58 protein-coding genes, 1 tRNA gene, 2 rRNA genes, 1 riboswitch and 1 other annotated feature (1 of these 63 running past the window's edge) are annotated in these 57,671 nt (G+C 33.7%); of the genes, 48 read left to right on the forward strand and 13 right to left on the reverse strand.

The features are described from left to right. From bsdE14_RS10345 to bsdE14_RS10370, 6 genes are all read left to right on the forward strand, one after another. Window positions 1–814 (forward strand): 23S ribosomal RNA (locus bsdE14_RS10345) (it extends 2,093 nt beyond the left edge of the window). Between the two features lie 115 nt (window positions 815–929). Further along, window positions 930–1,046 (forward strand): 5S ribosomal RNA (gene rrf / locus bsdE14_RS10350). A 39-nt stretch (window positions 1,047–1,085) separates the two neighbouring features. Further along, a tRNA-Lys gene (locus bsdE14_RS10355) sits at window positions 1,086–1,161 on the forward strand. Window positions 1,162–1,262: 101 nt separating this feature from the next. Further along, on the forward strand, window positions 1,263–1,991 hold the full coding sequence (locus bsdE14_RS10360; protein WP_264849847.1) for a metallophosphoesterase family protein: 729 nt from the start codon (window positions 1,263–1,265) through the stop codon (window positions 1,989–1,991). 39 nt (window positions 1,992–2,030) lie between these two features. Further along, the gene (locus bsdE14_RS10365) at window positions 2,031–2,513 is read left to right on the forward strand and encodes a hypothetical protein (protein ID WP_264849848.1); all 483 of its coding nucleotides are present in this window, start codon (window positions 2,031–2,033) and stop codon (window positions 2,511–2,513) included. Between the two features lie 14 nt (window positions 2,514–2,527). Continuing rightward, the gene (locus bsdE14_RS10370) at window positions 2,528–3,136 is read left to right on the forward strand and encodes a sugar O-acetyltransferase (RefSeq protein ID WP_264849849.1); all 609 of its coding nucleotides are present in this window, start codon (window positions 2,528–2,530) and stop codon (window positions 3,134–3,136) included. A gap of 15 nt (window positions 3,137–3,151) precedes the next feature. Here bsdE14_RS10370 and bsdE14_RS10375 read toward each other — a convergent pair whose 3' ends face one another. The 4 genes from bsdE14_RS10375 to bsdE14_RS10390 all read right to left on the reverse strand — a co-directional run bounded on the left by bsdE14_RS10375 (window position 3,152) and on the right by bsdE14_RS10390 (window position 6,576). Beyond that, a complete protein-coding gene (locus bsdE14_RS10375; RefSeq protein WP_309298118.1) occupies window positions 3,152–4,003 on the reverse strand; it encodes a sensor histidine kinase in 852 nt (283 codons plus the stop codon). Window positions 4,004–4,092: 89 nt separating this feature from the next. After that, a complete protein-coding gene (locus bsdE14_RS10380; RefSeq protein ID WP_264849851.1) occupies window positions 4,093–4,887 on the reverse strand; it encodes an ABC transporter permease in 795 nt (264 codons plus the stop codon). Beyond that, window positions 4,880–5,803 (reverse strand): ABC transporter ATP-binding protein, encoded by a 924-nt coding sequence (locus bsdE14_RS10385; RefSeq protein WP_264849852.1) that lies wholly within the window; start codon window positions 5,801–5,803, stop codon window positions 4,880–4,882. Before bsdE14_RS10385 ends, bsdE14_RS10380 begins: the two co-directional genes overlap by 8 nt. A gap of 92 nt (window positions 5,804–5,895) precedes the next feature. Next, window positions 5,896–6,576, reverse strand: a complete 681-nt coding sequence (locus tag bsdE14_RS10390; protein ID WP_264849853.1) for a response regulator transcription factor — start codon at window positions 6,574–6,576, stop codon at window positions 5,896–5,898. Between the two features lie 201 nt (window positions 6,577–6,777). On the opposite strand from bsdE14_RS10390, the gene bsdE14_RS10395 reads away from it, so the two are divergent. The 6 genes from bsdE14_RS10395 (at window position 6,778) to bsdE14_RS10420 (ending at window position 11,884) form a co-directional block, all read left to right on the forward strand. After that, complete coding sequence (locus bsdE14_RS10395) at window positions 6,778–7,701, forward strand: transposase (protein WP_264849854.1); 924 nt, start codon at window positions 6,778–6,780, stop codon at window positions 7,699–7,701. A gap of 274 nt (window positions 7,702–7,975) precedes the next feature. Continuing rightward, a complete protein-coding gene (locus bsdE14_RS10400; protein ID WP_264849855.1) occupies window positions 7,976–8,944 on the forward strand; it encodes an N-acetylmuramoyl-L-alanine amidase family protein in 969 nt (322 codons plus the stop codon). 184 nt (window positions 8,945–9,128) lie between these two features. Further along, window positions 9,129–9,506 carry a GntR family transcriptional regulator gene (locus tag bsdE14_RS10405; protein ID WP_264849856.1) on the forward strand — a complete coding sequence of 126 codons (378 nt, stop codon included), beginning with the start codon at window positions 9,129–9,131 and terminating at the stop codon, window positions 9,504–9,506. Window positions 9,507–9,689: 183 nt separating this feature from the next. Continuing rightward, window positions 9,690–10,544 (forward strand): ABC transporter ATP-binding protein, encoded by an 855-nt coding sequence (locus bsdE14_RS10410; protein ID WP_264849857.1) that lies wholly within the window; start codon window positions 9,690–9,692, stop codon window positions 10,542–10,544. A 12-nt stretch (window positions 10,545–10,556) separates the two neighbouring features. Next, the gene (locus tag bsdE14_RS10415) at window positions 10,557–11,210 is read left to right on the forward strand and encodes an ABC-2 transporter permease (RefSeq protein WP_264849858.1); all 654 of its coding nucleotides are present in this window, start codon (window positions 10,557–10,559) and stop codon (window positions 11,208–11,210) included. Window positions 11,211–11,221: 11 nt separating this feature from the next. Next, window positions 11,222–11,884 carry an ABC-2 transporter permease gene (locus tag bsdE14_RS10420; RefSeq protein ID WP_264849859.1) on the forward strand — a complete coding sequence of 221 codons (663 nt, stop codon included), beginning with the start codon at window positions 11,222–11,224 and terminating at the stop codon, window positions 11,882–11,884. A 134-nt stretch (window positions 11,885–12,018) separates the two neighbouring features. Here bsdE14_RS10420 and bsdE14_RS10425 read toward each other — a convergent pair whose 3' ends face one another. Next, entirely contained in the window at window positions 12,019–12,525 is a 507-nt protein-coding gene (locus bsdE14_RS10425) for a tryptophan transporter (protein WP_264849860.1), read from the reverse strand. A 116-nt stretch (window positions 12,526–12,641) separates the two neighbouring features. Next, window positions 12,642–12,888 (reverse strand) — a binding site (T-box leader). Between the two features lie 127 nt (window positions 12,889–13,015). After that, complete coding sequence (locus tag bsdE14_RS10430) at window positions 13,016–14,803, reverse strand: carbon starvation CstA family protein (RefSeq protein WP_264849861.1); 1,788 nt, start codon at window positions 14,801–14,803, stop codon at window positions 13,016–13,018. Between the two features lie 301 nt (window positions 14,804–15,104). Here bsdE14_RS10430 and bsdE14_RS10435 point away from each other — a divergent pair, with 301 nt between their 5' ends. The 10 genes from bsdE14_RS10435 to purD all read left to right on the forward strand — a co-directional run bounded on the left by bsdE14_RS10435 (window position 15,105) and on the right by purD (window position 29,182). Further along, window positions 15,105–16,739: a LytS/YhcK type 5TM receptor domain-containing protein gene (locus tag bsdE14_RS10435; protein WP_264849862.1), complete on the forward strand. Its 1,635-nt coding sequence runs from the start codon at window positions 15,105–15,107 to the stop codon at window positions 16,737–16,739. Continuing rightward, window positions 16,740–17,507: a LytR/AlgR family response regulator transcription factor gene (locus bsdE14_RS10440; protein ID WP_264849863.1), complete on the forward strand. Its 768-nt coding sequence runs from the start codon at window positions 16,740–16,742 to the stop codon at window positions 17,505–17,507. Window positions 17,508–17,739: 232 nt separating this feature from the next. After that, window positions 17,740–17,841, forward strand: a riboswitch (purine riboswitch). A 259-nt stretch (window positions 17,842–18,100) separates the two neighbouring features. Continuing rightward, window positions 18,101–21,856 (forward strand): phosphoribosylformylglycinamidine synthase, encoded by a 3,756-nt coding sequence (locus bsdE14_RS10445; RefSeq protein WP_264849864.1) that lies wholly within the window; start codon window positions 18,101–18,103, stop codon window positions 21,854–21,856. 144 nt (window positions 21,857–22,000) lie between these two features. Continuing rightward, a complete protein-coding gene (gene purE / locus bsdE14_RS10450; RefSeq protein WP_264849865.1) occupies window positions 22,001–22,480 on the forward strand; it encodes a 5-(carboxyamino)imidazole ribonucleotide mutase in 480 nt (159 codons plus the stop codon). Then, window positions 22,480–23,196 carry a phosphoribosylaminoimidazolesuccinocarboxamide synthase gene (gene purC, locus bsdE14_RS10455; RefSeq protein ID WP_264849866.1) on the forward strand — a complete coding sequence of 239 codons (717 nt, stop codon included), beginning with the start codon at window positions 22,480–22,482 and terminating at the stop codon, window positions 23,194–23,196. Before purE ends, purC begins: the two co-directional genes overlap by 1 nt. A gap of 26 nt (window positions 23,197–23,222) precedes the next feature. Continuing rightward, window positions 23,223–24,659 (forward strand): amidophosphoribosyltransferase, encoded by a 1,437-nt coding sequence (gene purF, locus bsdE14_RS10460; RefSeq protein WP_435382606.1) that lies wholly within the window; start codon window positions 23,223–23,225, stop codon window positions 24,657–24,659. Window positions 24,660–24,677: 18 nt separating this feature from the next. Next, entirely contained in the window at window positions 24,678–25,673 is a 996-nt protein-coding gene (gene purM, locus bsdE14_RS10465) for a phosphoribosylformylglycinamidine cyclo-ligase (RefSeq protein WP_264849868.1), read from the forward strand. After that, window positions 25,661–26,269: a phosphoribosylglycinamide formyltransferase gene (gene purN, locus bsdE14_RS10470; RefSeq protein ID WP_264849869.1), complete on the forward strand. Its 609-nt coding sequence runs from the start codon at window positions 25,661–25,663 to the stop codon at window positions 26,267–26,269. Before purM ends, purN begins: the two co-directional genes overlap by 13 nt. A gap of 71 nt (window positions 26,270–26,340) precedes the next feature. Further along, on the forward strand, window positions 26,341–27,843 hold the full coding sequence (gene purH / locus bsdE14_RS10475) for a bifunctional phosphoribosylaminoimidazolecarboxamide formyltransferase/IMP cyclohydrolase (RefSeq protein ID WP_264849870.1): 1,503 nt from the start codon (window positions 26,341–26,343) through the stop codon (window positions 27,841–27,843). An 88-nt stretch (window positions 27,844–27,931) separates the two neighbouring features. Then, window positions 27,932–29,182, forward strand: a complete 1,251-nt coding sequence (purD, locus tag bsdE14_RS10480; RefSeq protein WP_264849871.1) for a phosphoribosylamine--glycine ligase — start codon at window positions 27,932–27,934, stop codon at window positions 29,180–29,182. Window positions 29,183–29,244: 62 nt separating this feature from the next. On the opposite strand, the gene bsdE14_RS10485 is transcribed toward purD, so the two are convergent. The 5 genes from bsdE14_RS10485 to bsdE14_RS10505 all read right to left on the reverse strand — a co-directional run bounded on the left by bsdE14_RS10485 (window position 29,245) and on the right by bsdE14_RS10505 (window position 34,828). Next, entirely contained in the window at window positions 29,245–29,652 is a 408-nt protein-coding gene (locus bsdE14_RS10485; RefSeq protein ID WP_264849872.1) for a hypothetical protein, read from the reverse strand. Between the two features lie 100 nt (window positions 29,653–29,752). After that, a complete protein-coding gene (locus bsdE14_RS10490; protein WP_264849873.1) occupies window positions 29,753–30,304 on the reverse strand; it encodes a GNAT family N-acetyltransferase in 552 nt (183 codons plus the stop codon). Window positions 30,305–30,331: 27 nt separating this feature from the next. Then, complete coding sequence (locus bsdE14_RS10495; RefSeq protein WP_264849874.1) at window positions 30,332–31,534, reverse strand: MFS transporter; 1,203 nt, start codon at window positions 31,532–31,534, stop codon at window positions 30,332–30,334. Window positions 31,535–31,706: 172 nt separating this feature from the next. Then, window positions 31,707–32,651 (reverse strand): ABC transporter permease, encoded by a 945-nt coding sequence (locus bsdE14_RS10500; RefSeq protein WP_264849875.1) that lies wholly within the window; start codon window positions 32,649–32,651, stop codon window positions 31,707–31,709. 500 nt (window positions 32,652–33,151) lie between these two features. After that, window positions 33,152–34,828: a SulP family inorganic anion transporter gene (locus tag bsdE14_RS10505; protein ID WP_264849876.1), complete on the reverse strand. Its 1,677-nt coding sequence runs from the start codon at window positions 34,826–34,828 to the stop codon at window positions 33,152–33,154. Window positions 34,829–35,066: 238 nt separating this feature from the next. On the opposite strand from bsdE14_RS10505, the gene bsdE14_RS10510 reads away from it, so the two are divergent. Together bsdE14_RS10510 and bsdE14_RS10515 are read left to right on the forward strand one after the other, a co-directional pair. Continuing rightward, window positions 35,067–36,086, forward strand: a complete 1,020-nt coding sequence (locus bsdE14_RS10510; RefSeq protein WP_264849877.1) for a MarR family transcriptional regulator — start codon at window positions 35,067–35,069, stop codon at window positions 36,084–36,086. A gap of 78 nt (window positions 36,087–36,164) precedes the next feature. Further along, complete coding sequence (locus bsdE14_RS10515; protein WP_264849879.1) at window positions 36,165–36,806, forward strand: histidine phosphatase family protein; 642 nt, start codon at window positions 36,165–36,167, stop codon at window positions 36,804–36,806. A 177-nt stretch (window positions 36,807–36,983) separates the two neighbouring features. Here bsdE14_RS10515 and bsdE14_RS10520 read toward each other — a convergent pair whose 3' ends face one another. Then, entirely contained in the window at window positions 36,984–37,085 is a 102-nt protein-coding gene (locus bsdE14_RS10520) for a putative holin-like toxin (RefSeq protein ID WP_264849880.1), read from the reverse strand. A 642-nt stretch (window positions 37,086–37,727) separates the two neighbouring features. Between bsdE14_RS10520 and bsdE14_RS10525 the strand changes: the two genes are divergently transcribed. The 16 genes from bsdE14_RS10525 (at window position 37,728) to bsdE14_RS10600 (ending at window position 48,778) form a co-directional block, all read left to right on the forward strand. After that, complete coding sequence (locus bsdE14_RS10525; protein ID WP_264849882.1) at window positions 37,728–38,192, forward strand: DUF4288 domain-containing protein; 465 nt, start codon at window positions 37,728–37,730, stop codon at window positions 38,190–38,192. Between the two features lie 304 nt (window positions 38,193–38,496). After that, entirely contained in the window at window positions 38,497–38,736 is a 240-nt protein-coding gene (locus tag bsdE14_RS10530; RefSeq protein WP_264849883.1) for a hypothetical protein, read from the forward strand. Window positions 38,737–38,820: 84 nt separating this feature from the next. After that, on the forward strand, window positions 38,821–39,132 hold the full coding sequence (locus bsdE14_RS10535; RefSeq protein ID WP_264849884.1) for a hypothetical protein: 312 nt from the start codon (window positions 38,821–38,823) through the stop codon (window positions 39,130–39,132). A gap of 290 nt (window positions 39,133–39,422) precedes the next feature. Then, window positions 39,423–39,824: a hypothetical protein gene (locus bsdE14_RS10540; protein ID WP_264849886.1), complete on the forward strand. Its 402-nt coding sequence runs from the start codon at window positions 39,423–39,425 to the stop codon at window positions 39,822–39,824. A gap of 219 nt (window positions 39,825–40,043) precedes the next feature. Beyond that, window positions 40,044–40,427: a hypothetical protein gene (locus bsdE14_RS10545; protein WP_264849887.1), complete on the forward strand. Its 384-nt coding sequence runs from the start codon at window positions 40,044–40,046 to the stop codon at window positions 40,425–40,427. Between the two features lie 11 nt (window positions 40,428–40,438). Next, entirely contained in the window at window positions 40,439–40,912 is a 474-nt protein-coding gene (locus tag bsdE14_RS10550; protein ID WP_264852257.1) for a CbrC family protein, read from the forward strand. 257 nt (window positions 40,913–41,169) lie between these two features. Continuing rightward, entirely contained in the window at window positions 41,170–41,727 is a 558-nt protein-coding gene (locus bsdE14_RS10555) for an NUDIX hydrolase (RefSeq protein ID WP_264849888.1), read from the forward strand. Window positions 41,728–41,968: 241 nt separating this feature from the next. Further along, the gene (locus bsdE14_RS10560; protein WP_264849889.1) at window positions 41,969–42,769 is read left to right on the forward strand and encodes a sugar phosphate isomerase/epimerase family protein; all 801 of its coding nucleotides are present in this window, start codon (window positions 41,969–41,971) and stop codon (window positions 42,767–42,769) included. 2 nt (window positions 42,770–42,771) lie between these two features. Beyond that, complete coding sequence (locus bsdE14_RS10565; protein WP_264849890.1) at window positions 42,772–43,455, forward strand: HAD family hydrolase; 684 nt, start codon at window positions 42,772–42,774, stop codon at window positions 43,453–43,455. Window positions 43,456–43,737: 282 nt separating this feature from the next. Beyond that, window positions 43,738–44,616, forward strand: a complete 879-nt coding sequence (locus bsdE14_RS10570; RefSeq protein WP_264849891.1) for a GNAT family N-acetyltransferase — start codon at window positions 43,738–43,740, stop codon at window positions 44,614–44,616. A 193-nt stretch (window positions 44,617–44,809) separates the two neighbouring features. Next, window positions 44,810–45,601, forward strand: coding sequence for a CPBP family intramembrane glutamic endopeptidase (locus bsdE14_RS10575; protein ID WP_264849892.1), 792 nt, complete (start codon window positions 44,810–44,812; stop codon window positions 45,599–45,601). Between the two features lie 44 nt (window positions 45,602–45,645). After that, a complete protein-coding gene (locus bsdE14_RS10580; RefSeq protein ID WP_264849894.1) occupies window positions 45,646–46,167 on the forward strand; it encodes an AAA family ATPase in 522 nt (173 codons plus the stop codon). Between the two features lie 124 nt (window positions 46,168–46,291). Further along, window positions 46,292–46,774, forward strand: coding sequence for a hypothetical protein (locus bsdE14_RS10585; protein ID WP_264849896.1), 483 nt, complete (start codon window positions 46,292–46,294; stop codon window positions 46,772–46,774). A 221-nt stretch (window positions 46,775–46,995) separates the two neighbouring features. Then, complete coding sequence (locus tag bsdE14_RS10590; protein WP_264849897.1) at window positions 46,996–47,589, forward strand: dienelactone hydrolase family protein; 594 nt, start codon at window positions 46,996–46,998, stop codon at window positions 47,587–47,589. Window positions 47,590–47,742: 153 nt separating this feature from the next. Beyond that, the gene (locus bsdE14_RS10595; protein ID WP_264849898.1) at window positions 47,743–48,207 is read left to right on the forward strand and encodes a GyrI-like domain-containing protein; all 465 of its coding nucleotides are present in this window, start codon (window positions 47,743–47,745) and stop codon (window positions 48,205–48,207) included. A gap of 67 nt (window positions 48,208–48,274) precedes the next feature. Beyond that, the gene (locus tag bsdE14_RS10600) at window positions 48,275–48,778 is read left to right on the forward strand and encodes a hypothetical protein (RefSeq protein ID WP_264849899.1); all 504 of its coding nucleotides are present in this window, start codon (window positions 48,275–48,277) and stop codon (window positions 48,776–48,778) included. 96 nt (window positions 48,779–48,874) lie between these two features. On the opposite strand, the gene bsdE14_RS10605 is transcribed toward bsdE14_RS10600, so the two are convergent. Beyond that, on the reverse strand, window positions 48,875–49,087 hold the full coding sequence (locus tag bsdE14_RS10605) for a hypothetical protein (RefSeq protein WP_264849900.1): 213 nt from the start codon (window positions 49,085–49,087) through the stop codon (window positions 48,875–48,877). A 175-nt stretch (window positions 49,088–49,262) separates the two neighbouring features. Here bsdE14_RS10605 and bsdE14_RS10610 point away from each other — a divergent pair, with 175 nt between their 5' ends. The 8 genes from bsdE14_RS10610 (at window position 49,263) to bsdE14_RS10645 (ending at window position 57,393) form a co-directional block, all read left to right on the forward strand. Beyond that, the gene (locus bsdE14_RS10610) at window positions 49,263–51,104 is read left to right on the forward strand and encodes a MutS family DNA mismatch repair protein (RefSeq protein ID WP_264849901.1); all 1,842 of its coding nucleotides are present in this window, start codon (window positions 49,263–49,265) and stop codon (window positions 51,102–51,104) included. A 48-nt stretch (window positions 51,105–51,152) separates the two neighbouring features. Continuing rightward, on the forward strand, window positions 51,153–52,193 hold the full coding sequence (locus bsdE14_RS10615) for a M42 family metallopeptidase (protein WP_264849902.1): 1,041 nt from the start codon (window positions 51,153–51,155) through the stop codon (window positions 52,191–52,193). After that, a complete protein-coding gene (locus bsdE14_RS10620) occupies window positions 52,184–53,185 on the forward strand; it encodes a M42 family metallopeptidase (RefSeq protein WP_264849903.1) in 1,002 nt (333 codons plus the stop codon). The genes bsdE14_RS10615 and bsdE14_RS10620 overlap by 10 nt, the downstream gene beginning before the upstream one ends. A 120-nt stretch (window positions 53,186–53,305) precedes the next feature. After that, window positions 53,306–54,256 (forward strand): zinc-binding metallopeptidase family protein, encoded by a 951-nt coding sequence (locus bsdE14_RS10625; protein WP_264849904.1) that lies wholly within the window; start codon window positions 53,306–53,308, stop codon window positions 54,254–54,256. Between the two features lie 81 nt (window positions 54,257–54,337). Beyond that, complete coding sequence (locus bsdE14_RS10630; RefSeq protein ID WP_264849905.1) at window positions 54,338–54,793, forward strand: VanZ family protein; 456 nt, start codon at window positions 54,338–54,340, stop codon at window positions 54,791–54,793. Between the two features lie 112 nt (window positions 54,794–54,905). Further along, window positions 54,906–55,355: an NUDIX domain-containing protein gene (locus bsdE14_RS10635; RefSeq protein WP_264849906.1), complete on the forward strand. Its 450-nt coding sequence runs from the start codon at window positions 54,906–54,908 to the stop codon at window positions 55,353–55,355. Between the two features lie 369 nt (window positions 55,356–55,724). After that, entirely contained in the window at window positions 55,725–56,288 is a 564-nt protein-coding gene (locus tag bsdE14_RS10640) for an RNA polymerase sigma factor (protein ID WP_264849907.1), read from the forward strand. Beyond that, window positions 56,278–57,393 carry a phosphodiester glycosidase family protein gene (locus bsdE14_RS10645; protein ID WP_264849909.1) on the forward strand — a complete coding sequence of 372 codons (1,116 nt, stop codon included), beginning with the start codon at window positions 56,278–56,280 and terminating at the stop codon, window positions 57,391–57,393. The genes bsdE14_RS10640 and bsdE14_RS10645 overlap by 11 nt, the downstream gene beginning before the upstream one ends. Window positions 57,394–57,671: the final 278 nt, after the last annotated feature.

Here is a 57,671-nt window from a genome sequence, read left to right on the forward strand (position 1 = left end):
AGCATTGAATTTCGGTATTGTCTGTACAGGATAGGTGGGAGACTGAGAAGTAGGGGCGTCAGCTCCTATGGAGTCACCCTTGGGATACCACCCTGACAGTACTGAAGTTCTAACCACAGTCCATGAAACTGGTCGTGGGACATTGTTAGGTGGGCAGTTTGACTGGGGCGGTCGCCTCCTAAAATGTAACGGAGGCGTCCAAAGGTTCCCTCAGAGCAGTTGGAAATTGCTCGTAGAGTGCAAAGGCAGAAGGGAGCCTGACTGCGACACCCACAAGTGGAGCAGGGACGAAAGTCGGGCTTAGTGATCCGGTGGTACCTCGTGGGAGGGCCATCGCTCAACGGATAAAAGCTACCTCGGGGATAACAGGCTGATCTCCCCCAAGAGTCCACATCGACGGGGAGGTTTGGCACCTCGATGTCGGCTCGTCGCATCCTGGGGCTGAAGTAGGTCCCAAGGGTTGGGCTGTTCGCCCATTAAAGCGGCACGCGAGCTGGGTTCAGAACGTCGTGAGACAGTTCGGTCCCTATCCGTCGCGGGCGTAGGAAATTTGAGAGGAGCTGTCCTTAGTACGAGAGGACCGGGATGGACTGACCTCTGGTGTACCAGTTGTTCCGCCAGGAGCACGGCTGGGTAGCTATGTCGGGACGGGATAAACGCTGAAAGCATCTAAGCGTGAAGCCCACCTCAAGATAAGATTTCCCATAGCGTAAGCTAGTAAGACCCCTTGAAGAACACAAGGTTGATAGGTCAGGGGTGTAAGCGCAGTAATGTGTTTAGCTGACTGATACTAATAGGTCGAGGGCTTGACCAAATATTCTTAATCTGTTCAGTCTTGAGAGAATAACATTCTCTTAAAGGAAACTCGCTCAACAGAGTTGAGGAGTACTGATTAGTTAGCAAAATCGAAGATTTTGACTAATCATGTATCTGGTGGTAATGGCAAGAAGGTAACACCCGTTCCCATTCCGAACACGAAGGTTAAGCTTCTTAGCGCCGATGGTACTGCAGGGGAGGCCCTGTGGAAGAGTAGGACGCTGCCAGGTCTTTTGTTTTTTACATATTAAATTAAAAAACAATATTGTGGTTCACTAGCTCAGTCGGTAGAGCACATGACTTTTAATCATGGTGTCCGGGGTTCGATTCCCCGGTGAGCCACCAAAATCCACTCGTTTGAGTGGATTTTTTTTATGCTTTTTTATAGATGAAACTGCAAATGTGATATACTTTATTATACATAAGTAAAATTAAGGGGGTTTTTTATGAAAGTAGCAGTTCTATCTGATATTCATGGTAATGCGGTAGCATTAAATTATACAATAGAGGATTTAAAAAGCTTGGGGATTAGTAAGATTGTTATTTTAGGAGATGTAGTAATGAAGGGGCCTATGCCTTCGGAGTCTCTTGAAATATTGAGGAATAGTGATTTAGAGATTGTAGCTTGGGTTAAAGGTAATACTGATTTGTGGTTTGAAGAAATAACGGATAACTTTATACCTTCAACGAAAAGAGAAAAAGAATTATATACATACTATAAATATGCAAAGGATAATTTAGAGGAAGATCAATTGCTATTTATCAAAGAGCTGCCGCTTGAATGCTCAATTACGTTAAATGGAGTCAAAATACTTTGTGTTCATGGAACACCACAGTCTATAGTTGAAGCAATTGATAGCAGTGTTTCAGAAGAGGAAATGAAACGTGCTGTAAAAGGGGTTAAAGAACAAGTTATTTTAAGTGGACACTCGCATACTTCTTTTATAGGTGAAGTTGATAATAAAAAGATATTTAATGTAGGAAGCGTGGGTAATTCACTGGATGGTGATGATAGAATATCCTATGGTATTTTAGATTTTACAGACAATGAAATGAAATTAGTAAATAGAAGAATTAGTTACCCATTAAATGAGGTTATTGATATGGCAGTTAACAATAAGTTTCCTTATCTAGAAGAATATAAGAAGGTTATATTGACTGCTTCTATGGAATAAAAATTATTTAAGTATAGAGAGGATTATGGGGGAATAATCATGGATGAAAAACAAACTAAATTGGGGCTAAAGACCTGCACAGCTACTATTGGCGTTGCTTATATATATTTACTTATTTCAACCTTTTATAAATTTTTTACTACAAACGACATTGAAAACTGTGCCTTAGAAATAGGATTATTAGTTTTGATACCTTTTACAATTATTTTTGTTTGGATGAGAGATGAGAAAATACCGTTTCATAAAATATCTGATGGAGAATTAGCAGTAACCAGCAAAAAAGAAAGAATTAAAAACTATTTAATTAATTCCATTGGCTTTAGTTTTGGATTGATATGTATTTCCTTTATTATAGCTATTATTGGTAATATGCCTTTAGATTTTTTATTTGAAGTTACAGGGGTGAATAATTTGGCAGACGTAGTCCTAAATTGTTTCATTGAATTTGGATTACTAATTATTATTTCTTTTTTATTGAATTATGGGTATGGAGAATATAAAATTCGAAGTAATAATGGATAAAAGGAGAGATTAATGTGAATCAAAAGGAAAGAATGCTAGCGGGGTTACCATATAAAGCATGGCTAGATGGGCTTAGTGAGGAACGAATTAAAAATAAGCTAAAAATATATGATTACAATTTGCTTCGTCCAGATGAAGGTGAAAAGATGGATGTGCTCATTAAAGATATTTTAGGTAAAACAGGTGAAAATATTTTTATTGAACAGCCCTTTCATTGCGACTATGGCAAAAATATTGAAGTAGGAAATAACTTTTTTGCTAATTATAATTGTACAATTTTAGATGTGGGCAAGGTTATAATAGGAGAAAATGTTCAGCTTGCACCTAATGTAGCTATTTATACAGCTGGCCATCCTATTCACCCAGAGTCAAGAAATTCTGGTTATGAGTATGGAATTGGCGTCACTATAGGCAATAATGTTTGGGTGGGTGGAAATGTTGTAATAAATCCAGGTGTAACTATAGGAAACAACGTTGTAATTGGCGCTGGGAGTGTTGTTACAAAGGATATTCCAGATAATGTTGTGGCAGTGGGTAATCCATGCAGGGTAATACGTCAGATAACAGAACAGGATAGGAAATATTATTATAAAGATAAAGAGTTTGATGTTGAAGATTATTAATAAAAAAACTTAGTGTTAGGTTGCACTAAGTTTTTTTATGTCTTGATTAATGGATAATGGAAGACTTACTTGTATACAAAGTAAATTATTTTCAAGTGATGCACTTACACTACCACCGAGCTGCTCAGCAAGGAGCTTAACTATAGATAAGCCGAGACCTGTACTAGCGCCTCTCGATTTATCAGCAGTATAAAACCTGTCAAAGAGCCGCTCTACATCAATTTGCGAGATGTTTTTAACAGGATTTTTGAAAGATATAACTACATTTTTTTCAGTTAGTAGCCTAACTATTATATCTCCATTAGAGTGCTGAATACAATTGCGAATTAGGTTTTGTATAATCCTAGCAACCATCTCTTTATCAGAATCAACAAAAATAGGCGGAGTGTCCTCAAGGCATACTGCTAAGTTATTTTCTTCAAATATAGGAATTGACGATACAATATATTCTGTAACAAGGTTAGTGAGGTTGAATCTCACGATATTAAGTTCTGGATCTGTGGTTAGCAGATAGGAGTATTCAAAAAAATGTTCAATCAGTTGTCCTAGTTCCTCTGTATATTTTTCAGCTGTATCAAGTCTTTTTTCTTGAACAGCAGTCAATTCTCCACTTTTCATGAGCTGCTGATATCCTTTTATAGCTGTGAGAGGTGTGCGCAAATCGTGGGAAATATTTGCGATTAGCTCCTTAAATCTTTTTTCCTCACGAATCCTATTAAGACGGAGGGTTTCCTCCGCCTTTAAGCAGTTATTAATATTTACAGCCAAAGTATTTAGTTCTCTGCTCTGGAGCTCTAAACTTATAGGCTGACGTGTTTTTTCGGTGAGTCGCTTGTGAAGCTGCTTATTAATGCTATGTAATTGCAATCTAATAAAGATTATATATGCCAAAAGTGGGACAGTGGAAATAGCTAAAATACAAACAGCTAATTTCAACGACTTCACCAACCTTTCATTTATTTTACTTCAGACTTTCTAAATATGCTGTAGGTAACTGCAAGCATTATAAAGGTAAATATTATGCTTACAGCTATTGCTTTAAGGATATCTCCTGAACTAGTATTTAATGTGGTTAGAGAGTAATTTCCTCCATATGGAGTGCAAGAAGATATATTTTTAAATACGCTAGAGCTGCTACTTAAATTCGAAAGCTGAGCAGAAAGTATGGTAAAGGCATAGTATATTGCAACCACAAAGACTGGTTTCTTAAGTGAAAAAGCAAGTGGTATGCAGAGACTTAGCTGTGCTCCATATACTATAATCAAGGTAAATATAACAGCCAGCAGCTTCCAGATGTGTGCAGTAGAAAAAGAGTTAGATGCTGAAGTTAAAACATTTAGAAGTCCTACTGATACAGAACCCATACTAAAAATCGAACCCGTACATAGAGCAATAACGGTTGTTATAGCATATGGGAGCAGGATAATAGCGATAGAACAGCAAAAGGCTATAGTCTTACTAACTATGATAGAACTTCTGCTGCAGCCACTTGCAATGGCATCAGGGATTCCCTTGTTCTCAAAATCTCCGCAGATAAGAATGCTTGCTATAACTGCGCCAAGGATGCTCATTACATTCACATCAGAAAACATGAAGCCAACTCCGGTCATATTTTTATCAATATTACCCTTTGGTATCTCATATGCCATTATAGTCATAAGCACTGAACTTAGTACTGTAATTCCAAGTAAAACTTTAATTGCTGTTGATTTCCACGGTTTATATAAATCAGCTTGAATTAGATTAAGCATTCTTTTCGCCCCCTATAACAGAAATAAAGAAGTTTTCAAGTGTATCACCTGCAATAGAAAAGTTCGTAACGATAATTCCGTTTTCGAAAATAGCTTTTGCAACGACTTTTTTATCATCAATATAGTCGTATAATTTAACAGACTTATCTGGCATAACCTTGTAGTTAGTGGCGTTCAGGTTCATTTCTAATACGCTCACCAACTTTTCTGGCTGATCACATTCTATTAGAATATGATGCCTTGAACGCTCTTCAAGCTCTGAAAGAGTTAAAGTCTGTTTTATCTGACCTTTGTGAATAATAATATAATCAGTTGCAGTTTGATATAGCTCAGGCAGATTGTGGCTGGAAATAAGAATAGTCATATTCCTTTCTTCGCATAGTTTCTTTAATAGATTACGTATTTCAACAACCCCTAATGGATCAAGACCATTAATTGGTTCGTCTAAAATAAGAAACTCCGGATTGCCAAGAAGAGCTATAGCTATACCTAAGCGTTGTTTCATTCCAAGTGAAAAGTTTTTTGACTTCTTTTTTCCTGTATCACTTAAGCCAACAAGCTTTAAAAGTTCATCCTCAATTTCTTTGTTTGGAATTCCCCTCATAATTCTGTGAAGCCTGAGATTTTCTTTTGCTGTCATGTTGGGGGTAAGGCTAGGGTATTCAATCATACATCCAAGCCTTTTTCTTTCTATTTGTAATGCTTTTTCTCCTGTATGTCCAAAGAGTTCAATACTGCCGCTGGTAGGGAAAGAATGTCCTGCAATAATACGCATAAGTGTAGATTTACCAGCACCATTCTGTCCAATTAAACCATATATTCTACCGGCATCTAAAGTCACTGAAACATCTTGCAGTGCATTAACGCCGTGATAGCTTTTAGTAATATTATTTACTACTAAAACATGTTCTTTCATTTAAATCACCTTACCTTTCTATAAATAAGTTTAGTCGCAAAAGGTTTAGAAAAGGTTAAGTGTAATAAAAAAATTGTAAGGAAAAAGATAATTTATTCCTTGTATAAGCGGTATCCTAGTCCCCACACTGTTTCTATATATTCACCATTTGGATTTGCTTTTTTAAGCTTGTTTCTAAGATTACTCATATGGGTTTTTATTGCGTTATCATCTCCAAGATATTCTTCCTTCCATATGGATTCATACATATTGGCTTTAGAAAATACTTTGCCTAGATTCTGCATTAACAATTCAAGAATAAGGTATTCCTTTGCCGTAAGATCCAGTTCTTTTCCATTTACCGTGATTTGTTTTGTATTTGAATCTAGAAGCATGTCCTTGTATTTAAGAACAGAATTTATTTTTTCCTGCTTATGAAATCGGCGCAAATTTGAAGCAACACGAGCTGTAACTTCTCCTAAATCAAAGGGTTTAGTTATGTAGTCATCGGCTCCCAGCTTTAATAAATCAATTTTAGTGCTTACCATATCCTTAGCAGAAATAATGATTACAGGTACATCTGAGAAGGTTCTTAGTTCTTTTAGTATTTCATCTCCACTTTTGTAAGGCAGCATAATATCTAAAATAATTAAATCATAATCTCCTTTTCTTACTTCGTTCATGCCATCAATTCCAGTGTAGGCAGACTTTACATTATAACCTGCACAATTTAAGGTTTCTGCTAGCATAAGATTTACATCTTTGCTATCTTCAATAATTAGAATTCTATCCATTTCATTCACCCTATAATTTATAAATTAGGTGGAACAGCTTGCAGTGAATTTTAAAAGCTCATAAATTCCATCCCGTATATAACCAAATAATACTAATTATATCAAAAGTAAGGGACGGTTAACAGCTTTTATAACTTAATTGAATAACAGTATCATTGAAGGTTAATAATCTAAGATAAAATGAATTAATAAAATAGAGAGGTGTTTTATTTGCCAAGAACTGAAAGGATAAAATCAGAGAATGCGATATATCATATTATGATCAGAAGTATAACGGAAGTTCCTTTATTTAAGAAAAATAAGGATAAGGATATATATTTGGAGCAAATGAGGTATGCTCAAATTATGTATGGATTTAAGGTGTATGCTTATTGCATAATGAGCAATCATGCACACTTTATTATAGATTCTAATGGGGCAGATATATCAAAAATAATGCATGGATTAAATTTTAAATATGCCATGACATTCAACCGCATTCATAATAGGCATGGACATGTATTTCAAGATAGATTTAAAAGCAAAATAGTAGATACAGACAGATATTTAATAACTTTATCAGCTTATATTCATAACAATCCGCTGCAAATAAGTGGCTATGAGAATTGTCCGGAAAGATATAAATATTCAAGTTTGAAAGTGTATCTAGGCCTTGAAAAGGATGATTCAGGGTTATTAGATGAGGCCTACATAATGCAAATGATGGGGCCAAGTGTAAGCAAAGCGAGAGATAGATATCTAAAGCTTGTATATATGTGCGACAAGGAAAAACTAAAAAACGAAATAGAGTTTGAAGATGAAAAAACAGAATATAGAAGTGAAAGAAAAATTTTAGTTAGGGATTTTGAACCTGAAAAAGTAATAGAGTTTATATCACAAGAAACTGGAATAGATAAAATGATGATATATGTGAAAAACAGTAGAAATACAAAAGCAGTAAGGGCACTAGCAGTTCTTCTAATGAGAAGCCTATGTAATTTAAAAATAAAGAATATATGTGAAGTGCTTGGAAATATAACAGAGTCAAGAGTATCAAAACTTTGTTCTATAGGGGTAGAACTTGTTTCAACGGAGGATAGGTATAAGGATATTGTTCAGCAATTTGTTTCACAACAAGTATCTTGAGGAGAGAACATAGCATTAGGCTTGATTGGCGAATACCTTTATTTTTGAAAAATCATTAAGGGTTTTATTTCTTATGCATGAAATTATTTTGTACAAGCTTATTGCCACATGGAATCGAGATATTCGAAGAAGTTGTTTATTTTATATCACGTTTTTTTCAGTAAGTTACTATTAATGTATTTAATTCTAAAATGTTAACCGTCCCTATATTCTATATTCTTTTTAAGGTATATGATAAACTTATATATATATAAACGCACAATAGGAGGAAGAGATGAAAAAGAACTTAGCTTTAATTATTGGATTATTAGTTGTATTTAGTTTTACAGGATGCTCAGCAAAGGATACTAGTTCAAGTAAAAGTGTAGCAGTTAGTTCTCAGAAGGTAATAGAAGACAGCTCAGCAAAACAGGACAAGCCTTCTGAAGATAAAGATAATAGTACAAAAGACCAAGCAAGCACAGTAAAGGATACTAAGGAGGCAGAAAAGCCTAAAGAGCCTGTAAAACCTACGGCTCCAGCATCTGATGCAAGGACAAGTACTACAGTAAGTAATAAAAGTACTACAAGTAATAATAGTACAAAGGCCCAGCCAGCTCCCGTAGTAACAAATGTTAGTGGCAAGGTTATTGTAATTGATCCAGGTCATGCAAATAGATCAAATCTAGAAAAAGAGCCTATAGCTCCTGGATCATCGCAAATGAAAATTAAGGATGGTGGAGGTGCTGAAGGAGTTGTTACAAAAACTTCAGAGCAGTCCATTAACCTTAAGGTTGCCTTTAAATTAAGAGATTTACTTCAAAGCAGAGGATATACTGTGGTTATGACTAAGACTAGAGAAGATCAAAGTCTTGGAAATGTAGAAAGAGCAGAAATAGGAAATAAAGCAAATGCTGCTTTGGTTATAAGAATACATGCAGATTCAGCAGATACCAGCAGTGCCAAGGGTGCATCAATGTTAGTACCAGCTGCTATAAATGAAAATACTAAAGCTATCTATGCAGCAAGTAAGAATTATGGAGCAGCGATATTAAATACTATGGTAAATGAAGTTGGCATGAAAAATAGAGGAGTCATTGAAAGCAGTGATATGACAGGTTTTAATTGGTCTAAGGTTCCCGTTGTACTTGTTGAGATGGGTTTTCTTTCAAATGTAGAAGAGGACAAGCTGCTTAGCTCACAGGCTTATCAGGATAAGTTAGCAAAGGGATTAGCAGATGGAATAAACCAAGTAATAAAATAATGCTGGAAGATTAATAGTATTAGAGATTTAAATAAATTTGTTTTTAAGGAATTCTATAGTTTTGCTATAGAATTCTTTATTTTTTAATAGCCAGGGATTGACAAGAAAAATTGATGAGTATATACTGTATATATGTTATATATACAGTATATACGATATGTACACTTTGCAAAGGAGCAGATCTATGAGAATTTTAATTTCAAACTCATCTGGAGAGCCAATATACGAGCAAATTATAAATCAGATTAAAAGTGCTATTTTGACAGAGGAGCTCACTGCAGGAGAACCGCTGCCATCTATAAGAAATTTGGCTCAGGAGCTGAGAATAAGTGTTATTACTACGAAGAGGGCTTATGAGGAGCTGGAAAAGGAAGGCTTTATTGAAACTATACCGGGAAAGGGATCCTATGTGTCTTCTCAAAACAAGGAATTGCTTAAGGAAAAAAGACTTAAGGGACTAGAGGAAAAACTTTTAGAAGCCATCGATGAAAGCAAAATCCTTGAGTTATCTTTAGATGAATTAAAAGAAATGCTGACGGTGCTCTATGATATGAGCAAATAAGCTGTAGTATCATTGGTTAGGAGATAAAAGCCTTAAATGGACCTTTACGGGGTTTAAGGGTTAAATGACCTTAAAAGGATAATTTAGATAATGATAATTAGCGTTATAAATTACCATGGACACTTGACGATGAGAATAGGCACGGTTAAGTTAACCCGTGCGACCACTAATAAGGAGGAGTATATGAGTACAATATTAGAGGTTAAGAACCTTAGAAAAGAATATAAGGATTTTACACTTAAAAATATAAACTTTACTTTGGAAAGAGGATATATAATGGGCTTTATTGGACCAAATGGTGCAGGAAAGAGTACTACCATAAAGCTTATTATGAATTTAATAAAGAAGAATGCTGGAGAAATTAAAGTATTTGGTTTAGATAATATAAAAAATGAAAGGGAAGTTAAACAAAAGATAGGTTTTGTTTATGATGAAAATTATTACTATGATGAACTTACTATTAATGAAATAAAAACTATAATATCACCTTTTTATAGACAGTGGGATAATGCAGCCTTTAACAATTATTTAAAGCAATTTGACTTGGATCCAAAGAAAAAGGTAAAGGCTCTTTCAAAAGGAATGAAGATGAAATTATCTCTAGCAGTGGCGCTATCCCATAAGGCTGAGCTAATAATTATGGATGAGCCAACCTCAGGCTTAGATCCTGTGTTTAGGAGCGAAATATTAGATATATTATATTCTCTTATACAGGATGAGAGTAAAAGCATATTTTTCTCAACACACATAACTACAGATTTGGAAAAAATCGCAGACTATATAACCTTTCTTAACAATGGAGAAATAGTATTTTCAAGTCCTAAGGATGAGATTTTAGACAGTTATGCGCTAATAAAGGGTGGAAAAGAGCTATTAGATGCTGATACAAAAAAAGAGTTTATAACAGTTAGGGAAAATGCCTTTGGTTTTGAGGCACTAACAAATAATTTAAATAAAGTTAAAAGAGTATTTGGTGATAAGATAATTATTGAAAAGCCATCCCTTGAAGATATTATGGTCTATACAGTGAGAAAATAGGGAGGATATATTATGGTTAATTTAATTTTTAAGGATATTCTTATACAAAAGAAAACTGTTATGTATATGCTTTTGTATATAGTGTTTGCTATATTTTTTATGCAAGGAGTAGGCTCCAATGCATTATATGTATTAATTACAGTTACCATTGCTTTTACAGTATCTTCAGGAGCTTTTGCCATAGATGAAAAGTATGGAAGTGAAAAAGTTATGGCAAGTCTTCCTATTACAAGGAATCAAATGGTTCAAGCTAGGTATTTATCTGTTTTCGTATATGCAGCAGCTTCAATTTTGATAATGGCTTTAATTGGAGCAGTAGCTAATTTGTTAAATGTACAGTTTATAAAGCTAGATTATATTACGCTAGCAGTTATAAAGAAAATATTAGTTTCCTGTGTGCTTGTAACCAGTATTAGCTACCCAGTGTATTTTAAGTTTGGATATACTAAAGCAAGAATTGCTAGCTTTATTATTTTCTTTGCATTTTTTACATCAGTAGTTACAGTGGCTGAAAATGTAAGTGATGGAGATGCGTCTTCATTTTTAAGCTTTATAAATGGTCTATCTAGTGGTAGTCTTCAGCTTGTGGGAGGGTTAGTGCTACTATTAATCTTCGTAGTATCATACTTTATTTCTATTAACTGCTATGAAAGCAAAGAATTATAGAGAGGTTTATTATGTATAATTTAGTGATTAAGGAGTTTTTACTTCAAAAAAAGTATATGATAATTTATGTACTTTATGGAATAGGAATAGCAGCAGCAGCTTGTTTTACGCCAGGCATAGTTTCCAATTTCTTTTATGTTTTTTATATAACCACAGCTTCCTATTTATCCGTTATGTATTCTAATGGATATGAAATGAAGGGGCAAAGCGAAGTAATGCTGAACAGTCTGCCAGTTAATAGAGAGCAAATAATAAATGCAAAATATATATATCTACAAATTCTTATAATATTATATTCCATTTTAATACTGATTTTTTCCTTTATTGCAAGAGTTATCAATATAAATAGTACGGCCGCATTTAACATTAATATGTATGTTATTAGCTTCATAGTACTTGGTTTAGTATTTTCTATTTATTATCCTCTGTATTTTAAACTAGGAAGAGAAAAACTTAGAGTAGTTACATTATTTTTCTACTTAATAATATTTATATCTCCTGAATTTTATAGCAAAGCAGCAAGAAATCCTGAAAAGTATCACTTAGTTAAGGTTCTTACTTTTGTAACTGATAATACAGATTTGGTTTTGATTAGTTTGTCTGCCGTTGTTATATTACTTTTAATTGCATCCAGCAGCATATCTACTAGAATATATAAAAATAAGGAGTTTTAGTGGTAGGGTAGTTTATGTCCTACCACTTTATTTATATGTCAAAGTGTGTCAAAGGGACGTTTCGCATGGCATATTTGACAAGCATAAGGAATGATAGTGTGTCAAACGAAACGTCCCCGTGGCACGTAGCACAACTAATAGCTAATTCTCTTCAGAGCAAGGGAAACAGCATTATAGAGGACTAAACATGCTGCTGTATTTATCAAGGCTGCAGGGGCGACAACAGTTAATACTAAGGCTGAGAAAGGCGCTGGAAGTCCAAAGAATAGTAGGGCTGTTCCTAAAAATACAAGCCCACTAATTAGAGTTCCAATAAAGGCTATAATAGCCATTTGAACTTGAGAATTTAACTTGTTTTTAGTAAGCCTATATAGTATAAATACAACGTTACAGGTTACTAGTTTATCAACAATGTTAGCGACTTGACCACCTGGGAAAGTAGTAGTTAGTGCAGTAAATATACCTGCAGCAGCACCTACAATTAGAGCTAATTTATAGTCATCGCCCAGAAAAATTGCAATGAACATCATGCTTAAAAAAAAGTCTGGTTTCATGCCCATAAATATGGCTGGAACTATTTGATGGAGTATTAATCCTATGGCCAGCAGTAGTGAGCTTAAAACTAATTTTCTTAAATTCATAATACATTTCTCCTTTAAAATAAATATTTTAATTTGCCACCAGTCAGATGAATCTTCATTTCAAACCATGCTTAATACCCCCTTTCAAAGCAAAATAAAAAACCTTCACCCTAAAAAAATAGGGCGAAGGTATAATCCGCGGTACCACCTAAATTATGCCTAAATAAGGCATCACTCTTTCAGATACTAAATAATATCCTATCCCTTTTAACGGTGGGCCTCCGTTAAGTACTACTCTCCAAGTCTGGATTTCGGCTTACTTCTACCAGGTCCATTCACTGTAGGCTTTTGTACTGAGTTCACACCATCCTCAGCTCTCTGAAACTAAACTTTACAGCTACTCTTCCTGATCCACGAATTTATTTCCATAAATTAGATAGATTATAACATGATATATACACTAAAGCAATGTGTATTTATTGGAAATATGAAAAAGGAAAGCCAACGTAGAGGCTTTCCTTTTGAGAACAATATAAATTTTACAATTAAATTAAGCTACTTCATTATCTTTTATGGCCATATTAATTTTTTTAATTTCCTTAATCCAAACCTTTATACTTTCAGCAATTATTACTAAAAGCATTAATATTAATATTCCTGAAAGCACTGCTAAAATAGTTTTATTATTTGGCAAATAATTTGTAAATATATTTGTAAAGGATGCGGAAAGCGTTACTATTGCTATAAATATCATTGGTATTATAGTTATCATAGCATATTTTTGCTTGCCCATTTTTATTATTACGGTTGTACCTATGGCAAAGGCTATAGCTGCTAGAGTTTGATTAGCTACACCAAACAATGGCCATATTGTAGATATATTTCCTGTGTATAATAGATATCCCCAGGATGCTGACATTAAGGCGCTGAAGAAGATTATATTAAACCAAGAATTTTTATTGGCTAATGGTTTATAAGCTTGTCCAAATAAATCTTGAAGCAGATATCTACCTATTCTTGTTCCTGCATCGATAGTTGTTAATATAAATAGTGCTTCGAACATAATGCAGAAGTGGTACCAGTATGCCATTAGATGACTTAATCCAGGGATTTTATAAAATACATAGGACATACCTACTGCTAAAGAAACTGATCCACCTGGTCTTCCAGCAAGGTTTTCACCAACTAGCTTAGATAAGAAGCCTAATTCATGAGGCACCATATTTAGTTTTGCAAAGGCTGCTGGCAGTGAGTTGATTGCAAAGTAATCAGCTGTTGGAAGTACTGTAGCTGCTATAAGTGCCATTAAAGCTATAAATGATTCAAGAAGCATAGCTCCATAGCCAATTGGAAGGATATCTCTTTCATTGCTAATAAGCTTAGGGGTGGTTCCCGAACCAATTAGAGCATGGAAGCCTGATAGTGCACCGCAGGCAATGGTAATAAATAAGAATGGAAATACTTTACCTGGAATAACAGGTCCGCCTCCGTGTACAAATTGTGTAACTGCAGGCATTTGTAGTACAGGTCTTACAAAAATGATACCTAACGCTAAAGCACCGATAACACCGATTTTCATATATGTGCTTAGATAGTCTCTTGGTAAAAGTAATAGCCAAACTGGAAGCGCTGCTGCAAGGAAGCCGTAAACCGCAAGGATAAGTGACATCTGTTTAGCAGAGAATGTTAAATATCTAGCTAGAGCAGTGTGCTCAATATAAGGACCAGCAATAACTCCAACCAGGATTAATGCCATACCTATAAGCGTAGCCTCTCCTATTTTACCAGGACGTATAAATTTTAAATATATGCCCACTAATATAGCAACTGGGATGGTAAATCCTACTGTGAAAGTACCCCATGGGCTGTTATAAAGTGAATTAACAACTGGTATTCCTAGACCAGCCATAGTTATTATAAGAATAAATAATACCGCTATTGAAGTTACTAAGCCCATTTTCTTTCCAAAATAAATTTTTGCGATTTCTGCTATGGATTGTCCATCATGTCTAACTGAAGCAAACAGTACTACAATGTCATGTACAGCACCAGCAAGTACTCCGCCAATCAATATCCATAGTGTACCGGGAAGAAAACCAAATTGTGCTGCAAGTACTGGTCCTATTAGTGGTCCAGCACCAGCAATAGCTGCAAAGTGATGTCCAAGAAGCACCCATTTATTTGTAGGCACATAGTCTCTTCCATCGTTGTGAACTTCAGAAGGTACTTTTTTGCTTTCATCAAGGGCCAGTACTTTTGCTGCAATAAAAGCCCCATAAGTTCTGTAAGCGATAATCAGCACTAAAAGTCCAATAATAACTAATACTATAGAATTCATATTTTACCCTCTCTTTCTTATTTTATAAAGTGGATAGTATGATAGGACGTCCTTTAAGATAATTAAATATTTAGGTTGATAACATGATAGCATGTAGAAAATTTTAAGAATATAAAATAAGTTTAAAGGTGAAAAAGATGGGGGTGAAATGCATTTTTCAGGGGGTGTTCAGCATGAGTTAAACGTTTACTCTTGGCGCTTGAAAATGTTTACTTTGTTGGCATTAGTCGATTCATTGTAAGTATTGTAGAAATGCGCTATAATTTTATCACAATATTAAAGTTATTAAGGAGAATGCTGTATGTTATTACTGCAACTTTTTGAAAAGATGTCTCTTATTGCTTTGGCTGCTTTTATTTTCAGCCAGACAAGAATGTTTAATAACTTAATTAAAGATAAAGTAGAGCTAAGAGATAAATTCATTATGATATTATTCTTTAGTGCGGTAGCAATTATAGGAACATATATGGGGATTGATGTAGGTCCACATGCTTATGCAAATACAAGGCCAATTGCTGTTATTACAGCAGGATATATTGGTGGTCCTGTAGTAGGTCTTATAGTTGGCGCTGTGGCTGGTTTGCATAGATATTCACTTGGAGGATTTACTGCTTTTTCCTGCGGTGTAGCTTCTATATTTGAAGCCTTGGCAGGGGTAGCCGTAAGGAAATACTCAAAAGGTAATAAATTTAATATTTTAGGGGCATTTTCAGCAGGGCTTATAGGTGAGATTTTTCAAATAATCATAATACTTATTTTTGCAAGACCTCTGCAAAATGCTATAGAGCTTGAAAAGGTAATAGCGCTTCCAATGATATTTGTAAATACTATTGGAGTAATGGTCTTTGTTAAAATAATAGAAAACGTTAGAGAAGATTATAACAGAAGAACTATGGTTGTAGCTCATGAGATACTCACAATTGCAAAGAAAACCTTGGAGCATATGAAAAAAGGATTCAACAAGAGCACAGCGGAAAATGTTGCTGAAATAATATTCAATTATAGTAATATAAGAGGTGTTTTTTTAGGTGATGAAAAAGGTTTTTTGGCTTATAAAGGACGGACCTTAGATGAAGAGGCATTAAAAAGAGAGGTTGAAAAGTATTATAACTGTCCAGTTGGTAATATGTTTACAGTAATTAATGGAAAACGTGAATGTGTATTTTTGTGTACCCCTATTATAACTTCAGATGATCAATTTAAAGGAGTGTTGGGGTTAAAGTTTAATTCCAAAAGAGAACTAGACGATTCTTCTATTGAACTTTCAAAGGAGCTTAGCAATCTTTTAGCCTCACAGATAGAGCTGTATAATTTGAATAATTTAGCTCAAGAAGCATACGCAGCGGAAGTTAAAGCTTTGAGATCGCAGATTCATCCTCATTTTTTATTTAATGCTTTGAATACTATCGCTTCATTTTGTAGGACAAACCCAACTAAGGCTAGAGAACTTATAATAGACCTTTCTAACTTCTTTAGAACCACCCTTAAGAGGGAAGAAGACTTTGTTCCATTAAAAGATGAAATAGCACTAATTGAATCCTATATGTCTATTGAAAAAGCAAGGTTTGGAGAAAGAGTGAGTTTACAGCTAGAAATTAATAAAAATCTTCATGAGCTAAAGGTGCCAGTTTTTGTTCTTCAACCTTTAGTTGAGAACTGTATAAAACACGGCTTATCACCAAAGGTTGAGGGTGGAAGCATATTTGTACGTACTTATGATGAGCTTAGTAAAGTTAAATTTATGGTTGAAGATACAGGATGCGGAATAGCTGAGGAAAAATGCAGGGATATTTTGCAAAAGGGTAATGGAATTGGACTTAAAAATATTAATGAAAGACTTAAACTTATCTATGGCAATGAGTATGGCTTAACTATAAAAAGCAAGCTTAACCAAGGTACTATCGTTGAGTTCTGTATACCAAAGGAGGAAGTTTAGTTGAATAAGATAAATTGTGTAATAGTTGAAGATGAAGTCCCAGCAGCACAAGAACTTAAATATATTTTAGAGCAGCATAAGGAATTATCAATTAAGGCCACAGCTTATGATGGAAATAATGGAATGAAAATTATAAAAGAAATAGAACCAGAAGTGGTGTTTTTAGATATAAATATGCCAGGAATAAACGGATTGGAATTGGCAAGGCAGATTAAAGAATTTAAAGAGAGTATAGCTATAATTTTTGTTACTGCCTATGAACAGCATGCATTAGAGGCTTTCGAGGTAGAAGCTTTAGATTATGTTTTAAAGCCTTTTGATGAGATACGGATAGATAAAACAGTTGATAGGGTAGTCCACAAATACAGCTTTAATAAGCCGGAACTAGATATAGCGCTAAAAATGAATGAAATTATTACAAGGCTTACTGAAGAAGATAAAACTGCAAAAAAAGTGCCTTGTGAGCACAATGGAAAGATTGTGCTTATAGATATAAATGATATTTATTATTGTTATATTGAAGGCGAAAAGGTATATGTTAAAACAATAGATCAAAAATATAGTGCCATATTTAATCTATGCAAACTGGAGGAAAAGACGAAATTCTTTAGGGCTCATAGAAGTTTTTTAGTCAATTTGAATAAGGTAAAAGAAATGTTTTCCTGGTTTAACGGAAGCTATAAAGTAGTTATGGATGATATAGAAAAGACTGAAATCCCAGTAAGCAGGAATAATGTTAAAAAATTAAGAAGTCTGCTAGATATTTAGCATGGATATTGAAGAATATACCCCGATATGCAATTAAATGGGCGATGTATTTTTATTCCAAATGGCACTGAACACCAAATGATTTATTTGTGCAGTAAAAGATATAGTTCGTAATGTGGCGAACTATGAAAGCGCTTTATTAAAATAATTTCTGAAAAATACGAATGATAACATAAATTTTTTGAAAAAATGTATTGATTAGTTTTTGAATACATGATAGCATAGGTATATAAGAAAATTGAATATTTTCATTCATATAATCCTGATAATATGGTTCAGGAGTTTCTACGAGGAAACCGTAAATTTTCCGTCTATGGGTGAGTGTGAAAAGTTAATATTTGCCACAATATGTATATTTGCGTGTTATAGTTCCCTTCTAGTATACTTAACATATTCATAATATACTAATATTGTTGTGGTATTTATATATCATACTCTTTTTCCACTGTCTGCTTACCCTAGCCGATAGTGGATTTTTTTATTCTCCGCTAACGGTTACTTAGTGTCGATTTTTTTAAACAATCGGCAGTAGGGTATAGAGAGAACTCCCAATGATGGAAGCTTCAATTTATTATAAGATAAGGAGAATAGGTATGAGTGCTATTAGAAGAATATTTGTTGAGAAAAAGCCAGGCTTCGATGTAGAAGCAAAGGCGCTGCTAAATGATTTGAAGTACAACTTAGGCATAACAGAGCTAACTGATTTGAGGCTTTTAAATAGATATGATATCTGCGGAATTACACAGGAAGAATATGAAAATGCTAAGAACATAATATTTTCTGAAATAACTGTAGACTATGTTTATGAAGAAGAAATTGAATTCCAGCAGAGCAGAGTTTTTGCAATGGAATACCTACCAGGTCAGTACGATCAAAGAGCAGATTCCGCATGTCAATGTATACAAATCCTAACTCAGGAAGAGGGAGTATCCATAAACTCCGCCAAGGTAATTATTTTAGAAGGTCACATCAATGAAAGTCAATTTGAAAAGATAAAAAGTTATTGTATAAATCCAGTAGATTCAAGGCAAGCATCTCTTGATAAACCAAATTCACTAGACACTTCATTAGAAAACGTTCATGAAATAGAGATTTTAGAGGGTTTTATAGAAAATTCAGATGAAGAAATGAAAAAATATATAGAAAAGTATGGCCTTGCTATGAGCCTGGAGGATTTAAACTTCTGCAAGAAATATTTCAAGGAAACAGAAAAAAGAAATCCTACTATGACTGAGCTGAAGGTTATAGATACTTATTGGTCTGATCACTGCAGACATACAACTTTCATGACAAAAATAGAAGCTGTAGACATAGAAGATGGCGAATATTCAGAAGCTATCAGCAAGGCTTATGGAGAATGCTTAAACAGTCTAGAGTATGTGCGCAATGGAGAGAAAAAGGATATATGTCTTATGGATATTGCTATAGTAGGCATGAAGGAGCTTAGAAAAAGAGGTCAGCTTTCAGATCTTGATTCCTCTGACGAAATAAATGCCTGCAGTATAGAGATTGATGTTGATGTGGATGGAAATGATGAAAAATGGCTGTTGATGTTCAAAAATGAAACCCACAATCACCCAACGGAAATAGAACCTTTTGGAGGAGCAGCAACTTGTCTTGGGGGGGCAATAAGAGATCCACTTTCCGGAAGAGCATATGTTTATCAAGCTATGAGAGTAACTGGAAGTGGTGATCCTAGAACTAAAGTTGAGGATACACTCCCAGGAAAGCTTCCTCAAAGAAAGATTACTCTCGGAGCAGCCCATGGATATAGCTCTTACGGAAATCAAATAGGACTAGCAACTGGTCAAGTTTCTGAGGTTTATGATGAGGGCTTTGTAGCAAAGAGAATGGAAGTTGGAGCAGTTATAGCAGCTGCACCTAAGGAAAATGTAATAAGAAAAACACCAATGCCTGGAGATTTAATTGTGCTAATTGGCGGAAGGACAGGAAGAGATGGCTGTGGTGGTGCTACTGGTTCTTCAAAGGAACATGATGAAAAATCAATACTAACCTGTGGAGCTGAGGTTCAAAAAGGAAACCCTGTAGTAGAGAGAAAAATCCAAAGGTTATTTAGAAGACCAGAAGTAACAAAGCTTATAAAAAGATGTAATGACTTCGGTGCTGGTGGTGTTTCAGTAGCTATCGGAGAACTTACAGATGGTTTAGATATAAATTTAGATTTAGTTCCTAAAAAATACGAGGGGTTAGATGGTACAGAGCTTGCCATATCTGAATCCCAAGAGAGAATGGCTATAGTCATTGAAAAAGAACATAGAGATGAAATTATAGGGCTTTCAGAAGAAGAAAACCTTGAAGCTACAGTAGTTGCTGAGGTTAAGGAAGATAAAAGACTTAGAATGTTCTGGAGAGATAAATGCATTGTAAATATAAGTAGAGAATTCCTTGATACAAATGGAGTTAGACAAAATACAAAGGTAGTTGTAAAGGCTCCAGAAAAGGACAGCAGCTACTTTAAAAACAAAAGAGTTGAGAATGTAAAAGATCAATGGATTGATAATCTTAAGAAGCTTAATATATGCAGCCAAAAGGGCTTGATAGAAAGATTTGATAGTTCTATAGGGGCAGGGACAGTCCTAATGCCTTTAGGTGGAAAGTATCAAATAACTCCTGCTGAGGGCATGGCAGCTAAGATACCAGTGCTTCATGGAACTACTAAAACAGCTTCACTTATGACCTATGGATATAATCCTGAAATAGCTAAATGGAGTCCTTTCCACGGTGCCGTTTATGCTTTAGTTGAAGCTGCAGCTAAAATAGTGTCCATGGCGGGAGATTATAAAAACATAAGACTTTCCCTTCAGGAGTACTTCGAAAGATTAGGTAAAGACCCTGAAAGATGGGGAAAACCTTTTGCAGCACTATTAGGTGCATTGCATGTACAAAGGCAGTTAGGAATACCCGCAATTGGTGGGAAGGATAGTATGTCTGGAACTTTTAAAGAATTAGATGTCCCACCGACTTTAGTTGCTTTTGCAGTTACAACTGCTAAGGTGGACAGAATACTATCCCCTGAATTTAAAAACACAAATAGCAACGTTGTTATGATAGAAGCACCAAGAGACAAAAATGAACTTCCTGATTTCAATATATTGAAAAACAACTTTGAAAAAGTTCAACAGCTTATTAAGGAAGGTACTGTAGTGTCAGCTTGTAGTGTAAAAAGTGGCGGAATAGCTGAAGCAATAAGCAAAATGTGCTTTGGTAATGGAATTGGCTTTAAAATGGACGAGTACTTCATGGCAGAGGATTTATTCAATCCAAGCTACGGTTCAATAATTTTAGAGCTTAAAGAAGATGCTGATTTAGATAAGGTTTTTGGAGAAGTAGTATTTACTGTACTTGGAACAACTCAAAGAGAGGCTGTTATAGAAATTGAGCGTACTAAGATTTCACTTTCAGAAGCAGTTACAGCTTATGAAGATACCTTAGAAAATATATTCAAAACTAGAACAGAAGAAATAAATGAACCTATTGAAAATGTAAGCTATGGTAACAGAAATACTAAAGCTCCAGTAATCAAAGCTGCTAAGCCAAAGATATTTATACCTGTGTTCCCAGGCTCAAACTGTGAGTATGATTCACAACTTGCTTTTGAAAGGGCTGGAGGAGAAGCTAGTACTCTTGTATTTAAGAATTTATCATCAAGGCATATAGAAGAATCAATTGATGAAATGGTTAAAAAGATAAATGAAGCTCAAATAATAATGATTCCTGGCGGCTTTAGTGCTGGGGACGAACCAGATGGTTCAGCAAAGTTTATTGCTACTATATTTAGAAATGAAAAGATAAAAGATGCTGTAATGAAGCTTTTAAAACAAAGAGATGGCTTGATGCTGGGAATATGCAATGGCTTCCAAGCACTTATAAAATTAGGTCTTGTACCTTATGGAGAGATAACAGAATTAAGTGAGGACAGTCCAACACTGACCTACAATAAGATAGGTAGACATATATCCTGTATGGCAAGAACAAGAATAACTTCTACACTTTCACCTTGGTTCAGCAATGTAAATACAGGAGATATCCATACGATACCTGTATCCCATGGAGAAGGAAGATTTGTAGCAAGTGAAGCAGTAGTGAGAAAGCTTATAGAAAACGGGCAAATAGCTACTCAATATGTAGATTTCCAGGGAAATGCAACTTATGACATAGCTCATAACCCAAATGGTTCTACCTTTGCAATAGAAGCAATCACTAGTCCGGATGGAAGAATTCTTGGGAAGATGGGACACAGCGAAAGAGCTTATAAGGATATATTAAGGAATATTCCAGGTGAGAAGGATCAAAGATTATTTGAAGCTGGAGTGAACTATTTTAAATAGTGCTCTGGAATCGGCGTGAATAAGTTACCCCGTGCGATGACTATAAGGAGGTAAATGTCCTAAATGGACATTTACGGGTAAACTGTCGATGGCAATCGACAAGGGTAGGTTACCCAGTGCGACGACTAAAAGGAGGAGAAAACAATGAAGGTTGCTATAATTTTTGGAAGCAAGTCTGATAAGGACATAATGAAGGGTGCAGCAGATGCACTTAAGGAGTTCAATATTGAATACAAGGCGTTTATTCTATCTGCTCATAGAGTACCAGAAAAGCTGATGGAGGTGCTGGATAATATAGAAGAGGAAGGCTATGAATGTGTTATTGCAGGGGCAGGACTTGCTGCTCATCTGCCTGGAGTTATTGCATCGCATACAATACTTCCTGTAATAGGAGTTCCAATAAATGCAGCATTAAACGGAATGGATTCACTGCTAGCCATAGTTCAAATGCCAAAATCCATACCTGTAGCTACAGTTGGTATAAATAACAGCTACAATGCAGGTATGCTTGCAGTACAAATACTATCTTTAAAGTATCCAGAAGTGAAAGAAAAGCTTTCTCAATATAGAAAAAACATGAAAGAAAAATTTATAAGAGATAATAATGAAGGGGTGGAGTTTTAATGGAAAAGTTAGAAATGATGTATGAAGGAAAAGCAAAAAAGGTATTTAAAACTGACGATGAAAGCAAGGTAATAGTTTACTATAAAGATGATGCTACAGCATTTAATGGAGAAAAGAAGGGACAAATAGAAGAAAAGGGAGTTTTTAACAATACTATAACTTCTGCACTATTTAAGCTTTTAGAGAGCAAGGGAGTTAAAACTCATTTTATAGGAAAGTTAAATGATAGAGAACAGCTTTGCAGCAAAGTTCAAATAGTACCACTTGAAGTAATCGTAAGAAATGTAGCAGCAGGAAGTATGGCTAAGAGGCTTGGATTAAATGAAGGTATGGAGCTTAAAACTACAGTATTTGAGTTAAGCTACAAGAATGACGAATTAGGAGATCCACTAATAAATGATCACCATGCAGTAGCTATTGGACTAACAACCTTTGAAGAATTAAAGACTATATATGGAATGGCTGATGAAATTAATGAAATATTAAAGGAATTCTTCCTAAAGCAAAATATTAAATTAATAGATTTTAAATTAGAGTTTGGTAAGAACAGTGATGGAGAGATAATTTTAGCTGATGAAATATCGCCAGATACTTGCAGATTCTGGGATGCTACTACAAATGAAAAGCTTGATAAGGATAGATTTAGAAGAGACCTTGGGAATGTAAAAGAGGCTTATGTAGAAATATTAAATAGAATAACTGGAGAAATAAAATAATGATAAGAGAAAGTAATAGAGAGGTAATGACATATAGTCCAGAAGTACCTTTTGATATTGAAGACGATAAGTTTAAAGATGAATGTGGAGTATTTGGAATTTATTCCACAGAAACTCTTGATGTGGCATCTATTACTTATTACGGATTGTATGCTCTTCAGCATAGAGGTCAGGAAAGTGCTGGAATAGCCGTATCAAACGGTGAAAGCATAGAATATCATAAAGCTATGGGCCTTGTGGCTGATGTGTTTAATAAGGATATAATAAGTTCTCTTAAAGGAATATCCGCTATAGGGCATGTTAGATATTCCACTACTGGCTCCAGCAATGTAAATAATGCACAGCCAATATTAGTTAAGTATAAGCTTGGAACAATAGCTATAGCTCACAATGGAAATCTTGTAAATGACGATGTTATAAGAGAACTTTTAGAGGATGGCGGATGTATATTTCAAACAACTAATGATTCAGAAGTTTTGCTTAACCTTATAGCTAGAGGTGCTAAAAGAGGAATTGAAAGAGCATTAGTAGATGCAATTCAAGCAGTTAAGGGCTCTTATGCAATAGTAATGCTTACAGAAAACAAGCTTATTGGAGTAAGGGATCCTAATGGAATAAGACCTCTATGTATTGGAAAGCTTAATGAGAATTATATATTATGCTCAGAAAGCTGTGCTCTTGATGCAGTGGGAGCAGAGTTTGTGAGAGATGTTAGACCTGGGGAAATTGTAATAATTGATGAAATGGGATTAAAGTCTATAAATTTCTCTGAACAAGCTAAAAATGAAATATGTGCTTTTGAATATATCTATTTTGCAAGACCTGACAGTATTATTGATGGAATTGATGTTTATACAGCAAGGGTAAAAGCCGGAGAGCAGCTTTACTCTGAAAGCCCTATAGAGGCTGATGTAGTAATTGGAGTGCCTGATTCCGGTATTCCAGCAGCCACTGGGTTTGCAGAGGCATCAGGCATACCTTATGGCTTGGGCTTTATAAAAAACAGATATGTAGGTAGAACTTTTATAACGCCTTCTCAGGAAATAAGAGAAAAGGCTGTATCTGTTAAGCTTAACCCACTAAAGGTCAATGTAGATGGCAAAAGAGTAATACTTATAGATGACTCTATAGTTAGAGGAACTACAAGCAGAAGGCTGGTTGAATCATTAAGAAAGGCAGGAGCAACTGAGGTGCACTTTAGAGTAGCGTCTCCAGTGGTTAAGTATCCATGTTATTTTGGCATAGATACTCCCTATAGAAAAGAACTTATAGGTGCTCAACTTGATCTTGAGAGCATAAGACAGGAAATTGGTGCAGATTCACTTTCATATTTGAGTATGGAAGGACTTTTAAAATCCTTGGGAACTACAAATAAGTTTTGTCTTGGTTGTTTTAAAGGAGTATATCCTGTGGCAGCACCAATGGAAACAGCGAAGGATAATTTAGAAAAACCTAATAACTAAAATATAGGGGGAAAAGTTATGATAACATATAAGGATTCTGGAGTTAATATAGAAGAAGGCTACAAATCAGTTAGCTTGATAAAGGAGCACGCAAAGAAAACTTTCATACCAGGAGTTTTAAATGGTATTGGAAGCTTTGCTGGTATGGTAGAGCTTGGACATTACAATAATCCAGTACTTGTTTCAGGCACAGATGGAGTTGGAACAAAACTAGATATAGCCTTTAGAATGAAAAAGTATGATACAGTAGGAATAGACTGTGTTGCAATGTGTGTTAATGACATACTCTGCCACGGTGCAAAGCCTCTATTTTTCCTTGATTATATAGCTTGTGGAAAGCTTGAAGCTGAAGTAGCAGCGGACCTAGTTAAGGGAGTATCTGATGGATGTTTAGATGCTGGATGTGCACTAATTGGTGGAGAAACAGCAGAGATGCCAGGCTTCTATAGAGATGGAGAATATGATATAGCAGGTTTTGCAGTAGGTGTAGTTGAAAAAGACAAAATAATTGATGGCAGCACAATAAAACCAGGAGATAAACTTATAGGAATAGAATCCTCAGGAGTACACAGCAACGGATATTCCTTAGTTAGAAAGCTTATTCCAGATTTAAATGCTGAGCTTGACGGAAAACTTATGGGAGATATACTTTTAACCCCAACAAGAATATATGTAAAACCTATACTAAAACTTTTAGAAACCTTTGAAATTAAAGGTATGGCTCATATAACCGGCGGAGGCTTCTATGAGAACATTCCTAGAATGTTTAAAGGTGAACTTACAGCTGTAATAGATAAAAAGAGCTTTAACAGGCCAGAAATATTTAAACATATGATGTCTCTTGGAGTAGAAGAAGAACAAATGTTTAATACCTATAATATGGGCATCGGTTTTGTGCTATGTGTAAATGGTGAGGATGAATACAAAATAATTAAGACATTAGATAACCTTGGGTATAAAGCTTATGGCATAGGACATGTAGAAGCCGGAGGTGCTGGGGTTTGCTTAAAATAGCAGTACTAATTTCTGGCGGAGGCAGTAATTTGCAATCTATAATAGACAGCATAAAAAAAGATTCCTTAGATTGCAGTATAGAAATAGTTATAGCTGATAGACCCAATATATATGGTTTAGAGAGAGCGGCACAAAATAATATAAAGGCAGAAGTAGTGGATAGAAAGCAGTATGGCAGAGAGTTATCAGAAAAGATTTATAGCTTAGTTAGAGATAAGGTTGATTTAATAGTACTTGCAGGCTTTTTATCCATCCTTAACGGAGACATTCTTAAAGCCTTTAAAAATAGAATTATTAACATTCATCCATCATTAATACCTTCTTTTTGTGGAAAAGGCATGTATGGTATAAAGGTTCATGAAAGTGCTATAGAGTACGGCGTAAAGTTTTCTGGCTGCACAGTACATTTTGTAGATGATGGAACTGATACAGGAGCTATAATATGTCAAAAGATGGTTCCGGTATATGCTGATGACACTGCAGAAACTCTTCAAAACAGAGTTTTAGTAGAGGAACACAAGGCACTTCCAGAGGTTATTAAGCTGTTTTCTGAAGGCAAAATCAAGAAAATCGGTAGAAAAGTTATTATAGAATAGTAGGGGTAACCTGTCGGTGGCAACCGGCAAGGTTAGGTTACCCAGTGTTTCAGGTGAAAGGAGAAAAGATTATGTTAAAAAGAGCACTTATTAGCGTTTATGATAAGACAAATGTATTAAAGCTTGCAAAGTTTTTACAGGCTAGAGGGGTTGAAATATTATCAACAGGCGGAACTTTTAAATACCTAAAGGAAAATGGTATAGCTGTTGTTGAAGTTTCTGAAGTAACAGGGTTTGAAGAAATATTAGATGGAAGAGTTAAAACCCTTCACCCAATAATTCATTCTGGAATACTTGCTATAAGAGACAATAAAGAACATATGGAAACATTAAATAAAAAGGGTATAACTCCTATAGACATGGTAGTTGTAAACTTGTATCCTTTCTTTGAAAAGGTTCAAGAGAATATAAGTTTTGATGAAAAAGTAGAGTTCATAGATATCGGTGGACCAACTATGCTTAGAGCAGCAGCTAAGAACTTTAGAGATGTACTAGTTTTATCAGATGTTAATGACTATGACAAGGTTATAGAGCAAATAGAAGAAAAAGAAGAAGTAGATTTCAGCTTTAGAAAAACACTAGCTGGAAAGGTATTTAATTTAATGTCCTGCTATGATGCAGCTATCAGTAATTTCTTATTAGAAGATGAAGCATGTCCTGAATATCTAACCCTATCTTATAAAAAGCATATGGATTTGAGATATGGCGAAAACCCACACCAAAAGGCAGCTTACTATGTTAAGGCTGTTGGAAAAGCTCCAATGAAGGATTTTGTACAACTTAATGGAAAAGAACTTTCTTATAATAACATAAAGGATATGGATATAGCTTGGAAGGTAGCCTGCGAATTTGAAGAGCCAGCCTGCTGTGCATTAAAGCACAATACACCTTGCGGCGTGGCTGTTGCTGAAAATATATATGATGCTTATGTAAAGGCATATTCCTGTGACGAAGTATCAATTTACGGTGGAATAGTAGCCCTTAATAAAACGGTAGATAAGGCTACAGCAGAAGAGCTTAAAAAGATATTCCTTGAGATAGTTATAGCTCCAGATTTTCATGAGGATGCTCTAGAAGTTTTAAAGACAAAGAAGAATTTAAGAGTTATAAAGTGTGATATTAAACCTCAAGCTGTGATGGACTTTGTTTCTGTAGACGGAGGAATATTAACTCAAGAAACAGACAATAAGCTTATTGAAGATATAAAATATGTAACTAATGAAAAGCCAAGTGAAGAACACATGAAGGATTTAATGTTTGGAATGAAGGTTGTTAAATATGTTAAATCCAATGCTATCGTAGTTGTAAAAGACGGAATGGCAAAGGGAATTGGCGGAGGACAGGTTAATAGAATATGGGCAGCAGCAGAAGCGCTAGATAGAGCAAAGGACGGAGTAGTTTTAGCTTCAGATGCCTTCTTCCCATTTAGTGATGTAGTTGAAGAAGCAGCAAAATACAATATAAAGGCTATTATTCAACCAGGTGGATCTGTAAGAGACGAAGAATCCATAGAAGCTTGTAATAAGCATAATATAGCAATGGTATTTACAGGTATAAGACACTTTAAGCATTAATACTTCTGCACAGATTATGCTAAAGCTGTACAAGAAAAGTCTGTGAGTATTATGTTATTAGTTTAGTCTGTATTGAGGAGGATGTAATATGAAATTTTTAGTCATAGGTGGTGGAGGAAGAGAACATGCTATAGCATGGAAGCTTGCACAGAGCCCCTTAGCAGAAAAGGTATATTGTGCACCAGGCAATGGTGGAACTAGCATAGAAGCTAAGTGTGAGAATATAAATATATCAGATACCAGCGAGCTAATAAAGTTTGCTCTTGAAAACAATATAGATATTACTGTAGTGGGACCAGAGGCTCCACTAGTTGATGGAGTTGTGGATGACTTTAAGGCACAGGGCTTAAAAATATTCGGGCCAGCTAAAGCTGCTGCAAGGCTTGAAGGTAGCAAGTCCTATTCAAAGGAATTCTGCAAAAAGTACAATGTTAAAACTGCAGCTTATGAGGAATTTGAAGATAGTGACAAAGCGGTAGAATATCTAAAGGGCTGCGGCTATCCAGTGGTTGTAAAAGCCGACGGACTAGCGGCTGGCAAAGGGGTTGCTATTTGTAAAGCCTTTGAAGAAGCTGAAGAGGCCGTTTTAAGCTTCATGGTTAAGGATATATTTAAGGGTGCTGGTAAAAAGATAATAATAGAGGAATTCCTAGAAGGAGTAGAGGCTTCAATTTTAGCTATAACAGATGGTAATGTTATTCTTCCATTTCTATCAGCTAAGGACCACAAGACTATATACGATAACAACGAAGGTCCAAATACTGGCGGCATGGGAGCCATATCACCCAATCCATATTGCACTGAAGAGGTATTAAATAGCTTCAAGGAACACATTATGCTTCCAACCCTTAAGGGTATACAGGGTGAAAAGATGGATTATGTAGGAATTGTATTCTTTGGACTTATGATTACGAAAAAAGGTGTATACCTTTTAGAGTACAATGTACGTATGGGAGATCCAGAAACCGAAGCCGTACTTCCACTAATGGAAAGTGACTTTGCTGAGCTTATAATTGAAGCTGTTAATAAGAGGCTAGAAGCATATAAGCTGCAGTGGAAAAATAAACACTGCTGCTCTGTAGTAGCTGCTTCAGCAGGATATCCAGGAAGCTATAAAACTGGATTTACAATAAAGGGTTTTGAAAACCTAGACAGCAAGGTTTTTGCTGCAGGAGCCAAAACTCAAAATGGAGAACTAGCTACTGCTGGAGGCAGAGTGCTTGCAGTATCTGCTATAGGCGACACCTTAGAGCAGGCTAGAGAAAATGCATATAGAGATATAAAGCATATAGAGTTTGAAGGAATTTATTATAGAAGTGATATTGGAAAAGTAAAATAGAATTTTGCAGAAGATTATAAAGCGATGGTAGTAGTATGTACTCACCATCGCTTTTAACAGTTTTAATAATATGGTCTAGGTCTTCTTCTTCTCCTTCTCCTTCTTCTTCCAATAAGCTCATTAAGAAGAAGTATAGTAATTAGGTCTCTTCCAAAAGGATTAAATCCAAATTGACGGTCTAATCTTTCATGGTCTTCATCTTCACCATGACCGTATTCATCATCAAAGTCCTTCTCAACTTTTTTGTAAATTTCATCGCACATATGGTGCATGTGTTCATGGCTCGGGCAGCTCATAGTTCCATAAGCACCTTCATACATATCACAATGATGCTTTACATGAGGCATTATTCTTCCATATATTCTTGGATACATCATCTTAAGGTGTTCTTCTTCCATATCCATCATAGGTTGTTCGTACATATCCATCATCATACAGTTCATACATGGCATATGTTGGTAATATTCCACAACAAAACCTCCAATTAATTGCTGTAATTAATCTCACAAAATATAATATGAGTAGGCTTTGCAAATGGTTACATGTAGTTAATTAAAATTGTAAAGGTAATTATAGATATAAATCCATTAAGATTTCATCATAAAAGTCGCCGTCTATATTAAAAAAGTTTTTGTGAAGCCCTACCTTTTGAAAGCCAAACTTTTCATATAGCTTAATGGCAGTTTCATTTCCAGCGCGAACTCCAAGACTTACATTTTTGATAGTACCGTTCTTTTTAGCAAAGCTTATTAATTCAGACATAACTTCACTGCCAATACCATTTGACCAGTATTCCTTTTTTACGGAAATAGCAACATCGCCGTTATGAGCTATCCTTTTCCTGTTGGGAGTCATAATTCCAGCTATTGAAATGATATTATCATTTATAGCTCCAATAATCATAAGTGAATTAGAATCAGCATTTACATTTTTTATATGCTCCATTTCCTGCTCTACACTTAAGCGGAATTCACCTTTTCCAAACAATAGGTTGTTGCTTTCTCCGCCAACAGTATTAAGATACTGAATCATTTTTACAGCATCTTCTGTGGTTGGCTTTCTAAGTATTAGCGTATCACCGTTTTTTAGCTTAGTTTCTTTTAAAATAATTTGTACATCCACAATAATTACACCCCTTATAAAAAATAATTACAATGCTTTAGTTGATTTGCAATCTATGCCAAGTCTGCTATCCATGTATTTTACAGCAAATAAAGTTAATATTGTCATTGAAGCAGCTAGTATAAGATTTGTAGTATATATATTGCTATGATCCTTCAGTATTCCCATAAAAGGAAAGGTAACAGCTACTGCAATATTACATGCCAAGCTCTGGAAGGAGAGTATAGTAGCCCTCTTATCAGAGGATATATGCTTATTCATGTACTTAGTTATAACAGGTCTGTTAATACCTCTAGCTACCTGTTGAAGTAATATAGCAAATACACCAATCCATACTTTAAATATTCCCATAAGCAGGAAGGACGCTATCATCAGTAAGGCCATAAAGGTTAAAGTTTTTGGTTTAGTTTTGTCCATAATATATGAGCTTCTCTTTGAGAAAAAGGCTGCGGTTATATTAAAAATAAAGAATATGATACCAAAGTATTTTACAGGAATTTTAACTGCTTCCATATAAGGCTGGTAGTACCAATAGCCAGCTCTGTAAAATATAAAGAATACCATGGAAAATAACACGATGGCCTTTAGCTTTTCATGAGAAAGGACGTATTTTCCGCTTTCAATAATCTGCTTAAAATAGGTTTCTTCCTTTTCAGTTCCTTCTTCAAACATTGGAGGTTCTTTAAAACCCAAGGTAATCAGTGCTGTAATAATCATAAAGCCTATAGATATTATCATTGGCAAATATATATTGACCTCATATACAAAACCAGCAATAACGGAACCTATAGCTTGTGCATACAGGGCATAGGATCTAGCCTTTCCTTCTACCATCTGATATTCTTTCTCTTTACTCTCTGTTTTTAAAGAATCATAAATTAGTGCGCTGTCAGCTCCTGACTTAAAGGCTGCCCCCAGGCTGAAGGTAAGCTCTGCCAGTATGAAAACAAAATATACCTTTCCAGCTATATACATGCTTAGGCTTGCTGCCCAAAGTAATGCTCCTATAAAGATACTCTGCTTTCTTCCTATTCTATCTGCAACTGCTCCTGTAGGTACTTCAAATAATACAGTTCCTACTGCTGAAATAGACTGCAGAGCCATTATTTCAGTAAAGGATAGTCCCTTAGCAGTTAAATATAAAACTAGAATAGGACCAAGAATCAATAGCTCGGCAAAGGTTGAGTAGTAATAGTAAATTTTAGTGTTTCTTTCATATCCTTTGCTCATATATATCCCCCCTTAAAAATAAAAATAAAAAACCCCACAAAGTCACACTTAAGAAGTGACTCCGCAGGGTTAAAACTCTCTACGTGTAGGATGCATCCCTGTGCCGCTCGAAACTCTAGGCACACTCACCGTACATATATTATACCATAATTTACAGTATATTCAAGACAAATTAATTGAATTTTATTCTTGGATCAATTAATCTATAGCATATATCTGTAAAAAGGTTTGCTAGCATTATAACAAGGCACATTACAATACTTATACCCATCATCATAGGATAATCTCTCATAAAAACTGCTTGATAGGATAATGGGCCAATCCCAGGATAGCCTAATACAATTTCTATAAAAAAGGACCCAGCAAAGATTTGAGGAATTGATAATCCTATAATAGTGGTAATTGGAAGCAGGGCATTTTTAAAAGCATGTTTATAGATAACTTTATTTTCCTTAAGTCCCTTTGCTCTAGCTGTTCTTACATAATCCTGTAAAATTACATCCAGCATGCTTGAACGAGTGTACTTAATAAGAGTTGCTAGATTGATTAGAATAGTTATTAAATATGGGAGTATAAGATGATTCATAGTATTGCTGTATTTTAAGAAGTTCCAGTTTCTGTGCCTAGCAAATATATCAAATACTGTACTGTTATAGGTAAAAAAGTACTTAGAGGTAACTGCTAGTGCAAAAGCTGGTACTGATATTCCTATTAGTGAAATTACATTAAAAAGGGTATCAAAAAAAGAATACTTTTTACAGGCTGATTTTATGCCTATGGGTATAGCAATTATAAGGCTTATTAAAAAAGAAATTATATTAAGCTTAAGGGTGTTCTTTAGGCATGGACCAATAACGGAGTTAATAGAAGTTCCAGTGGCAAAGGAATTTCCAAGATTGCCTTTTAAAAGCCCCATAACCCAATATTTAAACTGAGCAGCATTGGATTCATCCAAATGCAATTTATGCCTTATTGCTATTTTATCTTCAAGAGGTATAGGCCCTTGGGCAGAAGCAAAGTCAGCAGGGAGTGAGACATAAAAAAAGAAAAGAACCATTATAGTACTTACAAGCACAAGTATTAAAATTTTAAGTTTTTTAAATAAATAATTAAGCATTTAATCACCTTCAATCGAATTGAAAATAATCTAGACACTTAAAGTCTATTAATATTATTTGAGAAATATAACTAAATAAGCGTTTTGTAAGATAAGTTTAAGAATGAACTGAAGAATAGAATTTTTAGCAGAAGTAAAGAACCTTTATATTTAAAAAGAAAAAGGACCAAAACCGAGGTGTGCGTGGGGTTTTGGTCCTTTTAGGGGAAGATATTCTTTCTATGCAAAGAATTTAATTCGGAAGAGTGCAAAAATAATCCAACAATTATTGTGATAGCTCTTTCAAAATTAAAATACATCTAACAATATAAATAATAGCAGAAGTTTGTCATAAAATCAAGAATTTTTACGAATATTATACATAAAAAATCAAAAATAGTTTGTTAAAATACGAACTATTTGATGAATAATGATGATTATGCATAGATGTTTTCGTATATTGTAAAAAAATGGAGTTCATCAGCGTTGATGAACTCCATTTATAATTTAATAATAAATATTTAGCCTACTTCTTCAAGCGCTTCATCAGTATCAACATGCTCAAGAATATAATTGGCTCTCTTTATAGACTTGTTTATAGTTCTACATATATTTTCTTTTCCAATAATGTCGATAAAACCATATTTTTTAAGCATATTATAAGGTTGATCTGGAAGACCCATTAAAATTAGTTTTGTATTACGCTTCTTACATAAATCATACAGTGTTTCCAATGAATGAAACGCAGTTGCATCCATAGCAGGAACATTATTCATCTTTATTATAAGAACTTTAACAGAAAAATTCATTTCTCTCATAACATTTACAAACTTATCTGCAGCACCAAAGAAGAAAGGACCACTAATTTCATAGAGAGATATATGTTCAGGAGTTTTTATTTCTGCTAGGAATTCATTTGCATCTACGTCCTCGTTACTGTCTAAAATATATTTAACCTCTGCAACATCAGACATTCTCTTCATAAACAAGAAGGAAGCAAGCACAATACCTACGCCGATAGCAGTTACAAGGTCGAAGAAAATGGTTAGAGAAAAGGTAACTAGAAAAACTACAGCATCACTTTTAGGTGCTCTGCGTAATCTTCCGAAGACCTCCCACTCGCCCATGTTGTAGGAAACCATTATTAGTATTGCAGCCAAGGTTGTCATAGGTACAAGCTTCATATAAGGTAAAAATATAATCATTATAAATAGAAGCACTACAGAATGAACTATTCCTGCTACAGGAGTTCTACCACCATTTTTTATGTTGGCAGCTGTTCTTGCTATTGCACCTGTGACTGGAATGCCTCCGAAAAGTGCAGAGCAAATATTCGCTGCACCTTGAGCAACAAGTTCCATATTAGAACGGTGTTTGCCTCCTACCATTCCATCTGCAACTACTGCGGAAAGTAAGGACTCTACAGCAGCCAGTACAGCAATGGTTATTCCAGGAAATATAAGGCTTCTAATCATATTCATGTCCATATTAGGTACAGTCAATTTAGGAAGAGAGCCTGAAATACTTCCAAATCTACTTCCAATAGTATCAATTGGAAGCTTGAAAACTGAAGTTATAACTGTTGCTGCAATTATTGCAATTAGAGTTCCAGGGATTTTTTTATTAACCTTAGGCCAAAGAAGTATTATGCCAAGGGAAAATAAGCCCACCATAAGATTTGTATAATTGATAGTATTCATGTGATTAAAATATGAAATCCATTTTGGTAAAAATTCTGAAGGTACTTTGCTGATTTTTAGACCAAAGAAGTCAGTAATTTGAGTTGAAAAGATTGTTATAGCTATACCTGAGGTAAAGCCTGAAGTTATAGGGTACGGTATATATTTTATCATGCTCCCTATTTTTAAAAGTCCCATGATAATTAGGAAGATACCTGCAATTAGAGTTGCTATGATAAGTCCTTGAAGACCGTGAGCTTCAATTATGCCAAACACTATTATTATAAATGCTCCGGTTGGTCCCCCAATTTGAACTCTGCTTCCCCCAAGAAAGGATATTATGAAACCTCCTATCACAGCGGTATGAAGGCCCTTTTCAGGTGAAACTCCTGAGGCGATTGCTAGAGCTATTGACAGCGGAAAGGCAATTATAGCTACAATAATTCCTGCAGCTATGTCCTTAAAAAATTGCTCTTTTGAGTAGTTTTTTAGACAGGTAAACAGTTTTGGAACGAACAAAGTAGATTCCTCCTTATATAAAAATCTATTAACATTTAGTATTCGAATATTAGTTCTTAAAAATAATAACACAAATTACGACATTTTACAACGGTTTGGTAAAAGTTAATTTCTTAACATAGGAAGCACATAATATAGCAACTTAAGGGAGAATGTGACATAATATGCCTATTTGTTTGATTTTTATCAATCTATTGTGTTAAAATTAGGATATTATTTGATGATGAGGGGAAAGAATATGAGAACAAGAGAAAGATCATGGAAAATATATGCTTTATATAATCTTGCTAGATATGTTTTTTTAAAGCTTGATAGTGAATATTGCAATAAAATAGAAAAGTCAGGAATTACCCTTCCTCAGCTTAGAATACTATGGATTACAAAATGCTTTCCGGGTATATCTCTAGGTGAAATAGCAAAAATAGGGTGCTGGTCTTCTCCTACAGTTACAAAAATGCTGAAAACTCTTATGGCTAAAGGATTAATAGTGGAAGAAATCCATGATGATAAGAGACTTTATAAATTAATTGTAACAGAAGAAGGAAATAGGTTTATTAACTTAAATAAGATGAAAAAGGGAGATGAATTTCTTCTTTTCAAAATAGCACATAAGATTTCCAAAGAAGATATAGATAGACTAGTAAATTATTTTGAAAAAATTTTCATATGTGATAATAATAAAATATTATTATCCTACATTCAGCTTGTAAATATGGATGAGCTAAATATTGACTATGAGGGTTTTGATATAGAAGAAAAAGAAAATATTAAAAAGATTGTAAAGTTTTATAATCTTTTAAGAGCGTTTATATTAGATATAGAGGGCGAACATAGACAATACCTTATGAAGCTGGACTTAACTTATCCTCAATCTAGAGCGCTTTGGATAATTAAAGCATTTCCTGGACTTACATCTATACAGCTCAGTGAGATTGGATTTTGGTCTCCATCTACAGCTAATGTAATAGTTAAGAATCTGTATTCAAAGGAATTTATCTATAAAGAAAAGTCTGTCTTAAAGAATTCACTTTATCTTTATATAACAGAAAAAGGTGAAGATATTATCTTAAGGGACTTTGAGGAAGATATAAAGAGCTTGTCAATAGCTAAAAAAGTAGATAGGCAGCCTTTTAATGATTTAGAAGGAATTAATATTATACTTGATAAAGTTAATAAGGTAATCGGAAATGAAAAAGTAGAAGCGTACGTAAGGACAACATTTTCAGTTATTGAAAATAGATTCTATTATAATGAGTAATACAAATTTGGGAGAATAATAAGTATGTAAAATTGAATGCTATTTGTATATATGTAGTGATTGGAGGCAACTTACAGTATGAGATTATATTTAACTAGGCACGGACAAACTGAATGGAATCTTGAAAGAAGAATGCAGGGATGGAAGGACTCACCGCTGACTGAACTTGGAATTAGTAATGCCAAAGCACTAGGAAAGCATTTAAAGGATGTTAATTTTTCTGAAATTTATTCAAGCTCTGTACAAAGGGCTGTAAGAACTGCAGAACTTGTAAGAGGAGATAAAGACATTCCCATAATACTTGATGACAATTTAAGAGAGATAGGTGTAGGTGATTGGGAAGGCCAGGTAGTGGAAGATATTAAGCAAAACTATGCTGAAGAATATGGTAACTTTTGGAAAAAACCACATCTTTATAAGCGTGATAATGTTGAAACCTTTCATGATGTTCAAGAAAGAGCTGTTAAGGTTGTTAAAGAGATAGTTGAGAAGCATAAGGGTACTGATGATAATGTACTGATTGTTACTCATACAATAACGCTTAAGTCCATAATGGCTTATTTTGAAGGAAGAGATATTGAAAAATTGTGGGAACCGCCATATATATATGATACAAGTCTTAGTCTTGTTGAGATAACAGAGGAAGGTGCAAAAATCCTGCTTCATGGAGACGTTGCTCATTTAGAAGAGCTTGTGAAAATAAGTTATTTAGTGAAATAAAAAATTGTATATGTTTATTTTTTATAAAAATTTGATATAATATAAGTAAGAAATGCAGAAAATAAAAATAGGGTGTTCGAGCACCCTATAGTATACAATTCTAGTTGCTTAGGCAGCTGGTATCACTATTAAATTTAATACTTAAAAATAGTAGCTATCCATTTGCACACGGGGCTACTATTTTTTTGAGATTTTTTCTATAAGTAACACTATTAATGTTAATAGTGCTAATAAGAATAAACCACCTTGAAATAGTAATATCAAAACGTCGTTACTCATATGTATCACCTCCCTTCTAAAAGGGTTGAGTGACACAAGTAGCCCACAATCAACTATATTGTACTTTAAAATTATACCATATTTATGTAAAGTATATACAGAAGAACAAGTAGGAAAAACGTTATTTAAATGACAATCAAATTTGTGAATAAGTAATAAGTAATTTGTTATTTAGGTAAAAACTAATAGGTAAAAAGTAAGAGTTTATGAAAAAATTCAGCAAGGCTGAATTTTCACCACAACTATTACTTCTAAGCTCTAAGCTCTTACCTCTTACTTATCTATAAGTTTCAATTTGAAGAATTAGTGTAATATAATTTTATATTTAGCTTAGAGTATCTATAAACGCTTTAAATTCTTAATAGAATTAATGCGTTTTTTTAATGCTTTGAAATACTTTTGATTCAATATAATGGTGTAATTTAAATTATTTTACAGTATAATGAAAATAAAAGATGAGGTTAATATAATGATAACAGCTTGTACGAAATGTCGGTAATACCGTAGTTATATGATATTTTAAATCAAAAAATTATGTGTACGCACAACAGTTTATATTTAGGACAATCAACTAAAAATAAAAGTCGTAGATTTTACAATTTGGATACTTAATTTAGACACAATTAAAAGAGGGGATAGACAATGAAGAGTTATAGGAAGTCAAAATGGGAATGGTATAGTGTAAAACTAATATTTGAAAGTATTATTTCGGGCGAACCAGAGCCAGAGATAATAGATAGGAATTATACGAATATTTATAGAAATTTTGAGGAGTCGATTATAATTGTCAGGGCTCAATCATTTGATCATGCTTATAAAATAGCTGAAAAAAAGGCAAGCAGTATGGAAATGGAATACACCAATCCATATGGGGAAACAGTTAGCATGAAATTTGTTGAGGCTGTTCATTGCTATCTAATTGGTAATGAATCACTAGACTCTGGAACAGAGGTATACTGGCGACAATTAAGAGTTACTAAAGATATGGGTACAGAAGCTTTTCTTGATAGATACTATCCCGAAACAGTTGATGACAATAGCGATATTTTTTATAATGCTATTCTCCTTAATGGAAAATTTTCAAGGTCACTAAATTCAAAAGATTAAGGACAGTCTTCCGCTAGAGCTTTCGCTAGATTTAAAACATCATATAACAAAATGTTCAAGTCCGCCTTGCATAAGAAGACTGCAAGGCACACCCGCCAGCTAACCGAGCCGAAATTTTCAAAGACTAACATAAGAGCTATGTAAGCCTTTCAAAATTCCTGTAAAGCTGGCGGACGTCTTGAACAAGAAACGTTATCTGTAATTTTTGAAAAACAGAGTAATAGCTCAGAGGTTTTTAATATTATTTGTTGGACGCAATTATAGAATATGATGAGCTATAGATTATTAATTTTGGGAGATTAACATGGAACTAAAAGAACTAGAGGAATTAGTAGATACCGTGTATGGGATTGTTGGTGTACAGTATTTAGATAATTTTAAAGATATTATCGGTGGGTGTCATTGCTTCCCTGCTACTGAATGGTATGGAGGTATTTATTTTGCTTTTCAAAAGGTATTAAATGACGATGTAATCAATGATAAATATATAAAAAAACAAATGATTGGTGTCGTTAAGCATTTTTCTAAATGGCTTAATAAGTAAACGCATGATTTAGTTAGGTTTATTTTTTGTGACACAATGGTAGATATCGAAAATGTTAATATATTTTTTAATGAGGTATTTTATATGGATATAATATTTGAGAATTTGAAAAATTGGATAAAACGAAAAAGAGAGTTATGGAAAGAACACGGCTTGATTATAGACGAAATCCTTGAACCTACTTATGCTCACCAAATTCATATTAACCTTCATTCAGAAGATGGTTTTGGACATATCGGGTTATTTGAGAGTAATAACATTTATTGGGTAGAATTTGAGGCTGCAGCAAGAGAATTTGAGAACTTTTATAAGTATTTTGAATTTGATAGACTGCCAAGTTTTGATAATGTTGAACAGGAATATATATGGTTTATGACTAGCGAACAACACAAATAACATATTAAATAGTTCGCAACCTTCTTAAATTATGAGCCTATCGAAGACTGTTTAGACTAGTGGCATATAAAGTGTAGTTGCAAAAACTACAGATAACAAAAAATTTCCGTCCAGCTTGGCTTGAAAAGATAGCCAAGCTACACCTGCCAAACTAAGAAAAGAGCTTTCTAAGTTTCCTGGTGTCGGGAATTAGGAACGTTAAGCACAATGTCAATGGTAGTTCAGACCTTACTTTGGATAAAGATATTAGAAATACATTTAATATAGAGTGAGAGATACTGGGGGAAAAAATGATTTTTGAATTTGAAGCAGATGGTTTTGTTAGACGAGAAGAAAATGTAGATAAAGATACTATTGTTAATTTCATAAATCAAATGATACCAAATGGGAAATCATTTTGCATACTTACAGCAGATGATGAAAGTTATGTTCAATGTGCAGGTGCCAAAAGTAAGCTTACTATTGAGTATAGAAAATATACTTCTAAGAGCTTTAGTCATTATGTGTTATCAAGACAACCAATAGAAGATGAAAATATATCAGTTAGATATAGTGGAGGATATATAACCGTTAAAAAGAATGAGGCCTTAACAAGTAAGGATGCTGTATATATTTTTGAGAGATTTTTGAATACACAACATTTACCTGAAGAATATAATTTGAGAGAAACAACAAATATATTTTCAAATTAAGAAAATATAGATGTTCAAGTCTGCTTTGCATGGTAAGACTGTAAAGCACATCAGTCAGCTAACTGAGCCGGAATTTAGAAAACTAACATAAGAGCTATGTAAGCGTTTCTAAATTCCTGTAGAGCTGGCAAACGTCTTGAATAAGAATCATTAAGCGAAAGAAGTTGCGTAAAGAAAAGTTAAATATATACATTAGAGAAATAGGGAGAGTTAAGAGAGATGTGGTGTAATTGTTCTAACTATAAAGAATTAGAGTTAAACCGAGAAAGTATATCAGATCGAATAAAATGTACAAAACAGATTATAAGGAAGTTAAAACTAATTTCAAAGTCTTCTAATGAGTATAGGTTATATAGATGTGAAGTTTGTGGCCAACTTTGGCAAGGTAGTTTTGCTTGGAATTGGGGAAACAAAGAATATTTATTTAAGGTTCCAGATATAAGTATAGATAGTTGGATATTTGAGCCATATATGTCTCCAGATGAGATGTTAATCTATTCTGCTATAATGGAAGATTATTTTAATAAGAATAGCTTTGAAGCTTCAGAAAAAAAGTATATAGAAATGAATTTCCTGTATTTAAATATAATTCTGACCCTATAGGAAACAGAGTAATAGTTCAGAGAACAGCTAGATGTCCTGTCTGTAATGAAAAAACAGAATATGTATATGAGGGCCCATTTTATTCTATTGAAGAAGTTGAGAATATTTGTCCATGGTGTATTAAGAATGGAAATGCTGCTAAAAAGTATGATGGAGAGTTTCAAGATCCAGCATCTTGTGAAGAAGTAGATAAATCGAAATACCTTGACGAGTTAGTACATAGAACACCAGGATACATGGGATGGCAACAGGAAGTTTGGTTAAGTCATTGCGGTGATTTTTGCACATACATAGGAAACGTAGGATGGAAAGAAATAGAACATATGAATGATGAACTTGAAGATGATTTGAACGAAATTATGAAGAATTATAGATTAACTAAAGATGAGTTGAAAAAGTTTCTTGTGAACAATGGAAGCTTACAAGGGTACTTATTTAAATGCGTTGTATGTGGGAAATATAGAATCACATCGGATTGTGATTAAGAATATCACAAAATCCTTCGCTTAACAAAATATTCAAATTCGCTTTGTATGAAATGACTGCAAAGCATACCTGGGAGCCTAGAATAAGTGCTATCTAATGCTAAGGAATGGTCTTAAGTATGAAACGTTATGTGCAGTTTTGAATAAATAAAGTGGTACATCAAGGTATCATAAATTATTTATTTGATACATACTTGTAAACAAGGTCGAATTAATAAAATGTATCAAAATAAATGTTTTATTGAGAGGTTATTGATATGGAAGACTTTAAATGGACAATAATGAAATCTGAACATCTGGTTAAGGACAGATGGATCTCTTTACGTGCAGATACATGCAAAATGCCTAATGGTAAGATTGTTACTCCATATTATATATTGGAGTATCCGAGTTGGGTAAATGTGGTAGCCATAACCAAGCAAAAAGAGGTTGTTTTGGTACAACAATATCGCCACGGAAGTGAAAAAACACTATTAGAATTACCATCAGGTGGAATGGAGAAAACAGATAAATCTCCAGAGGAAGCTATTAGAAGAGAGTTGGCTGAGGAAACAGGCTATACTGGCTCTGAATTTATCCATACTTGCACCATATCTGCTAATCCAGCTAATCATAATAACCTTACCTATTGTTTTCTCGCGTTAGATGTTAAATTAACTAAGGATATTCATTTAGATGAAACGGAACAAATTAAGGTAGTACTAATGCCGTTAAATGAGGTAATTACAAATCTTAAGGAGAATAAGTTTTTACAAGCTTTGCACATTTCTTCATTATTTCATGCTTTGATGTATATGGGAATGATACAACTTTAATATGGAATATCTTTAGTTACGAAAATATTTTGAGTTGTTTAGAATAGACTTCATATAAGGGGTGGTGGCAAAGCTACATATAACATAATGTTTAAGTTTGCTTTGTATTAGGAAACTTCAAACCCATCTGCGAAGCTAAGTGCAATCGTTCTAGGCTTCTCGGCGTCTTAAACAAGGAAAGTTACCTGCAATTTAGCTTGCTTTACTGAAGTATAAAAGTTAATAGCTGGGAGGAGATATATTGAAAAAGAATATTTCAATTTCAACATGTTTTAATTATGATATACCGATTGAGGAACAACTTGATATTATAGCTAAGAGTGGATTTAAGTATATTTCTTTAGGTTCAAATACGAATCATTCAGGACTATTTGAAGACGTTAAGAAATTAAAGAGTTTATTAAAAAAGTATGATTTATCTATAGATACAATACATGGTTGTAGAACAGATATAGATGATAGCGTTAGAATGTTAAAAAAATTTGCTTGTGCAGCGAAGGAACTAGAAGTAAGTGCAATAGTAGTTCACCCATGTCAATTTTATATTGAAGACAATATGGTTGATGAAAAATTATTCAAGCTCCTTAATGTTTGTGATGACTTAAAACCTATTGCAAAAGAATATAATGTGAAATTTGCAATAGAAAATTTACATCCCAAAGCATCAACAGAAGTTGTGAAAAGAGCATTAAATAAATTAGACAGAGAAGTATTTGGGTTATGTTATGATTCTTCACATGACCAAGTTGATGGGCCGCGAGATTTCAATTTATTAGAGGAATTTGGAGATAGAGTAATTGCTGTGCATTTATCTGATAGGATAAAAGAATTTGTAGATCACGTAGTTCCTGGAGAAGGATTTATAGATTTTGAAATAATATGTAATCTATTGAAAAGAAAAGGATATAGTAATTCCATACTAATGGAAGTTTCAAAAGAGCATACAATATTCAAGGACGATATTAAGTTCTTAGAAGAAACATATCGTATGGGTTGTATAATATTTGATAAAGTTAATGCGAGAAGTAGCTGGCGGAGGTAAAAATGATTTTTTTCGATATTGATGGTACCTTGATAGATCACAAAAGAGCTGAATATTTAGGCGTATCGGGATTTTACTCAAAATATAAAGAGCATTTTGATATTGATAAAAATTTATTTTATGAAGAATGGTGTAAGATTTCAGACACTCATTTCCAAAAATTTTTGCATGGGGAAGTAACTTTTTCGCAACAACGCATCGATAGAATTAAGGACGTGTTTTCGCTGTCTGGTAAAAGCATTTCTGATGAAGAGGCAGGAGAAAAGTTTAAAGCTTATGTTAGTTTATATGAAAATAATTTATTGCCTTATGATGATGTTGCTCCTTGCCTAGAAATGATTAAACAACATAGAATAGGTATTATTAGCAATGGTGATTATAAGCAACAGATGATGAAACTAAGGAAAATATCAAATGATAATTTATTTGAAGTCGTCATAACTGCTGGAGAGGTTGGAGTTGCGAAGCCTAATGTTGATATATTTAAAATTGCATGCGAGAGAGCCAACGTTGATATTAAGGACTGTATCTATGTTGGTGATGATATCGAAAGCGATATGATTTCATGTACAAGAGCTGGAATGATGGGAGTGTGGATTAACAGAACAAAAGAGAGCAGAGAATTTATGGGGTTTAAAACTATTAAAGATTTAAGAGAATTAAAAAGTGCTTTAGAAAAGAGGTAAATATTTTTGCCTTGTAATATTATGGGTTAAATGTTATATTTATAATAAAGTAACAATGAATGGTGGTGCCGCAATGATTCAATAATCTGAACTTTTGACAATTATAACTTTTATAAGTCCTGTATATATAGGGCTTTAGTTGTTGTCGGTAATTTGGATTATTTCATTAAAGCTACTCTATTGTTATGTTTGCGGAAAGCTATGTCCCAATAGTGTTGTTTTGATTTTTTGTTCCATTTCCGATAACGGAATGGAATTTTTTATTTGGGAGGAAATAATTTTATGAACATTACAAATCGCAGGTATAAACTATTATCTGATTTTGAACGAGTACATTGCTTTTTAACTGATATATACAACCTTGAAACACTTAACAGCTATTTGTTACCGCAATATTTTGAGTATGACCATTCTACTCCATATTTTAATTTATTCAAAGCACATCGCATAGGATTATGGGAAGATAATAGTAATATTGTTGGTGCTGTTTGCTATGAATTTAGTTTAAGTAATTGCCATTTAGTCACAAATTCTAATTACAGTTTTTTACTACCACAATTGCTTGAATGGGCAGAAAAGGAATTATCTGAAACAAAAGATGGAAAGAAGATTCTCAAAGTATGGATTACAGATAAAGAAAAAGATAAGCAGAAACTATTGAAACAGAACGGATATGAAATGGACTACAGATTTCCTGTAAAAATTTTCAACTATGATAAATCATTTATAGATAGAAAGTTGCCATCAGGATTTACAATAATAAATGGTATTGGAGTGGATTACAAAAAAATGCACGATTGTTTTTGGAAAGGTTTTGATCATGGTGATACACCTGATGATGATTTGGATGGTAATATGCAAATGTGCAATGCTCCCCGTGCTGATATGTCACTTATGACGATTATCGTTGCGCCTGATGGTGAATATGCTTGTACACTTGGTATGTGGTTTGACGAGAAAAATAAGTATGCTTATCTTGAGCCATTGGCTACTGTACCCAAATATCGTCATATGGGTCTGGCGACAATAGCGCTCACTGAAGCTATGAAGAAGACAAAAGCACTTGGAGCAAAATATTGTTTTGGTGGTGACGGAGAATTTTATACTGCTATAGGCTTTGAAACGATCATGAATCGTGAATTATGGAAAAAGGAATGGTAAATTATTCTGTATCAATTCAGCTTGGACTGAAAAGATAGCCAAGCTACACCTGCGGCACTAAGCCAAGCCTGGCTAATTGTTGCAGGTGTTTGAAATTAGGAATGTTAACTGTAATTCTTAAGGAGAATTTAAAGATAATAACCTAAACGAAATTTATAGTATCTATATTTATTTAGATCAAAGGAGAGAAAATATGGGGGGAATTAATTTTTTAAAAGAATTGGGAGGCTCATTGCTAAGTTTTTGTATACTAGGTGTTGTAATATATTTTTTAACAAAAATATTAAAGGTAAAGTACTGTGGCTTTAAATTTTCAAATTCTAAAAAAAGTGCTTTATATGCCATAGCTGCAGTAACAATAAGTTGCTGCATGACTACTGGATTAATGATTTTACTTAAATCACAAAATGCATCAAAAGTAACATCAAACACTCAAAACTATAACCTAAGTAGTGTCATAAATATAGCAATTGTATGGTTAATTTTCTTATCACCTATCCTGATAGCAAAAAAAATCAGAAAGGAAACATGGGGGAGCACTGGCATCTCAAAACATAATTTAAAGGCTTCAATATTAATAGGAGCTATACTTGCAATAATTACTATATCAAGTGTTATTTTATTTAGTTCAAAGAGTTTAAGAGATATTGGACAGAAATTAACTTTAAGCTCTTTATGGGCGTTAGTTTACTATTCAGTTGTGGGATTCTGCGAAGAATTTATGTATAGGGGATATTTACAAACTCGTTTGATGGGATGGCTTGGAAGATGGAAAGGATGGATATTAACTTCAATAGTTATGGCATTAGTTCATATTCCTCAACGAATGGCATCAATGGGTCTATCGCCTAAAGATGCAATTATAAGTTCAGCATTGTTAATACCAATAAGTTTAATGATGGGTTATATATTAATTAAAACTGAAAACATAGCGGCATCTAGTATATATCATACATTTGCAGATTGGGTAAGCGTATTAATGTAAAATTTAGTATATGAAAGCAGACTACATGGGTAAGGAGGATGGCAATGGAGCCTACTAAAAGAAATAGATTATTTGTAATTACAGGAGCGAGTTGCATTGGTAAGTCTACTGCTAATGAAATTTTGTTTAAGAACGAAGAAGATTATATTGTGATGGAAAGTGATTTGCTTTGGTCAGATGTCTATAATACACCAGAAAATAACTATAGGGCGTATCGTGAATTATGGATGCGCGTATGTAGTAACATCTCTCAAATAGGTATGCCTGTAGTTCTATGTGGATGCGCAGTGCCTGAACAGTTTGAGGCATGCAATGCTAGGAAGTACTTCTCTGAAATAATCTATATTGCTGTCGTTGCTGAAAAAAATGAACTTATTAAACGTATGAAATATGGAAGAAATGTGACAGATGAAAATTGGATTAAGAGTTCAGAGCAATTTAATGAATGGTTAAAGAATAATGCTGCAAAAACAACTCCTAACATTATCTTGGTGGATAATACACATATGAGTCCAGAGGAGACTGCAAAGAGAATAGATGAAATAATTAGATTAAATATGGTGTAATGAACAATCTAATAAGTGAGGATATTTCTAGTAAATATTACTCTCAGGTCATAATGAAATCTAGACCTTTTTAAAATAGAGTTTTATCTAAACTGTATAATAAAATTATTGGGGTTGTGAGAATATGAGCTATGCTTGGGTAGGTTTTGAGAGAGAAATAAATCCAGAAATTATTATAGATATATTAAAGGAAAAGTTTAATTTATCAAATTGCTATGAATGTAATATTTCGCAATTGGAGAGGTTTTCCAATAAGCTAAATTTCGGTTGTGCCAGCAAAAATGTATCAGTAGTTTTATATGAAGTAACAAGGAATGAAAGTGAGTTTCCTGTTATTTGGGAGTTTATTTCGTTTCCTGATTTGCATTATGGGGTAAGGGTTGATTTAGTTATAGCATATTATTTATCATCGAGCCTTAATTGTAAAACAATAACCGATGGGACTGGCTTAGGAATTGATAGTAGTGAATACTGGGATGTTATTTTTGATAATGGAAAAGTATTTTTAGTTGATGACCTAAATACAAAATTTTATGGCGATGGAGATAATAGATTAAAGTTTGTTAAGGAATTGGATTTACAAGAATTAATAAAAAGCTATTACTAGCGAACAAAAGAGGCAATTCTTGTGGTGGATAATATAAATATAGAGTTTCTAAATTTGGCTTAGTTCATATTTCAATGGCTAAAGTCTTCGAAGAATCCAAAGTACATTCATAGGCCTAAGATAAGAGTTATCAAAGATTTATGAACTTTTTCAGTGCGATGACTCTAATCGTAATAACCTATCAGGGTATTCATTATGAATTAAAGAAAGGTTGATATAGTGTGAAAGAAACAAAAGATAGATCTAAAATCGCCATTGCACTAGTACATGAGATTTATGGAATTAATAATCATATTTTAAGTATGAGTAAGAAATTTGAAGATGAAGGTTATGATGTTTATTGTATTGATTTACTAAATAACAGAACGTTTGATTATGAAGAGGCAGATGAAGCATATTCATATTTTATGAATGAAGTTGGATTTGATAAAGCTAAGTCAAAAGTTCTAGATTGCATACATAGTATTTTTAATTATTATGAGAAGGTATATTTAATAGGTTATAGTGTTGGCGCAACGGTAGCATGGCTTTGTAGCGAAGAACAAGAGCTAATCAATGGAGTAGTAGGCTATTATGGATCAAGGATTAGAGATTATATAGCTATAGAACCTAAGGTTAAAACAGTGTTATTTTTTCCGTTAAGAGAAAAAGAATTTGATATAGATGCTTTAATACAAGTGTTAGAAGGAAAAGAGAAGGTTAGCGCATATAAATTTGAGGGATTACATGGCTTTGCGGATTCATACTCAAAATATTATAACAGTAAAGAAAAAGAGCTAAGTGAGAAAATATTAAATGAGTTTATTTGTGAGTAAAATTTCATGTAATAAGACAGATAACAATGCATGGGAGTTCGTGCTGGTGGGAGTGAAAACTTGGGGTAGTCCTGCATTATTAAGTAAAACAAATTAATAAATGGTTATTAAAATAGGCAATCCCAAAATATTTATTTAACAGGAGGATGAAGAATGGAAGTTCAAAGATGTACAAAGGAGTGCTTTTCGGTTATAGGGAAAGAAGGTTCCACAAATGACGGTAATGAATTTATTGAAAAGCTGTGGGCTGATGCTAATTCTCATTTTAACGAAGTGGCTGAATTAGCAAAAAAAGATGAAAAGGGTAATCTTCTTGGAATATGGGGAGCAATGTCTGATTTATCTCATTCCTTTAAACCCTGGGAGGATAATTTTACAAAAGGTCTTTATCTTGCAGGTGTTGAAGTAATAGATGATGCTGAAGCGCCAAAGGGTTGGGTGAAATGGACAATCCCATCCTATGAATATATTTATGTGAAGAACGAAAATGCTGCTACATTTGCTGATGTTATAAAATATTTAAGCGAGAATGATATACAGCTTGTAGGTGCTGTTCACGATTTTAATTGCCCTGAAACTGGACAAGGATATATGTTTTTCCCCATACGAAAACTATAAGAATAATCTTATGGATTGGGTTTAAGTATATATTATAAAATTATTTGTACATTTACGAGGAGGAGTAATGAAAAGAAAGTTACTTTTAATTGGAATAGGCATTGTATTAGCACTTATCTTTTTTAGTAATCCAATGAAGATTGCTATTATTAGAGTAAATGTACTAGTAAAAACTGATTTAAAGGAAATAAATACTGTAACACCATCAACAGTTGGAAGACCTTTATTTTTAGCTATTGGCACTAATAGAAAAGGGGAAAAGACAGCAGTATGGATGAACAAACAGAGCTTTTTTAGTTATGGTGTGGAAGGAAAAGCAAGTTTAGAAAATACCATAGAAAAAGATAAAGCGATATCTATTATAAAAGAAAATAATCTATTGAACAATTTTCAATCTATTGAGCTTCAATACTGTATGAAAAACTCTTATTTAAGAGAGGGTGCTTATTGGTACTCTGGTGATTTTTCTGGGGATAATCATAATTATAGAATTGTGTATATTGATATAGTTAATGGAAAGTATATTGTTTTAGATGATTTTGGGAAAGTGATTATTGATACAATTAAATGATTTATCTAATATTTAAGTTATTAGATGATTAAAATACAGGGTGCTGTAAAACATTTGAAAAAGTTTTTCATCACCCTATTAATTTATATTTTTAAATTACCTATCAGGCTTTAAATCAACAGTTTGAGTAGGTCTTTCTACATTTTTAGGAGCATCAAAATGAATAAATAAATCCTTGCTGTCTGTACCAACTAAATCAGAGCTGATGGTTAAATTGGATGATTCAGAGGTTCCTAAAGAGCCTGTAGTTGTTGGAGTTGATAATAGTTTATCTGAATCTATTGTAGTTTTATTTGTATTTTTCTTCATAGCTACCTCCTAGTAAAAGTTTTACTTATAGTATTCCAAAGAAACGCAAAATATATTAAAAGTATATTTATTATTAGCATTGGAGTTTTCCATCTTAATAGAAAATTCAAACTTACATATATTGTAATATAACTAGTGTTAGACTAAAATATAAATAGTTGACTATAGAAAACCTATGAAAGGGGAAGACATATTGAGAAGTGCGAGAGAAGAGTATGAAAGAAGACTCAAGGCCTATACAAGACTGCTTGGTAAGCAAACTAAGAGAGTAAACACTACCAGTATTTTAAGATTAGCTGTTTTTGTAATAGGTATTGCAATTACTGGGATACTTATATATCTTAAATATCCTTATTTAAGTATAAGCAGCCTTTTGGTAACTATGATAGTGTTTACCTTGCTAGTTGTACAGCATAGAAAATTTAAGGATAACAAGAAGTATACTGAGACTCTAATAAAAATAAATGAAACTTCTATAAAGAGGACTGAAGGACAGTGGAAGGAATTTAAGGACAGTGGTGAGGAGTTTCAAGATGAAGAGCACAATTTTTCTGGAGATTTAGATATCTTTGGAAGAGGATCCTTGTTTCAATGGATTAATTCGGCTGTAACTCACCTAGGCAGAATAAGCTTAAAGGATAGACTTACAGTTTTTAATGACAGCATTGAGGAAAAATATAAAATTCAGGAGGCTGTTAAAGAACTTGGCAGTACTTTAGGTTTTAGACAAAAGTATATGGCTGAAGCTCTTATGAATAAGGACAATATGAATAATCCTGAAGTGCTTTTTAAATGGGCTGGAGAAAAACATGAGCGGTATAAAAAAACTTGGCTTAGTATTGCCACTAAAATAATGCCGCTGCTGCCTATTGGAGCACTGCTGGCTTTGCTTTTAGTACCAGGTTTTACGTATAAGGTGCTTCTTTTAGCTATTTTAATAAATATTTTGTTTCTCTTTCCAACTAATGTGGAAAGGCAAAATGTATTAAGTGAGGTAGCTGAATATAAGAAGAGCTTAGAAAGCTATTACAAGATGGTAAGACTTATAGAAAATAAGAATTTTAAATCTGAATATTTAAATGAGCTTAAGAAGAAGCTTACTGATAGCAATGGGGTAAAAGCATCAAAGCAATTAGAGGAGCTTCAGGAAATTATTTCTTTAATATCAGATAGATCCAATATGTTTTATATAATTATAAATATTATTTTTGTGCTGGATTATCGGATTATGATAAGACTTGAAAATTGGAAAGAGAACAGTGGAAAGCATTTAGAGACTTGGATTAGAACTATAGGTGAGTTTGAAGCTCTATCAAGTATTTCGGTTATTAGCTATGAAAATCCAAAGTGGGTAATGCCGGAATTTCTAAAGGATATAGATAAAATATCAGCAAAGGGAATGGGACATCCACTTCTGGGTGAAAAGAGAGTCTGCAATAACTTTATTATGGAGATGCCAGCTAAGGTTCTGCTAATTACAGGTTCAAATATGTCTGGAAAGAGTACACTGCTTAGAACCATAGGCATAAATCTAGTACTTTCTTATGCAGGAGCTCCAGTATGCGCTGAAAGCTTTAAGTGCCCAATAATGAAAATATATACTTGTATGAGGGTTAGTGACAACCTGGAAAAGAATATCTCCTCCTTCTATGCTGAACTTATACGCATAAGAAATATTGTTGATGCTTCCAAGAGCGATGATAAGATATTCTTCCTTCTAGATGAAATATTCAAAGGTACAAATTCCATGGATAGGCATGAAGGTGCAAGAGTGCTGATTACTCAGCTTAGCAGAGCAGGAGCTATGGGACTTGTATCCACCCATGACCTTGAACTTGGAACTTTAGAGAATGAGAGTGGTGGAAGAATCAAGAATTATCACTTTAGAGAGTACTATGAGGATGACAAGATTAAGTTTGATTATAAATTAAGACCAGGAGTGTCTACTACTAGAAATGCGCTGTACCTTATTAAGCTGGCAGGTATTGAAGTAGAAGATAATAAAAAAGGATATTAATATCTATTAGAGAATATTAAGGTAATAAGGTTTTTAGGAGATGATTTTGTGGAGGAACGTGAGTTACTTAAAAGATTATGTTTAGCTAATGGACCCAGCGGCAGAGAGCACTGGGTCTATCCTGTGATTAAAGAAGCTTTTGAGCCCTTTGGAGAAGTAACCTTAAATAAAATGAATAATGTATATGTACATAAAAAGGGAAGGGGAAAAGGCAGTATAATGCTTATGGCCCATTCAGATGAAGTTTTTTTAATGATTACCGAAATAAGTGAAAACGGCTTTTTAAAATTTAAGGGCTGTGGTATTGATGTAAAGACACTTATTTCTCAAGAGGTGATAGTTCACGGAAAAGAAGAAGTTCTAGGCATTATAGGTATAAAGCCACCTCATCTTATGAATGATGAAGAGAGAAGTAAAGCTGTAACTGCAGAAGGATTATTAATAGACACAGGCTATTCTAAAGAAAAGCTAGAAAAAATAGTTAGTGTTGGAGATTTTGTTACTTTAAAAAGAGACTTTTATGAGCTTTTAAATAACAACGTAACCTGCAAGGCAATTGATGATAGGTCTGGAATTGTTGCAATGTATACCTGTGCTAAGGAACTAGAAAATGTGAACCATGATATGGATGTTTACTTTGTTGCTTCCTGTCAGGAGGAAGTAGGTCATAGGGGAGCTAAGATGTCAAGCTATGAGCTCAATCCTACCTTTGGTATAGCTATTGATGTTACCTTTGACAGTGGTGCTCTTGGAGATACAGATAGGGAAAATAAGCTTGGAGGCGGCCCGGTAATCTGTGTGGGACCTAATGTTCACCCTAAGCTTAGAAAAAAGCTGGTTGAAGCTGCTAAGGAATATAACATACCATACCAAGTAGAAGTAGAGCCAGGAAATACAGGCACAGATGCTTGGGATATACAGATAACTAGAGAGGGTATTCCTACACTGTTAATTTCTATTCCTATAAAATACATGCATACCTCTGTGGAAATGATCAATATGGAGGATATTAAAAATACAGGAAGAATAGTTGCCAAGCTTATAGAAAAGCTAAAGGGTGATGAAGTGGAGGAACTGTTATGCTATTAGAAAAATTATGTAGTGCTTCAGGTCCTTCTGGGTTTGAAGGGGACGTTAGAAACATAATTAAAGAAGAGATAAAACCATATATAGATGAAATAAAGGTAGATAGAATGGGCAATATAATTGCTCATAAAAAAGGCAATGGGCCTAAGGTTATAGTAGATGCCCATATGGATGAAGTTGGCTTTGTTATTACAGGCTATAATGAGGATGGAACTCTTAAATTCTACTCTCTTGGGGGAATAAATAATAAGGTTATCCCAAGCAAGGTGGTTTTAGTTGGTGAAAATAAGCTGCCTGGAGTTATAGGAGTAAAGCCTATACATCTTCAAAGTTCAGATGATAGAAAGAAGAACTTTTCCTATGATGATTGCTGCATTGATATAGGTTCAAATTCAAAGGAAGAAACCAAAGCACTTGTAGAGCTTGGAGATTTTGCAGTATTCCCTACTGAATTCAGCGAATTTGGAGAGGGGCTTTTAAAGGGTAAGGCTTTTGACGATAGAATGGGCTGCGCAGTTCTCATAGAACTATTAAAGGAAAACTATGACTGTGACTTGTATGCAGTGTTTAATGTTCAAGAAGAGGTTGGAGAAAGAGGTGCTTTTACAGCTGCTTATGGGGTTAAACCTGATATTGGAATAGCTCTAGAGGGAACTATCTGTGCTGACATGCCAAATATTCCAAAGCATATGAGAGCTACTGAAATAGGAAAAGGACCTGCTGTATCTATAATGGATAACACTAGTATATTTACAGAGGAGATTTCCAAGGCAATAATTAAGGTTGCTGAGGAGAAGGACATTCCTTATCAGCTAAGAAGAGCAATAGCTGGTGGAAATGACGCTGGCGCAATTCATATGTCTGGAGAAGGAGCAAAGGTAGCAACTGTGTCAGTACCTTGCAGATATATTCATTCTTCAGTTTCGGTGGCAAGTAAAAGTGATTATGAGAATACAGTAAAGCTTATGGTTGAATTTTTAAAAACAATAAAATAAGCGAATTTTAAATAAGACCTAAATACTTTTGGACAGGTACAATTTTTTTATGGGTGATTTGACCGTTAAAATCGGGATAGCTGAGTTGTCCAAAGGTCCGAGTGATAAGGAGGATTTATTATGGATGTGATGTTAGAAAAGCTTCTTAATGCCTTTGGTGTAAGTGGGCATGAAGGGGAAGTAAGAGAAGTAATCATGGAAGAATTAAAGGGTATAGATTGCAATGTAAAGGAAGACAAAATGGGTAACCTTATAGTGAAATTAGGTTCAGGAAATGAGAAAATAATGTTCTGTGCCCACATGGATGAGATAGGATTAATTGCAACTTATATTGAGGATAATGGGTTTGTAAGAGTAGGCAGCGTTGGAGATTTTAAACCAGGTGATATGGTGAACAATTTTGCAATGTTTAAAAATGGTACTATGGGAAAGATTGCTGCTGCTAAAGCAGAACCTGAAATAGGAGATATATTTATAGACTTAGGTATTAAGGGAAGAGAAGAAGTGCTAAAGGTTGTTAAGGAAGCTGATACAGCATGTTTTATTGGAGAAGCACTAGAGGTTGGTAAGAATATTATAAGTCCTGGACTGGATAACAGAATAGGCTGCTACATTCTTCTAAGAATGATAAAAGAGATAAAGGATACCAATAAAGAAGTTTATTTTGTTTTCTCAACTCAGCAGGAGCTTGGAGGAAGAGGTGCTAGAGCAGCAGCTTTTGCAATTGAACCAGATTATTGTGTAGTCATAGATTTAGAACAAGCAGGAGATGTGATTGGTGGAGAAGGAAACATAGCACTAGGAGCAGGACCCGTAGTTTCCATTATGGACAAAACACTAATTATGCACCATGAAATAAAGGAAATGCTAGACAGTGCTGCAGGCGATGATATAAAATTGCAGTATACTTATTCTACTAGCATAACTGATGGAGGAACTATACATAAGGAAGTTGGCGGAATAAAGACTGGTGTAGTATCTGTACCTTGCAGGTATAAGCACACAGTTTCTGAAATGGTTTGTCTAGAGGATGTAGAGGCAGTAATAAAACTATTAAAGAATTTAGTATAATATTGCTAAAGCATTAGTAATAGTTTGAGCAAAAAATTAATAAACTTGTGCTATAAATAATGTTGAAGAAAGGTTTGCTGTATGAAAAAGAAACATATAAAATGGATAGCTGTTATAGCTTGGATGATATTAATATTTGTATTTTCAAATATGCCAGGGGATGCATCTGATGAAAAGAGCAAGTTTGTTATATATATTTTTAATGCACTTGGATTGAATTTAAATAGTGTTTTTGGAAATCTAGCAGACTTTGTTGTTAGAAAATGTGCCCACTTTACTGAGTATTTTATTTTTTACATGCTGCTTTACAATGCATTTAAAGAAAATTTTCAATGGAAGAAAGCCATACTGTTTTCTATAGTTGGTGTGTTTTTATATGCCTCCTCAGATGAGTTTCACCAAAGCTTTATTCCAGGCAGAGGTCCTAGCTTTAGGGATGTTATGATAGATACTTCCGGCGGGGCGCTGGCTATGGTAGTCATTGTGATTAGGCAAATACAAAAAAATCGTGCTAAAAAAATAAAGTATATAAAATGAATATGTATGTAAAATGCTAATTGTCAATTTGACAATTAGCATTTTTTACGATTGGTATGGGAAAGTATGGTATAATGTTTAGTAGTGTTTTTATTAGAAAGGAAGAGAAAGCATGTTTATTCAGCATATAGAGTGCGGCAATAAAATTGAAGACATTGAATATAGAGAGAGAATAGGTGCATATGCACTAATTGTTAATTCAGATAATAAAATTGCTTTAGTTAGAAGGGATAATAACTATTTCCTGCCAGGAGGCGGAGTTGAGAATGATGAGACTTATGAAGAATGTTTAAAAAGAGAATGCTCAGAGGAAATAGGCTACAATTTAGAGCTAATAGAGTATATTGGAAAGTTGTCTCATTATACTAAATCTATTAAACACAACGAATACTTAAAATTAGTTGGACATTTTTATATAGGAAAGTTATTAGTTAAGAACGATTTAAAAATCGAAGAAGATCATGAACTTATTTGGATTCCAATTAAGGAGTCTTCAGATAAAATGCAGGAAGAATTTCAGGCACATGCTATAAGGGAATATATAAAGCAGCAAAAAATATGATATATTCAGAATGTATATGTACCGATAGGAATTTACTACACTAAGAATTAAAATATAATATTTGCTAAAAACTTAAGTTGTATATAGACTCTACAGGGATTTAGATGAACACTTTGTAGGTTTTTTTGTTTTTTGTATAAATAATTCTTAAAAGCAAAGGAGAGATTTAGGTGTCAGTAGAATTAAGAAAGTTAAAAGGAAAAATTTTATTAGGTAACCAACTAATAACAAAGTGATACGTATTATAGATGAAGATGCTTTGCAAAGTATTTGAATTTGAATATAAAAATTCAAGTGGATTTTTACAGGTACTCTAATGAGTGAGATGAACTATTTTAGAATACCAGGCTTTTAGAAAAGAGGGATTTTATGAAAACTGATTTAGAATTAGTGCAGCTAGTACTTGATGGTGAAATGAGTGCATATAATGATTTGCTGTTTCGCTATGAAGCACCTATATATAAATTTGTAGCTAATATAATCAAAAGTGAGGATATTGCTAAGGACATAAGCCAAGAGGTTTTTATAGCTGCTTACTACAAGCTTTATACTTATAACAAAAAAAATAAGTTTTCTAGCTGGCTTTTTAAAATAGCAATGAACAAATCAATAGATTACATGAGAAAAAATAGAAATATTCAACAAGTAGATATTGAAACTGCTGCTATTTTCGATAAAAGTATTTCTCCAGAACTTTATGCTGAATATAAGGAAGTAAAGAAAAATTTAGAGGATTTTATTGAAACCTTAAGTAAAACTGAAAAGCATATATTAATTTTAAGATATTCCTATGAAGATCTTACCTTTAATGATATTGGACAGATACTAAATATCAATGATTCTACTGTAAAGTACAAGTATTATAAAATTTATGATAAATATAAAAAGTATATTAGTGATAAAAAAGGGGTGACACCTAGTTATGAATTGTAAAAGCTTTAATAAAATGCTGCTTGAGTATATAGAAACTGAAAACTCTGGAATGCTTAATCAGGAAATGAAAGAACATATGGAAGCTTGTGAAAAGTGTGCTAATCAATATGAAGAAATGCTTGAAGTAAAGGCTTCCTTTAGGGAGTTATTCAATGCACCTAGCAAAAGTTTCACTCCACAGAATAGCGAAATACTTAATTTACTTGACAATAAATACTACAAAAAATCTTTAAGAAGTAAAATTTTATATCATTTTAAAAGAAATAAATACGCATATTCTGTTGGTTTTGCTTTTACTGCGTTAATGATTATAGCACTACCTTTGATGAAGAATTTTGTAAGTAACCCGTCCTATGCCATAGGCAAAATAACTAATAAGCAAGAAACAACATCTAAATCTGCCGCTTTAACCAATGAAAATTCTATTAATAAATATGATATAAAAGGTAAAAACTTTAATGGTGTACTTTTAGAGATAGCTAACCCAAAGAAAATAGCTCTAGGATATAGCCTGCAGGGGTCTAAACCAAATAAAACTACAAGTGAAATAGCCAAAAGCTATGGAGCTGCTGCTGCAATCAATGGAGGAGGAGTTTTAATAGATGCGGCAGATAACAAAGCATTTGCAGGTATGGGAATTCATGACGGAAATATAGTGTATAGTAATATGAAGGATGAAAAGAGTACAGAAACTTTTATAGGCTTTAATCAGGATGGCAAATTAATTTATGGTAAATATACCTTGGCAGAAGTTAAGAAGCTTGGCATTAAAGAGGGAATAACTTTGTCTATGGGAATTTCACTAGTAGAAAATAGTAAACCAATCACACTTAGCTCAGATTTTGGAGTGAATCCTCGAACAGTTATAGGACAAAAGGCAGATGGTACTGTAATAATGCTAACTATTAATGGAAGAAGAGAAGACTCTATTGGTGCTAGTTTATCAGAAGTACAAAAGATACTACTGGAATATGGCGCTGTATCTGCAATTAATCTTGACGGTGGATCTTATTCCTCAATGTACTATAATGGGTCAGTAATAAATAAACCTTGTAGTCCAAACGGGGAACAGCAAGTACCATCAATTTTTATGGTAATGCAATAAATAAAGTTTTGTAAAAAGCTAATTGCTAAAGCAGCAGTTAGCTTTTTTTATGTAATGAATTTACTATATAACCATTGAATAAATAAAAAGAGTATTGGAAGTTTATGGGGTGAAAAGTGAAAATTCAGATAACATCATTAAATAATATGTCATATTTTTAATAAATTGTTAATAAAGCAAAATAATATGTAATATAATGTAGCTTACTGTATAATATATATGTCTAAACATTTGTCTATATTTTTGGAATAATAATTAGAACATTAATCTTTGTATTT

The organism is Clostridium omnivorum, from assembly GCF_026012015.1.
Lineage (GTDB): Bacteria > Bacillota > Clostridia > Clostridiales > Clostridiaceae > Clostridium_AX > Clostridium_AX omnivorum.

Bases quoted from the DNA above. Each gene is read 5' to 3' on its own strand.
- purD (WP_264849871.1), top strand. From the start codon at position 27,932: ATGAAATTTTTAGTCATAGGTGGTGGAGGAAGAGAACATGCTATAGCA.
- bsdE14_RS10600 (WP_264849899.1), top strand. From the start codon at position 48,275: ATGAAAAGAAAGTTACTTTTAATTGGAATAGGCATTGTATTAGCACTT.
- bsdE14_RS10405 (WP_264849856.1), top strand. From the start codon at position 9,129: ATGAGAATTTTAATTTCAAACTCATCTGGAGAGCCAATATACGAGCAA.
- bsdE14_RS10575 (WP_264849892.1), top strand. From the start codon at position 44,810: ATGGGGGGAATTAATTTTTTAAAAGAATTGGGAGGCTCATTGCTAAGT.
- bsdE14_RS10580 (WP_264849894.1), top strand. From the start codon at position 45,646: ATGGAGCCTACTAAAAGAAATAGATTATTTGTAATTACAGGAGCGAGT.
- bsdE14_RS10605 (WP_264849900.1), bottom strand. From the start codon at position 49,087: ATGAAGAAAAATACAAATAAAACTACAATAGATTCAGATAAACTATTA.
- bsdE14_RS10545 (WP_264849887.1), top strand. From the start codon at position 40,044: ATGTGGTGTAATTGTTCTAACTATAAAGAATTAGAGTTAAACCGAGAA.
- purC (WP_264849866.1), top strand. From the start codon at position 22,480: ATGGAAAAGTTAGAAATGATGTATGAAGGAAAAGCAAAAAAGGTATTT.
- bsdE14_RS10555 (WP_264849888.1), top strand. From the start codon at position 41,170: ATGGAAGACTTTAAATGGACAATAATGAAATCTGAACATCTGGTTAAG.
- bsdE14_RS10430 (WP_264849861.1), bottom strand. From the start codon at position 14,803: ATGAATTCTATAGTATTAGTTATTATTGGACTTTTAGTGCTGATTATC.
- bsdE14_RS10415 (WP_264849858.1), top strand. From the start codon at position 10,557: ATGGTTAATTTAATTTTTAAGGATATTCTTATACAAAAGAAAACTGTT.
- bsdE14_RS10500 (WP_264849875.1), bottom strand. From the start codon at position 32,651: ATGCTTAATTATTTATTTAAAAAACTTAAAATTTTAATACTTGTGCTT.
- purH (WP_264849870.1), top strand. From the start codon at position 26,341: ATGTTAAAAAGAGCACTTATTAGCGTTTATGATAAGACAAATGTATTA.
- bsdE14_RS10540 (WP_264849886.1), top strand. From the start codon at position 39,423: ATGATTTTTGAATTTGAAGCAGATGGTTTTGTTAGACGAGAAGAAAAT.
- purE (WP_264849865.1), top strand. From the start codon at position 22,001: ATGAAGGTTGCTATAATTTTTGGAAGCAAGTCTGATAAGGACATAATG.
- bsdE14_RS10530 (WP_264849883.1), top strand. From the start codon at position 38,497: ATGGAACTAAAAGAACTAGAGGAATTAGTAGATACCGTGTATGGGATT.
- bsdE14_RS10420 (WP_264849859.1), top strand. From the start codon at position 11,222: ATGTATAATTTAGTGATTAAGGAGTTTTTACTTCAAAAAAAGTATATG.
- bsdE14_RS10435 (WP_264849862.1), top strand. From the start codon at position 15,105: ATGTTATTACTGCAACTTTTTGAAAAGATGTCTCTTATTGCTTTGGCT.
- bsdE14_RS10620 (WP_264849903.1), top strand. From the start codon at position 52,184: ATGCTATTAGAAAAATTATGTAGTGCTTCAGGTCCTTCTGGGTTTGAA.
- bsdE14_RS10525 (WP_264849882.1), top strand. From the start codon at position 37,728: ATGAAGAGTTATAGGAAGTCAAAATGGGAATGGTATAGTGTAAAACTA.
- bsdE14_RS10630 (WP_264849905.1), top strand. From the start codon at position 54,338: ATGAAAAAGAAACATATAAAATGGATAGCTGTTATAGCTTGGATGATA.
- bsdE14_RS10565 (WP_264849890.1), top strand. From the start codon at position 42,772: ATGATTTTTTTCGATATTGATGGTACCTTGATAGATCACAAAAGAGCT.
- bsdE14_RS10520 (WP_264849880.1), bottom strand. From the start codon at position 37,085: ATGAGTAACGACGTTTTGATATTACTATTTCAAGGTGGTTTATTCTTA.
- bsdE14_RS10495 (WP_264849874.1), bottom strand. From the start codon at position 31,534: ATGAGCAAAGGATATGAAAGAAACACTAAAATTTACTATTACTACTCA.
- bsdE14_RS10410 (WP_264849857.1), top strand. From the start codon at position 9,690: ATGAGTACAATATTAGAGGTTAAGAACCTTAGAAAAGAATATAAGGAT.
- bsdE14_RS10400 (WP_264849855.1), top strand. From the start codon at position 7,976: ATGAAAAAGAACTTAGCTTTAATTATTGGATTATTAGTTGTATTTAGT.
- bsdE14_RS10365 (WP_264849848.1), top strand. From the start codon at position 2,031: ATGGATGAAAAACAAACTAAATTGGGGCTAAAGACCTGCACAGCTACT.
- bsdE14_RS10385 (WP_264849852.1), bottom strand. From the start codon at position 5,803: ATGAAAGAACATGTTTTAGTAGTAAATAATATTACTAAAAGCTATCAC.
- bsdE14_RS10390 (WP_264849853.1), bottom strand. From the start codon at position 6,576: ATGGATAGAATTCTAATTATTGAAGATAGCAAAGATGTAAATCTTATG.
- bsdE14_RS10570 (WP_264849891.1), top strand. From the start codon at position 43,738: ATGAACATTACAAATCGCAGGTATAAACTATTATCTGATTTTGAACGA.
- bsdE14_RS10640 (WP_264849907.1), top strand. From the start codon at position 55,725: ATGAAAACTGATTTAGAATTAGTGCAGCTAGTACTTGATGGTGAAATG.
- bsdE14_RS10595 (WP_264849898.1), top strand. From the start codon at position 47,743: ATGGAAGTTCAAAGATGTACAAAGGAGTGCTTTTCGGTTATAGGGAAA.
- bsdE14_RS10625 (WP_264849904.1), top strand. From the start codon at position 53,306: ATGGATGTGATGTTAGAAAAGCTTCTTAATGCCTTTGGTGTAAGTGGG.
- bsdE14_RS10635 (WP_264849906.1), top strand. From the start codon at position 54,906: ATGTTTATTCAGCATATAGAGTGCGGCAATAAAATTGAAGACATTGAA.
- bsdE14_RS10610 (WP_264849901.1), top strand. From the start codon at position 49,263: ATGAAAGGGGAAGACATATTGAGAAGTGCGAGAGAAGAGTATGAAAGA.
- bsdE14_RS10510 (WP_264849877.1), top strand. From the start codon at position 35,067: ATGAGAACAAGAGAAAGATCATGGAAAATATATGCTTTATATAATCTT.
- bsdE14_RS10535 (WP_264849884.1), top strand. From the start codon at position 38,821: ATGGATATAATATTTGAGAATTTGAAAAATTGGATAAAACGAAAAAGA.
- bsdE14_RS10645 (WP_264849909.1), top strand. From the start codon at position 56,278: ATGAATTGTAAAAGCTTTAATAAAATGCTGCTTGAGTATATAGAAACT.
- bsdE14_RS10380 (WP_264849851.1), bottom strand. From the start codon at position 4,887: ATGCTTAATCTAATTCAAGCTGATTTATATAAACCGTGGAAATCAACA.
- bsdE14_RS10445 (WP_264849864.1), top strand. From the start codon at position 18,101: ATGAGTGCTATTAGAAGAATATTTGTTGAGAAAAAGCCAGGCTTCGAT.
- purM (WP_264849868.1), top strand. From the start codon at position 24,678: ATGATAACATATAAGGATTCTGGAGTTAATATAGAAGAAGGCTACAAA.
- bsdE14_RS10360 (WP_264849847.1), top strand. From the start codon at position 1,263: ATGAAAGTAGCAGTTCTATCTGATATTCATGGTAATGCGGTAGCATTA.
- bsdE14_RS10425 (WP_264849860.1), bottom strand. From the start codon at position 12,525: ATGAATTTAAGAAAATTAGTTTTAAGCTCACTACTGCTGGCCATAGGA.
- bsdE14_RS10585 (WP_264849896.1), top strand. From the start codon at position 46,292: ATGAGCTATGCTTGGGTAGGTTTTGAGAGAGAAATAAATCCAGAAATT.
- bsdE14_RS10515 (WP_264849879.1), top strand. From the start codon at position 36,165: ATGAGATTATATTTAACTAGGCACGGACAAACTGAATGGAATCTTGAA.
- purF (WP_435382606.1), top strand. From the start codon at position 23,223: ATGACATATAGTCCAGAAGTACCTTTTGATATTGAAGACGATAAGTTT.